Raw genomic sequence first — 57,671 nt, forward strand, 5'->3', positions numbered from 1 at the left:
GTCGTTATACCAGTCTATCTTCTCGAAATAAGACTTCACCGCTCCGGTCTGAAGCACCGAGGGAATGAAATTCATCAGGTGAGTGGTATCATCCCGGTTCTCCCAGAAGAACCCGCTTTTCTTATACGTAGGCACCGCCTTGACATTACCGGGCCAAGTATAGAGATCCAGCCGCGGCCAGCCCAGCTTAATCGTCTCTTCAATCGAACGCCTTACCAGCGCCTTGCCCACCTTGCGTCCATGGTAATCCGGTCTTACGTTGAGCAGAGCGATATAGAGTGCCCCGGTATCCTCTCTATAGTGGGAGAAGCTGCAGTATCCGATGACCTCTGAGCCGCTTACCGCCAGGAATAACTTGAGCATCGGGCTGTTCTCGTGTTCCCGCAGCACGCTTTCCTCTGTCCGGTACGCTCCGTCTCCGCCCCAGCTCTCTGCACTTCTGTTCCACATCTCGGCAATGGAAGCAGCGTGCCTCTCCGGCACATATTCTTCAATAACTATCTGTTGTAATTCGGACATTACAGTCATACCTCCTCAGAAACGCTATAATTCCTAGCTTCATAGCAACAAATACTACTTGCAGTATATAACAGAACGTTCAACCGCTGTAAGTTCCTGTTTGATTATAAAAGATTATTACTTAACTCAAGCAAAGGTTAGCCTCGAACCGATCAGATAGCCAATCGAGACAAACAGTAGTGACCAGATGAAGGCACCAGCCAGGGTGACCATTAAATATTTTCGGAAGGACATGGCGCTGATGCCCGAGATGTAGCTGGTCACATGCCGGATGCCCGGAACAAAATAAGCGATGAATATCGTCCAGTTGCCGAACCGGAAAAACCAGCGTTTGACATAGGCGAATCTTTTGGGCGTCAGGCCTACCCATTTCCCGTACCGGTCCACGACAGGCTGCCCCACTCTTAGACCGATGGTGTAGCTGATCAGCATGCCTGTAATCGAACCTATGAAGCAGACCAGAACCGAAAGCGAGAAATCCAGCACCATGGTAGAGGATAGATAGCCAACGAACAGCGTCAGCAGCTCATCGGGAACGGGAAGTCCGACAAGCCCCAGCGCCAGCAGCGCGAATATAGCTATATAACCGTATTGTGAGATCATCTCGATGACCCATGGCATGAACAATCACTTCCTGTTAACGAATTTTTTGAACGAAGGGAACGGGACCCTGCTTATCATCAGTATGGACAAGAGTCCCATAATTAAAATGAGCATTTCCGGCTTCAGCCGTTCACCTATAAGCGTGGTCATCGACAGAAGCAATCCCGCTGCCGTAATCGGCATGCCCACGAAGCCCTTGGAAGGAGCTGAGATATTGAATCTGGCCAGCCGCAGCGCCCCGCAGATCAGGAATGCGACCGCAGCCACAGGTCCGACCCACTGCACGTTCTCCAGCCGGTATAACAGAATAAGAAAGACGGGAGCGATACCAAAAGAAATAATATCCGCCAAAGAGTCCAGTTGTTTTCCAAAATCACTGGTGCAATGCAGCATCCGGGCGAGCAATCCGTCCATAACATCGCATATCGCAGCCAGCAGTATCATTAATAAAGCAAGATCATAACGTTCCTCAATCGTGAATAGCAGGGAAATTGATCCGAAGCCCAGGTTTCCCAGTGTGCACATTGAAGGCAGCCAGCTCCATTTCATGCTGTTCACTCCTTTCCTGACAAGTTAGTAACGGGGCCGCTCAGCCTCCAAAGGTTACACTAAAACAGACGCCGTCCGTGGTGTTCATCACTGCATACCGGCAGCCATGCATATCTAAAATCTGCTTCGCAATGGACAATCCGAGTCCGGTCCCGCCCGTCAGACGGCTGCGTGAAGCCTCGATCCGGTAGAACCGCTCCCAGATATGCGCCAGCTGATCCTCGGGGATTCGCTCCCCTTTGTTGTGGATGGTGAATAAAAGCTTCTTGGGCTGACTCTCCAGTCTAACGGTTATGGTACTGCCCTCTTCGGCATGACGGATTGCGTTGGTCAGCAGATTGCTGAGCACCTGTTCAATCCATGTAGCATCCGCATATACGGGCAATTCATTCGCCGGAATGATGACCACATCCAGCTGCTTATTTTGAAGGGAATACACCAGTTTATCGGTCACCTTCTCCGTCATTTCGCTTAGCATGAAGGAGCTTTTGCGCAGCTTGATCGTGCCGGACTCCAGCCGGGCCAGGTCCAGCATATCTTTTACCAGGAACTCCATCTTGTCGGCCTCTTCGATAATGACCTTGATATAATGATCCTGCTTACCGGCGCTCACCCCGTCCTCCAGCCCTTCGGCGAAGCCCTTGATAATGCTAAGCGGCGTCTTCAGCTCATGGGAGGCACTGGCAAAAAAGTCCTGCTGCATCTGCTCCAGCTTCTTCTTCTGCTCCATCTCCTCCACCAGCTGCTGATTCGTCTCCCGAAGCTCGCCCAGTGCTGTGTCCAGACTTTGCGACAAGGTGAACATGCTTCTGGACAGGTTACCCAGCTCATCCTTCTGGCGAATGGAGTTATGACCGGTGAAATCGAGCGCTACCATCCGTTTGGCCGTATTATTGAGCTTGATTAAGGGCCGGGTCACCATCTTGGAATAGAACAGCGACAGGACCAGAATCAGCACGAACCCGCCAAGCCCCAGGTATAAAAAGAACCAGCGCAGCGCTTCATTGGAATCCTTAACATCCTGCAGCGAGGTCACTGAGAACAACAGCTCAATCTCTCCGCTGGCCTGCTTCACGGGCAGAATCATTACGGAATTGCGGATACCGCTCCAGGGAGCCGTCCACTCTTCCTTGACCATGTTCAGATTATTCAGGCTCTCCAGCTGACCCGGATTTAACGGAAACCAGTCCTCTATGGCCTCGAACAGGATGCCCTGACGCGGACTCCATATTTTCAAATCCGGCAGGACCAGCTCCGTAATGGTTCCGGTAATGCTGGTATTGTCCGAATCCGCCTCCTCGCCTACCGGCGTTCCGCCTTGTTTGGTAATATTAACCGGATAGAACAGATGCCCGAGCTCGCTTGCGCTGACGACATGCTCTCCCTGTATAGTCACCCGGTCATTCTCCTTCAGATGGGCCGATCTCAGCATGTCGCCGAACTGATTCATGAACAGGGACATGGGAATCACCTGAGTCTGTCCCTTCTCATCGATCAGCTTCATGCGGAACGGATCTTCCGACTTCATCCGGCCATCCGGCTTCATAATGACCATCTGTGTCTTGTTGCGCAGCATGAACCGGACCAGCTCGCGGGAAGTGCGGGTTCTGCCCCAGGCTTCTTTGGTGTAGCTTGTCCCGAAGCTCTTAAGATGCTTCTCTACACGGGACTCCTTCTGTATCTGGTAGAAGCGGTCGAACAGCAGGAACTGGCTGAGGATTACCATCCCGTAGAAGCAGACGAAGAAGATCACAGTCATCACGAACAGCTTGAAGGTAATTCCCCATCTTTTCATTCTTCGTCCTCGAATCTGTAGCCGGTTCCAATGACCGTGCGGATGTGGCGGGATTCATACCCCAGCTTGCTGCGCAGTTTCTTGATGTGGCTGTCCACGACCCGGGAGTCGCCCTCGAATTCAATTCCCCAGACCCGGCTGAGGATGGTGTCCCGCGAGACCACATGGCCCTTGTTGCGGATCAGCAGCCATAGAAGATCATATTCCTTCGGAGTCAGCTCGACATCGGCGCCTTCCACTTCTAGACGGTGCGCCATAGTATTAAAAATGGCCGAGCCGAATCTCACTACACCGGATTCTGGCTGGTGTGCGCCTTCGACCCGTTTCATCAGCGCCGCAGCCCTGGCCACCAGCACCTTGGGACTGAACGGCTTGGTCACATAATCATCGGCTCCCAGCTCGAAGCCGTGTATTTTGTCGTCATCGGCAGATTTGGCGGTCAGCAGAATGATTGGGGTCGCCGATTTCTTGCGGATCTCCCGGCATACCTGAAATCCGTCCATTTTGGGCATCATAATATCCAGAATCAGCAGATCCGGCACCAGCGAATCGAACCATAAGATCGCGTCCTGCCCATTATCGGCTTCGCGCACCTCCCAGCCGTCTTGTATAAAGTAATCCGACACCAGTTCACGGATACGCAGCTCGTCTTCGACAAGCAGTAACTTTTTCTTCAATGTACTCCCTGCTTTCAACCCGTTTATACCTATCAGCATAGTCGAGTGTTATGTCCTTTATGTGTCCTGTTGTGAAATTGGCTGATAATAAGCCGAAATATATGGTGCAGTTACTTGGGAGACCCTTGGTTTTGAGTATGATATACATCTTAGCTCGGGTGAACGCTGCGCAAACGGAACGTTGTTACAATCGCTGTTGTGTCCAGATTTTTATTATTTTTACCTAATCGGTGAAAATCCGGACACAAAGGCGAACGCTTCGCTTTTCCACAATCGTTCCGCCCGCTCCGCTGTTTGAGTGTAAAGTGCGAATGCACCTAAAACATACTGAAAGAGATTAGTGTTCTCATGAAACACAAATCTGAAAAAGAAATAGCCGCACTGAACGCCTCAATGAACGTCCCACTGAACGCCTACTGAACACTTCACTGAATATAAATGTTGTACTTATTGCAGGAACTCCGTTCGTTTGAGCTCAGATCATGCACATTGTTGTACTTATTGCAGGAATTCGGGTAGGTTCACGGCTGAGGAGCGCAGATTGTTGTAATTAGGAGACAATTTCATAATTCAAAACCCTTGCTATACCTGGCTTTTTTGAGCACAGAAAAAGGAGTACCTCCCCACATTCTCGAAGTGATAGGCGACGAAACCAACACCCGAGAAGAAAAGAGGTAATCCCTATCTATTCTATTCGACAAGAAGAACTGTTTTCCTTTGAGGAATTGCTCCAGATGGGTCCAGAAGATAAATACAGCCAAATCTTTGAACACTTACATTTAGCTCCAGTTCTGTCCGCACTGGGGAAAAAGAACCATCGCGGACGGCCTGAGCAATTAAACGTACCTGCCATGATCTACTCGCTGCTGATTGCCAAAATGGAGAACATTGAGTTTATTTCTGCCTTGGTCCGGCGACTGAATCATAGCCACGAATTTCGAGTCCAGTGCCGGTTTACGGGCTCGGACAACATTCCAAGCCAGGCTTCCTATTCCCGTTTGATTCATGCGCTGGAGCAAACGGGAATGCTGGAACAACTTCAGGATCGCCTAGTCACATCTGCCCTAGAAGAAGGTTTTGTGAGCGGCACCCATCTTGCTGTGGATTCCTCCATGGTCGAGGCGTGGGATTGCCAATTTAGCGAATCGGCTTCCAAGCGTCGTGCGGCTCGTCGGGAGCAAAAGAAAGGCGAAGCTCCGGTGGCCGAGCAACTTCAGCTCGAACCTCCCGAGCCTGAGCCGAAGGCGGTGAACGAGCCGCTGAAGAAACCCAAGTACAGCAAGCCAGGTCGTCCATCCCAGGCCGAAAAGGAACGTCGGCGCGAGGAAATGGAAGCCTATGAACAAAGTCTCGGACCGTTCCAGAAAACCATTGAAGCGATGTTGCCTTACACGTACAATGAACTGCTGACCGCGTTGCCCCGGCATGCTGCGCGTTGTGACAAGAAAAATACGAAGGGGCGAATGACCAGCTATTACGGGTTCAAGGCGAATCTGCTGGTCGACACGGACAGCCAGTATATCCTCAGTGGCCTCTTTAGTTCGGCCAATCCGAATGACCAGCGGATGGCGGTCGTCCTTCTCAAAGGCCTGCTCCTGAAGTTTCCGGGGCTAAAGGTCAAGCATATCTTGGGCGACAAAGGCTACGACTGCGCGGCGATCTACCAGTTGATTCATTCGCTCGGCGCCTATCCTGCGATTTCCCTGATTCACCACAAAGACCCGCCTGCAGGAATGAATCTGGAGTACACGCCGGTGTGCGCTCAAGGACATGCGTACCGTTACGACAGTTTTGATGCCAAGTATGAGACCCTGAAGTACACCCGGCCTAGCGAATGCAAAGGCTGTGCGCTCTCCGGTACCGATTGCCAAAAAGTGTTTAAAATTCGCATACAAACGGATTTGCGTTTACACACCTATCCCGCAAGAGGTAGCGAAAGTTTTACCACGCTGTACAACAAGCGTACGGCGGTGGAGCGTGTGTTTGCCTATCTCAAAGAGTATTTCGGCATGAAACGAACGCGTCACCGCGGTGTCCGGGCAAGTGTTGATTTCCAGCTCAGTACATTAGCGTACAATTTGAGTAAATTTGCGTTAGACAAGTTGAACCAGCAGGTGAAAAACTCCCAGCAAGTCGCCTGATTTTTTAAAAACATGACCTTAGACTTTGGCCCAGTCTTGCTTTTCAGTAAACTGAATTATGAAATTGTCTCATTAGTGCAGGAATTCCATCTGTGCGGAGCTGGATAAGGTGCATTGTTGCACTTTGTAACCAATAATATGAACATTCGAAAGAAAGCGATACCTTGAACGGTCACAACTTCAATAGCGGCTGAAGCAAAAAACGAAAAACAGCAATTCTCTTATAAAAGGAGGATCGCTGTTTTCCTGTAATAATAACATTAGGATACAATACTCGGCATTCGCCGCCTTGATTACCCGGCTTCAAAAGCCTGCTTGAACTGGCTGTTATACAGCTCGGAATATATCCCTTGCAGCGCAAGGAGCTGGCTGTGGCTTCCCTGCTCGGCGATCTGGCCGCCCTGGATGACCAGAATCCGGTCAGCATCCTGAATGGTGCTGAGCCTATGGGCGATCACGAAGCTGGTGCGGCCCTTCATCAGTGTCCGCATGGCCTGCTGGATATGCATCTCTGTCCGGGTATCCACGCTGCTCGTTGCCTCATCCAGAATGAGGATGGCCGGATCGGCCAGGATGGCGCGGGCAATGGTCAACAGCTGGCGCTGGCCGTGGCTCAAGGTGGTCCCCTCCGTGCCCAGCAGCGTGTCATAGCCCTGCGGCATCCGCGCAATGAAGCCGCTGACGTTGGCGAGATTCGCCGCTTCTTCCACTTCACGGTCCGTGGCCTCCAGACGGCCGAACCGGATATTCTCGCGAATGGTCCCCGAGAAAACATGGGCGTCCTGCAGCACCATTCCGAGCTGGCGGCGCAGCCCGTTTTTATTGAACTCCCGGATATCCCTGTCGTCGATCAGCACCTCACCGCCGCTCACTTCATAGAAGCGCGTCAGCAAGTTGACAATGGTCGTCTTCCCCGCTCCGGTCGGCCCGACCAGGGCGATCGTCTCACCTGGCTGCGCAGTGAAGCTTACACCGTTCAGAATAGGCTCGCCCGGCTTATAGCCGAACACTACATCCCGGAAAATAACTTCCCCGCGTATCCGCTCCAGCTCCTGAGGCTGCTCCCCGCTGTACTCGGAGGACATATCCATCACTTCAAATACACGCTCCGCACCGGCGATTGCCGATTGGATCAGGTTATACTGGTTCGCAAGGTCGGAGATGGGGCGGCCGAACTGCTTGGCATAATTCAGCATACTGACGATGACCCCCACGGTAAGCAGCTCACGATAAGCCATCCAGCCGCCAATTCCGGCAATCAGTGCAAAGTTCAGATTGTTAATCAGGTTCATTACCGGTCCTACCAGACCGGATACGATCTGTGCCTTAATGCTCGCTTTGTTAAGCTCACCGCTTATTCCGCGGAATCTGGTGACCTCCGCTTGTTCTCGGCGGTATTGCTTGATCACCTTTTGGCCGCTGACTGTTTCTTCAATGAAGCCGTTCAGCTCACCCAGATGCTGCTGCTGATCCTTGAAGTAGATCCGGCTTAAGCCGGTAATCCGGCGGCTCGCCAGCACGACCAGCGGAATGGTTACCATAGCAACTCCCGTCAGCGGAACATTCAGCATCAGCATAATAACCAGAGAGCCGCTAAGTGTAATCAGACTGTTCAGCAGCTGGGTTACACTCTGATTCAGCGAGTTTGCGACATTGTCGATGTCATTGGTTGCACGGCTCATCAGCTCACCATTAGCATGGGTATCGAAGAAGCTGACCGGCAGCTCCTGGTATTTGGCGAACAGGTCCCGCCGCAACTCGTACACCGTACGTTGGGAGACGGAGGTCATCACGTAAGCCTGAACCCAAGAGACGGCGCTGCCCAGCAGATAAATGCCGCCCAGAAGAAGACAGAACCGGACGAGCAGACTGTAATCCTGCGGGAGGATCGCGGTATCAATGGCTTTTCCTAGCAGGTAGGGTCCGATCAGGGCAAGAACAGCATTCAGAATTGTGAACACATAGACCATAATCAGCCCTGTCCGCTGACGGTTCAGATAAGACCAGATGCGGAGGATCGTTGCCTTGCTATTCTTCGGACGTACCTTGGGTATTGCGCCAACACGGCCGGGAGGCCCGCCGCCTAACACTCCAGGTCCGCCGGGAGCCTGCTCCCTTTTACGTGGATTGGACATAAGGCTCCTCCTCTTCCTTCAACTGGGAGTGACGGATGTCCCGGTAGATCTCGCTGTCTGCCATCAGCTCGGTATGCGTACCCTGCGCGGCGATCCGCCCGTTCTCCAGAATCAAGATCCGGTCAGCATCTATAATAGAAGACACCCGCTGGGCAATCATAACGACAGTGCAATTCTGAAGCTCCGTCTTCAGCAACAGGCGGATGCTTGCTTCGGTAACCGCATCCAGAGCGCTGGTGCTGTCATCCATGATAAGAATGGCCGGCTTAATTAACAACGCGCGTGCAATGGACAGACGCTGCTTTTGTCCGCCTGACAGGTTCACCCCGCGTTGTCCGAGCTGCGTGTCGTAGCCTTGCGGCATAGCTGTAATGAATCCATGTGCTTCTGCGGCCACAGCCGCCTGCTCCACTTCTTCATCTGTTGCTTCCGGCCGTCCGTAACGGATATTATCCCTGATACTGCCGCTGAACAGCAGGGACTGCTGCATTACGAAGCCGATCCGGCTCCGCAGATGCTCTAGGCTAATCTCCCGGATGTCTGTTCCGTCGATCAGAACGGCACCGGACAAGACCTCATAGAATCTTGGAATCAGACTAACCAGGGTAGACTTCCCCGCACCGGTAGCCCCCAGAATAGCGATCGTCTCTCCGGGGCTGGCTGCAAAGCTGATATCCTCCAGCACAAGATTCTCATCCCCGCGGTTATAGGCGAAGGATACCTTGCTGAATTGAATCCGCCCGAGTGTAATGGCTGCTTGATCCGCCGCAGGCGCTTCGGTAATTTCACTTGTGGCGGCGAACACTTCATTCACACGGTCCCCCGACACCTTGGCCCGTGATACGAAGGCAAGCATCGTGCTCAGCATCATCATCGACATGAGCAGTTGGGTAACATAGTTAATGAAGGCAATCAGTTCACCCAGGGGGAGCGCCCCGTTCCAGTTCTGTAGGCCCCCGAACCAGAGCACGGCAATAATGCTGGCATTCAGAATCAGCATCATAAGCGGCATATTCAGCGCCATCAGGCGGATCGCCCGGATTCCGGTATCGGTATAGCCGGTATTGGCGGTATCGAAGCGCTTCTGCTCATGGTCTCCACGGACGAAGGCTTTGATTACACGAATGCCGGTGAGATTCTCCTGCAGCACATTGCTAACCCCATCCAGCTTCTCCTGCATCCGGGCAAATAACGGAAAAGAAAGCCGGATCAGCACAAACAGCAGGATGAACAGCAGCGGCACCGCAGCCAGCAGGATCATCGCCAGGGACGGGCTGATCCGGACCGCCATGACGAGACTGCCGATCAGCAGCAGCGGTGAGCGCACGAAGCTCCGCAGAATCATCTGCACGAAGGTCTGGAGCTGCAGCACATCGTTCGTCAGCCGGGTGATCAGCGAGCCGGTCTTCAGCCGGTCCAGATTGCGGTTCGAGAAGGTCTGGATATGCTCAAACAACTTGAGCCGCAGATCATTGCCGAAATTCTGTGAGGCAATGCTTGCACATACTGCACAGCCCACACCGCCGGTCATCCCGATGACAGCGATTGCAATCATTATTCCGCCTGTTGAAAGGATATGCGATAAATCATTCTTCATCAGGCCTTTATCCACAATGCTGGCCATAAGTGCAGGCTGCAGCAGGTCCATCACTACTTCAACTACCATTAACAGCGGGGCAAGCACGCTCCAGAAGGCGTACGGCTTCATGAAGCCCCTGAGCTTCCACATTCACTTCACCTTCATCTCATCAGTCGTTGCATCCGTTCGTCCGTTTAGGGCAAATATGTGATTTTGTCAGTCATTGGTGTTCTCTGCTTGGCAGCAGGCACTTCCGAGGGATACCCTACGGCAAGCACTGCAATAACATCCTGCTCTTCAGGAACGCCAAGCACCTCACGGCCCTTGGCCGTACCGCCGAGTGAAGACCAGAACACACCTGCACCTGCCTCATGGGCGGCCAGCATGAAATTCTGGATATAGCAGGACACAGCCATGATGTTCTCTTCACGCTCTATTGTCGTAGCAGCAGACTTGGATAAGACTCCAATCAATAACGGAGCACCGCCGAAATCAGTCTTATGGTTCAGCGCTGCCCGGGTCTGCGGCCCAATGAACAGCAGCCCCCACGGCTCATTCATCCGGTGGTTCGGAGCATAGCTGGCAGCCTCCAGCCAAGTATTCAGCTCCTCCTCTTTAATCGGGTCTGGCCGGAAGGCTTTGATCGTTCTTCTAGTTTGAATAGTATCGATGATAGTCATAGTTGGTCCACTCCTTCGGTTGTATTTGTATCCACATGGTAATAAGCATATCTCTTTAACACGGTGAATTACAAGACTTTATAAGTAGATTGGAACATTATGTATATGGTGTTAATGATTTTTATGCTGAAAGTGAATTGGCTCCTGGGCAAAAACAGCCCAGCAAACTCCGCCTTAGCGGAGATTCCTGAGCTGTTCTTTTGGAGGAGTTGATCTGTTCACATGTTCATCTGTACTCCGTGCATCCGTTCATCCTAAGCCTGCTCCAGCGCATATTTCCTCATCGTCTGCTGCTTGAAATCATCCCACGCCGGTGTAGACAGACGGGCTAGCTGCATCAGAGGTTCAAAGGCTTGATAGAGCGCGGCAATCTCGCTGAATGAGCCATCGATCAGTTTCATGAAGGGCAGCTTTTGTAACAATCTCAACCCTTGGGCGAGCAGTGCCGGGTGCTTCTTCGCCCCTTTAACCAGGGACGCGGGATTAACGGGTAAGCCCAGCGCGGAGAGCACGCGGAACCCTTCATCCATTAGGGCAACTGCCTGTTTCCAGCGGGCGGAGTCTTTGCTTGCTTTTGCCAGATCAAAATCATAGAGATAAATGACCGACATAACCGGGAGAATTGAAACAATGTGACTCAGGAGCCAGGCGTTAATATCCTGCGAATAATCCAGCTTATACTTCGTCTGCCGGAAGGCCTCCGCAAGCTCCGTCTTGAACGGAATGTCACCCTCCAGACTGCCCAGCACCATTTTGCCGCCACCGCTTACAACGATGACACGCCCGTCTTCCTCACGGGTCCCCCCGTTAATCTGGAAGCCAAACGCAATATTCTGCGGAATCCGGCTATTCTCGTTGAAGAACTGCTGCATCCCGCGGGTATCCCCGTTATTGCCGACAAGCACAATATTCTTACTTCCGTTATCCGCCAGCGCCGGCAGCACCGCAGGGAAGTCATTGTATTTCATCACTACGAAGATCAGATCATAGACATCGTCCCTCCTCAGTTCGGATATAACCTTCACCTGATCCACAGTCGTTTTGCGCTGAAAATAATGCCGGAGGACCAGTCCGTCCTTCTTCAATTGGCCCGCCCGCTTCGTTCTGGCCAGCATGGTGACCTCATTCCCGCCCTGTACCAGCACATGTGCCAAATAACTGCCTATTACCCCTGCACCGATCACTAATATTCGCATCTCGAATCCCCTCTCCGCTTCAAACACTTGTATTAAAATGAACATCTGTTCATTAGATTAGCAGCGGGGACTCTACTAGCGCAATTGCCAATGGTGCCGTGGATGTCAATTACTGAACAAACCCGGGTAAATTGTACATTAGCCGCACAGGGCCGCAGGGCTGCATGCAGACAGGTTCATTCCATCATCTGCGTATGAACGGCCACGATCAGCATATCCATATGCCGGGCATGCCGCAGCAGATATTGAACAAAGCTCACTCTGAACAAGCTGCGCAGGAAGGGTCTGCGGGACTGGCCGATGATTACCTGCGTAGTCTGCATGTCATTCATCCGCTGGAGCAGATGCTTATAGAGATGCTTGCGGCTTCCCGCCTCCGTGATGTCCATTACCCCGCCCAGCCGTTCGGTCAGAGCCTTCAGCGTATCCAGCCGCTTCTGCTCCTCCGCCGTCTTCATGCGGGCACAGTGTACGTAGTGTACATGCCACTCCGCCTTCAGGCGGTGTGCAATGCGGAAGCCGCGGCGGACCAGCCGTTCAGCCTGCGGTCCTGTGTCTACACAGACGAAGATGACCTCCCGTCTGCTCCAAGGTCCGCGCAAGGCTGGCTCCCGTTCCCAAGCCTCCAGCCGCTCATCCACATCATCGGCAATCTCGCGCAGGGCCAGCTCACGCAGGGCGATCAGATTGCCGATTTTGAAAAAAGACTCCAGCGCCTGATTAACCTTCTCCTGCGCGTAGATCTTCCCTTCCCGCATCCGCTGCTGCAGCATCTGCGGAGTGACATCAATCAGCTCCACCTCACTCGCCATCCGCAGGATGGCATCCGGCACTGTCTCACGCACACGCACACCGGTTAACTGCTCCACCGCATCGTTCAGGCTCTCCAGATGCTGCACATTAACCGTGGTAATAACAGAGATCCCGTTCTCCAGCAGTTGGATGACATCCTCGTAACGCTTCCGGGTCTGGCTTCCCGGAACATTGGTGTGTGCCAGCTCATCCACCAGCACCACCTCGGGACGGCGGGCGATAATGGCCGCTGTGTCCATCTCCGTAAGCTCGGTGGACTGGTAGGCAATCCGCGCTCTCGGAATCATCGTTAATCCGCCCACCTGCTTGCCGGTTTCCTCTCTCCCATGGGTCTCCAGCAGCCCGATGACCACATCGATGCCTCTGCCCAGCAGCAGATTGCCTTCCTGGAGCATCTTGTAGGTTTTGCCCACGCCGGGGGCTGCGCCGATATATACCTTGAAGGTGCCCCGGCGGATGTCCTCAATCCGCCGCTCCAGCTCCCGGCCGGTCAGCCGGTGGAACGGTTCTGCCGCCATCTTCACGGCGGGACGGACCGGCAGCACCCGTTCTCCTTCCTGCTCGGCACGGTCAGCCATCAGGAACACATCAATATTACGCGTCCGCCGCAGGACACGGCTGGCAATGGAGCCCTGCCACTTCTCCTGCCAGCGGCTTTTCTGCGAATGCCCCATCACAATTCGGGTGACATTGTTCTGAATGGCATAGCGCACAAGCATGGTAGGCAGCATCCGCAGACGCAGCAGCTCCAGCTCCTCGAACCGGGCCTGAATCCGTTCAGTCAGCTTGCGGATGGAGCGCTTGAATACCTGCTGATCCTTGGTCAGCGGATGGCCGCGCAGGAGGAAGGTAACGATTAGCAGGTCTCCGTTCAGCCGTTTGGCAATCTGCTGTCCTCTTCTAATATAGAGGGAACCATTCCAGTGATACTGCGCGGATACCAGAATACGCTCTGTCGCGCCTGATGGGCCGATCAGTCCCTCCGCCTCGCGGTGCTTTTCCAGGGAATCATTGACCCCTTCCGCCATCAGCCGCAGCGACACCTCACGGAGTACGCCAAGGTTGCCCCTGAGGGATAGTGCCGGATGCGCGCCCTCTCCAAGCACTCCCTCTTCCAGCCGCTTGAGAATGGTCTCCGGGGACACATCGATCAGCCGTACCTCATCGGCGAGTTCCAGTGTATTCAGCGGCACGGTGCACTCCGCACGGATGCCGGTCATTTCATAGATTTGCTCCCCCACACCGGCCAGCTCATAGACATTAATAGTAGTGATTACGCTGATGCCCTGATCCATCAGATAACGGATGTCCGCAAGCCTGGTCGGGAAGCGGGCCTCCGCACGGTTACGGTGGGCCAGACCATCGACCAGCAGCACCTCAGGGTTGCGCTCCACCAGAGCCTCCAGCGGCAGATCCTTCTCCTCTTTGCCGTCCTTCAGCCAGTGAATACTGGGCACACGCTCCAGATCGCCAAGCTGCTGAACCGTCTCCGCCCGGCCCATAGTGGAGACCGCACTGATCACGACATCGATCCCCTGATGCTTCAGCAGCTTGCCTTCCTCCAGCATATGATAGGTTTTGCCGGAGCCGCTGACCGAGCCGATGATGATCTTCAGCCGCCCCCGCTGGAGCTGATAGATAGAATATAGAATCTCCTCGGGAGACTTTCGTTTATAGGGCGCCACGGATTCACCTTCTTTCAATAATCTCCGCACATCCTCCATATATGCTATAATTTTCTTCTGTACGCCTAACCCACCATAGGAGGAAAATCATGAGCAATTTGAAAAAGTGGCTTTTCAGTATTTTTGTACTTTGTTTACTGGCGTCGCTGGCCCCTGCTGCATTCGCAGAGGGAACGAGCCCCTCTCCAGAAGCAGCCGCCAAGGAACTGGAGTTTCCGCTAGCCTTTGACAGGGCAACGGGCGATAAAGTTTCCACCATCGCAGCGGATGGACAAGGTACTATCATCGCCGTATCCAACTCGCCCTACCTGAATATCACACACAACAACGGGAACAAGTGGATCTCCCGAAAACTGCCTTCCAGTGACATAAACAACGTCTTTTATGTCAAAGGACGGTACTTCTTATCCGTCTATCATGTGAATTCTTACCATTCCACGATTGTCAACTACACGTCTGCGGATGGCGACAAATGGACTCCCTTCACCCTAGAATCAAGCAACGGGAAAGCGACAACCATCCGCAATGTTCAGTTTTTAAATGGGCAATATGTGCTGACCGGCAGCCAAGCGGATGATATCAGTCCCATATATACGTCCTCTAATGGTGTGAATTGGAAGGAAGCCGGCCTGTTGCCCGTCGAAGTGCACTACTTGACCTGGAACGGCAACATTTACTCTGCCTACTGCGGGGAGTATGAGTTCTTATCAAGACAACCCATGACGTTGTCCCGCAACCAGTTCCTGACGGATGCCAGTGACAATCGCTATGCGGAGCTTGTACTGTATACGTCGACCCATTTGACAAGCTGGACCCAGCAATCGGGAACAGTCAAAAAGGATCTCAGCTACAAGTTTAGTGTGAATGACGTTCCCCAAACGAGCTACAATTTCAAGTTGGAAGGGTATACGCCGGATGGCGTCATCACCTTGTATGATGAGAGAAATACATATACCTCCAAGAACGGGATTACGTTTGCCATTCAGAAGGCTCCTTCCGCTGTCGTGAATCCGTTTGGCCGAAGCCCGATTTATAAGAAGGGCAACACATACTATGCCTTTGTTCGGTACTGGTACAGCCCTGGTGTGGTTTACAGCAAAGTGGGAATTTCGGCAGACCGGGTGAAATGGACGATGACGGACCTCGGCAAAACCGTACCTAATGACATGTATGTCATTCAGGCGGGCCGATGGTTTATCGGCTATGGCTATGATAGCAGAATTATGGTTTCGGAAAACGGCTTGACCTGGAAAAAAATCCGCTAGCGCATATCCTCAAAAAGACTGTGGGAAGCCCGGCAGTGTCCTCGTGATGCTCCGGGCTTGCTTGCATCTAAATATTCCTTTCTCCCAAAATAAAACTTACTGCTAAAAGCTAAGGAACTGCAACATAGCTTACATATGGGGGACGGTCCGCTCCAGCTTATTTCGCCATCTCTGTCAGCGCCAGATTCAGCTTCAGCACATTCACCCGTTTCTCTCCGAAAAGCCCCAGATCGCGCCCTTCGGTATGTTCCTTCACCAGCGCTTCAAGGGTATCTGCCGGAATGCCGGTCAGCTTGCTGATCCGGGGAACCTGCACGAGTGCCGCAGCCGGTGAAATATGCGGATCAAGACCCGAGCCGGAATTCGTAATCAGATCCACAGGGAGCTGACTTACAGGGACGCCGGGATTATCCAGCTTCCACTGGGCAATGGAATCCTTGGTCCGCTGCAGCATATCGGGATTCGATGGGCCATAGTTATTCGAGCCCGAAGCTTCGGCCTTGTACCCGATACTCGACACACGGCTTTGGAACAGAGCCTGGTTCGTGAAGCTCTGCCCGATCAGCGCAGAACCGACGACCTTCCCGGCTGTATCCTTCAGCAGGCTGCCGTTCGCTTGGGCAGGCATCAGCACCTGGGCAAGCGCGGTGGAAGCCAGCGGATAGATCATTCCGCAGAGAATAATGAATACGATGCTTAACCTCACTGTAGTGAAGACAAAAGCTGCTGGTGAAGCGGAGTTCTGCTCTCCGTCTGTGTCATGATTAGATTGTGCCATGATGATTACGCCCTCCTTGTATAATCAATTGTCTGCCGGACTTCTTCTAGATCCATATACTGACGAGCATATCAATCAGCTTGATCCCGGCGAATGGAACTGCCACTCCGCCCAGACCATAGATGACAATGTTGCGCGTCAGCAGTCTGGAGGAGCTCATCGGCTTATAGGAGACCCCGCGCATCGCGAGCGGAATCAGCAGCGGGATGATGATGGCGTTGAAGATCAGCGCCGAGATAATCGCCGAGCTTGGGGAACCCAGCCCCATGATGTTCAGGGCTTCCATCTCAGGAATAGCGAGTGTGAACATCGCCGGAATGATCGCAAAATATTTGGCAATATCGTTAGCAATGCTGAACGTGGTCAGCGCCCCGCGTGTCATTAGGAGCTGCTTCCCGATGGCTACAACCTCGATGATCTTGGACGGATCAGAATCCAGATCGACCATATTGGCCGCTTCCTTGGCAGCAGTTGTCCCGCTGTTCATCGCCAGCCCCACATCGGCCTGAGCCAGCGCGGGAGCGTCGTTCGTTCCATCCCCGGTCATAGCGACCAGCTTGCCCTCGTTCTGCTCCCGGCGGATCACCGCAATTTTATCCTCCGGAGTACTCTCAGCTATAAAATCATCGACCCCGGCTTCACGGGCAATGGTGGCGGCGGTTAGCGGGTTATCCCCCGTACACATGATCGTCTTGATTCCCATGCTGCGCAGCTCGTCGAAACGCTCCTTCATCCCGGGCTTAACTGTATCCTTCAGATAGATCAGTCCGTAGATCCGGTTGTCAACGGCAACCGCAAGCGGAGTGCCGCCCAGCCGTGCAATGGCATCCGAGTTGGTGTCCAGATCGGACGGCACGGCACCGCCCCGGGACAGCACCCACTTCTTCACGGAATCGACCGCTCCCTTGCGCACTGAGCGCCCGTCCCGCAGATCCATCCCGCTCATCCGGCTCTCCGCCTTGAACTCAATGAACTCCCCGCCGTCCGCGAGGCTGGTATCAACCTGAAGCTCCAGCTTCTTCGCCAGCTCCAGGACAGAGCGCCCTTCGGGCGTCTCATCCTTCAGCGAGCTGACCGCCGCCCAGGCCGCAAGCTCGGCTACTGACGCTTCGCCTACTGCAACGAACTCACTGGCCATCCGGTTGCCGAAGGTAATCGTCCCCGTCTTATCCAGTATCATCGTGTTGATATCCCCGGCGGCTTCCACCGCCTTCCCGGACATCGCCAGGACGTTGAACTGCGTCACCCGGTCCATTCCCGCAATCCCAATGGCCGACAGCAGCCCGCCGATGGTGGTCGGAATCAGGCAGACGAGCAGTGCGATCATGACCGGAATCTCCAGCTTCACGCCAATATAATCCGCGATGGGACGCAAGGTGACTACGACAATCAGGAAAATAATCGTAAGGCTGATCAGCAGCGTGTTCAGAGCAATCTCATTCGGTGTCTTCTGGCGCTTCGCCCCTTCGACCAGCGAGATCATCCGGTCCAGGAACGATTCTCCCGGATCACTGGTGATCCGCACCTTGATCTGGTCGCTGACTACCCGGGTACCGCCGGTCACGGAGCCGAAGTCGCCGCCGGCTTCCTTAATGACCGGAGCCGACTCCCCGGTAATAGCCGATTCGTCCACGGAAGCCAGTCCCTCGGTCACTTCCCCGTCGCCGGGAATCAGTTCGCCCTGGCTGACGACTACGATATCGCCTTTGCGCAGCTCAGAGGCCGGCACCTGCTTGACCCCTGATCCCGCCAGTTTATTGGCGGTGATGTCCTGTTTGGTTTTTTTGAGCGAATCGGCTTGTGCCTTGCCCCGGCCCTCCGCCAGCGCTTCTGCGAAGTTAGCGAACAGCACGGTAAACAGCAGGATGAAGAACACGGTTATATTGAAGCCTACCGCATGCTCCGCATGGAAATACCCGGGCGCCAGCACCATAAGCAAGACGATAACCGTCCCAACCTCCACGACGAACATGACCGGATTCTTCATTAACGTCACCGGGTTCAGCTTCACCAGACTATCCTTGGCAGCACTTAGCAGGATGGGACCCGTCAGCAGCTTCTTTCTGTGTACAGTACTCATTCTCTTCTCTCCCTCTCCCTACCGTAAAGTCAAATATTCTGCAACCGGACCAAGGACAATCACCGGCAGGAAGGTCAGCGCGCCGATAATCAGCACCGTACCGATCAGGATGCCAGTGAATAAGCCGTTGTCTGTGCGGAAGGTTCCAATCGTCTCCGGCACCGGCTTCTTGCGCAGCAGGGAACCGGCAACCGCCAGCATAGCGATCATCGAGACATACCGGCCCAGCAGCATGACCACCCCGGTGGTGATATTCCAGAAGGAGGTATTATCCGCCAGCCCTTCGAAGCCCGAGCCGTTATTGGCCGCAGACGATACGTATTCATACAGCACCTGGGTCATTCCGTGGAAGCCGGGGTTACTGATACTGCCTTTACCGAGCTCTGTCAAAAAAGCAGCCGCCGTCGGCACCAGTATAATCAGCGGGTGAATCAGAATCGCGATGGCGATCAGCTTCATCTCCCGCGCTTCAATCTTGCGGCCCAGGAACTCCGGCGTCCGGCCCACCATCAGCCCGCACAGGAACACACCGAGGATCGCATACATGAGCATATTGATCAGCCCTACCCCTTTGCCGCCGAACACGTTATTCAGCATCATGAGGGTCAGCGGGGTAATACTGCCGAGCGGCGTCAGCGTATCATGCATATTGTTTACACTGCCGGTAGTGGCGGCCGTTGTAACGGTGGTGAACAGCGCCGACTGTGCGATGCCGAACCGTACCTCTTTTCCCTCCATACTGCCCTGTGAAGCATCTATCCCCATAGCGTTAATCGCCGGGTTGCCCGCACTTTCCGCAGCGTAATTCACTCCGAGCAATACCACGAACAGCGTCATCATCGCGCCAAAAATCATCCAGCCCTGCCGCTTATTCCCGGCGAACTTCCCGTACATATACGGCAGAGATGCGGGCAGCAGCCACATGGAGAGGATCTCGAGCACATTGCTCAGCGGACCCGGATTCTCAAAAGGATGCGCAGAGTTGGCTCCGAAAAAGCCCCCGCCGTTCGTGCCGATGTGCTTAATGGACTCCAGGGAGGCCACCGGACCGATAGCAATCTGCTGGGTCTGCCCTTCGAGCGTAGTGACTTCCAGCGCAGGTTTCAGTGTCTGTGGCACATGAAGCGCTACAAGCGCCATTGTTACAAGCAGTGCCAGCGGAATGAATATCCGGATATGCGCTTTGACGAAGTCCTCGAAGAAGTTCCCCACCGAGCGGCGGCCTGTAATCCCTCTGACAAAAGCAACCGCGACCGAGAAGCCGCTGGCCGCCGAGGTGAACATCAGCATCGTCATGACCGCCATCTGTGAGAAGTAGGACACGCCGCTCTCCCCGCTGTAATGCTGCAGATTCGTATTGGTGATGAAGCTGATCACCGTGTTGAAGGTAAGGGTCTGCTCCATATTGCCAATCCCGCCCGGGTTGAGCGGAAGCCCCTTTTGCAGCCGCAGAAAGAGATAACTGAATACCACCAGTACAATGTTCGTTACGATGAAGCTGAGCGCATATTTCTTCCAGGACATCCCGCCCCGCTGCTTCAGCCCGATTAGACGAAAAATTCCTTTCTCCGCTGCGCCGAACACCCGGTCTGTCTTGTTCGGTTCATTCGAGAATACATGATATAGATAAGTGCCCACCGGCTTCACCAGCAGTACGAGTATTAAGATGACGACTACAATCTGCACAATCCCCACGGATGGCCCTCCTTAGTAGTTAAAATTTCTCGGGATGAATCAAAGCATAGCCCAAATAAAGAAACAGCAGCGCAGTAGCTGCGAGAACAACCGCCATTACTCCGTCCCCCCTTGCTCATCGGTCACACGGCTGCACCATTGTACAAACGCATAGAACACGGTGAATATTGCTGCCAGCATTGCCGTCATATACACATCCATCATCGTCTTTGCCACTCCTCACCTTATGGTAATCTCTCTCTTGTAACTTCCGGTCTAGCGTATCATTTCTCCCATTAGTTCAGGGTAAGGGTTTCTTCAGGCGCATTAAGATTGCATTAAGACATCAGGAAGGATGATAAATCTCTTCACCGAGCACCCTGTTGACTGCCCCGATAAAAGCACCATAACCCCCATCCGCCTCCATCCGGTGCGGGAGCGCCCAGGCAAGGATCACTTCCGTCTCCTGACGGTCGAACTCGAAGCTGGTCACAAGCAGCTCACTGACCTCACGGGCCGAAGCCCCGCAGGCAAACTGATATGCAGCAGCGTACACCCCGCTATTCTCATAGGTACAGTCTTGCAGCAGATAGATCCGGTCATAATGCCGCTTGATCAGCACCAGCAGCGCAGTCAGCACCGTCACCCATCCAATATTTCTCACCCACACATCCATCTCCAAGCCTTCTCTCCAGTAGGTTAACTTCAGAATTCAGCGTACCACTCCCGCCATTAGTTCAGGATTAGGGTTTGGTTCAGCAGATTAAGATTACGTTAAAATACCGCCGGAACGCTGCTCCAGCCGCTCTCGCATCATCAGCTAGTACGGCAAAAAACCATGCCTGATCAGGCATGGTTAGGAACACAATGAAACGCGCTATGCGGTTTCCGTAAGCCGGTTTAAATCACTCGGCTGTCGTCTCCCGCCTGCAGCATCCGGTAGCCCACACCTATATGGGTCTGGATCACCTTGGGCTGGGAAGGGCTGCGCTCAATCTTCTTGCGGAGCGTAGCCATGAATACTCGGAGCGCCGGAATGTCGTACGTAGGACTGCCCCAGATTTCATGCAGGATATAATTATGGGTCAGGACCTTGCCGACATTCTTCGCCAGCAGACACAGCAGCTTATACTCAATCGGTGTCAGGTGGATCTCATCACCCTCCAGCCAGACACAGCCCGCAGCATAGTCAATCCGCAGATTTCCGTTCGCAAAAAGGGCCGAATCCTTCATCAGCTTCTCGCTGTCCCCCCGGATTCGCCGCAGACTGACCCGCAGCCGGGCGAGCAGCTCCTCCACGCTAAAGGGCTTGGTCAGATAATCATCGGCTCCGGCATCCAGCGCTTCGATCTTGTCGCGGTCCTCGCTGCGGGCACTGACCACGATGATCGGAAGGTTCGACCACGCCCGGATCTTCCGGATAATATCCACACCGTCCATATCAGGCAGACCGAGGTCCAGGATCATCAGATCCGGCTGACTGGATACCGCCTCAAGGATGGATGCCTCCCCCGTCTCTGCGGTATGATATTTATAGCCCTGAGTCTCCAGAGTTGTGGTAATCAGCTTGCGGATCGGCTTGTCATCTTCGACAACCAGAATCATGGGTTTATTCATGGACATTCACCTCCTCTGCCAGCAGGGTGAAGCGGAAGACCGTTCCCTGCGGTGCATGATCTTGTACTTCAATATGCCCGCCATGGGCATGAATAATTGATTTGCAGAGCGCAAGGCCCAGACCCAGACCGCGCCTGCCATCTCCCCGCACATTGTCCGCCGTATAGAACATCTCGAACACTTTGGCCTTCGCTTCCGGGGATATTCCCGGTCCGTCGTCAGCGACCTCGACCACAACAAGCCCCTTCTCCTGTCTGGCGGAAAGGGTAATATGTGAACCAGACCCGCTATACTTAATTGCATTATCCACCAGGTTGATGATCACCTGAATGATCAGCCGTGAATCCATCCGGGCCATCAGCAGCTCCTCTTCGAGCACCACCCGGATCACATGATCCTCCTTGTTGCGGTTCACATGCAGCAGCGCTTCCGCGATCACTTCCTCCAGCAGCTCCGCCTGAAAATTCAAATGAAGCGCCCCATTATCAATCCGGGTAATCGACAGCAGATTCTCCACCAGATTGATCAGCCAGATCGAATCGTCATAGATATCGCTGTAAAGCTCCTGCTTCTGCTCCTCGCTCAGCACCGCCGAGTTGCCGATCAGGATGCCCGCGTTACCGGAAATACTCGTAAGCGGCGTACGCAGATCATGCGAGATGCCGCGCAGCAGATTGGCGCGCAGCTGCTCCTGCCGGATTTGCAGAGAGCTTTCCTTTTGCAGCTCGTTCAGCTTGTCTTTCTCCAGCGCGAGGGCGCATTCACCTAGCATAGCAATCATCAGACTTGACTCGAATACCTCCAGCGGCTCTTCCTGCTGCATCACAATTCCTGCCACCGCAAACACCGTATCGCCGCTTCGCACCGCATGATACAGACAATGGGCTGCCGAGAAGGTATCGGTAGACGCTCCGGCCCGTTTATTGTTCCGCAGCGCCCATTCCGCTACCTCGCGTTCCGCTTCCAGCGTATCCTTTTGAGCGTCCATCGTACTTCCATCCTTGTTATACAGCAGCGGCTCCGAGAGCCCATCGCCCACAACCTCATAGATGATGATGCTCCGGTCCAACAGCTTGAGCATTTGCAGCGCGGTCTCGCTCAGGATGGCGGGCGTGTCTTTGGCCTGCTGGAGCTTCCGGCTGGTCTCGAGGAGCACCTCGGTGCGGTAGGCTTTTTGCGCCGATTCTCTGGCCTGCTCCTTCACCCGCAGCGTTAACGTACTGGTGATAAACGAGGCGGCCAGCATGACGAGGAAGGTCACCGGATACCCCGAATCATAAGCCTGAAGCGAGAAATAAGGCTCGGTGAAAAAATAGTTAAAGACCAGCACGCTCAAAATCGACGTCACCGCGCTGTACAGCCGTCCTTTTGTAACCATCGCATCAAGCAGAACACCCAGAATATAGACAGTGATAATGTTCGCTTCACTGAAGCCGAGAACCTTGAACCATAACCCGATGATCGTGCAGACCAGCAGAATCCCCAGGGTTTTGCCCGTATCAGCCAGGGTGAGAAGCGGAGGTCTGGCATATTGCGGAATTTTGGATTGCAAGGCAGACTCTTGATCCGGGATGATGTAGATGTCGATATTCGGAGCCGCAGCCGTCAGTTTGTCTACGAAATTCGAACCAACTGACCAGCGGCTGCGATTCTGCGACCGGCCCAGGATGATTTTGGAGACCCGGCTGGTTTTGGCATATTCGACGATCTGTCCCGGCACATCCTCCCCGTACACAGTGGCAACCTGCGCATCAAGCTGTTCGGCCAGCCTCAGATTTTCCCGCAGCTCAGACTTGTTCCTCGCCGTTAACTCTTTCGTTCGAGAGGTCTCCACGTAGAGTGCAGTGAATTCCCCCTGCAGAGCTTCGGCCATTCTCGCCGCTGTGCGGATGACCTTCTTGTTGGATAATGCCGACGACAGACAGACCAGGATATGCTCCCTGCTATACAAGCTGGTTTCCACTGCCCGTTCCCCTAACCTGCCCTCAAAACGTTTGAATTGATCCGCCCTGTACCTTAGAGCCATTTCACGCAAATCGTCCAGCTTCTGGGGAGTGTACAGTTCACCTGCCTCTTGCCGGAGCTGCTCCGTGGAAAAGATTCTCCCCTCATACAGACGCTCCAGCCAAATGTCCGGACTGATATCGATGAACTCGACCTGGTCCGCACGTTCGAAGACACTGTCGGGTATACGCGCGGGCTCAGGCATTCCAGTCATGGATGCTACAACATCGGTCATACTTTCCAGCTGTTCTATACTAACCGTAGTATAGACATCTATTCCTGCGCGGAGCAGCTCCTCCACATCCTGAACCCGCCGCTTGTGGCGTACACCCGGAGCATTGATGTGTGCCAGTTCATCCAGCAGAATCAGGTCCGGCCTCTTGCGGATCGCCTGGTCCAGATCGAATTCCCGCCGGGTGGTCCCGTTTACAGGAATGTCCAGCGGCGGCAACAGCTCCAGTCCGTTAATAAGCTCCGCTATATCTGCTCTGTCATGAGCTTCAATGTAGCCCGCCAGCACCTGTTGACCGTTCTTCTGCTCCGCATGGGCAGCCTCCAGCATCGCCCGGGTCTTCCCTGCTCCCGGTACATAACCGAAGAATATCCTCAGCCTTCCGCGCCGCTTCTTTGCTGCATTTTCCCCTGTCATCTGAAGGTTTCCTTTCCTCTAAGCCCATCTATAGACCAGAAATTGTACACTGTAGCGTTAGTATAGCATGTGCATAATCAGCATAGTATTATGGATTCGGCTGTGGCATTAAGATTGTATTAAGATTAGTGTAAGTCAATAGAGGGGAAAACCGCATGCTTCCCGAATATAAACTCAGAGCATAATTTTTACATACGATTCTAAGGAGACCCTGAGATGACAAACGAACAACACAGCACCCAAGGTACAATGGAAGTAATTCTGGCGAATGCAATCAAGATTCCAGGAGTGCGGGTAGACCGTCGTGAATTCCTCGCCCAGCAGTTTGCCAAATATGATACTTATGGGAATATGCACACTATACTGGACGAAGGGCCGCTTGAAGCCGGAATTAGCCTGGCTGTGATTGATAAAATGGCGAAAACGTTAATTGAGAAACGGACCCTTCTGAGTACAGCAGCCTCGACAGCCGTTGGACTTCCAGGCGGATTAGCCATGGCAGCGACTATTCCGGCAGATACCCTGCAGTTTTTTGGCGTAGTGCTGCGATTGTCTCAAGAGCTGGCTTATCTGTATGGCCGCACGGACCTGTGGGAGGAAGATTCTGCAGATTCAGAGCAAGTTACCCGGGAGCTGACTTTGTATCTGGGCGTTATGTTTGGAGTGGCTGGTTCAGCTTCCATGCTGAAGATGTTGACCGCGAAGATCTCTCAGCAGCTATTGAAGAAGCTTCCGCAGAAAGCTTTGACCCAGACCTTGTACTACCCGATTCTCAAGAAAATCTCCGCTTACGTCGGAATCAAAATCACGAAAAAAACCTTCGCCCAAGGCGCATCAAAATTCGTACCCGTTCTGGGCGGACTCCTCTCTGGCGGAATGACTTATTTCTCGATGAAACCGATGGGCAATCGTCTGCGTGAAGCCTTGTCGGCTGCCAGCAACGACTACTCTGAGGCACAGTTCGAGCTGGATTACGAAAAAGTGAAGCGTTCGGCAGAAGATGAAGAGATTAACGTAATTGAAGGAGAATTCTTTGATTTGGGCTTTGACTCGAAGCAAGAGCCGGTAACCTCATCTGCTGCGGGCAAAGAGAACTTCAGTGTGGCTGATGAACTCCTGAAATTCAAACAGCTGCTGGATATGGGCGTGATCACTCAAGAGGAATTTGACCGTAAAAAGTCGGAATTGTTGAACGGCTAATTTCCTGCAATTGTTCATGAATAGCTATGATCCCTGTTTTAGGCAGCGTTCATAGCTATTTTTAACATCACATTGCCCATATGCATTACTCCCCGCCGCAACCACTGTGCCATCCTTCTGAAGACCGAGCGTGTGAGTGCAGCCTGCCGCAATAGTAACAATATCCGTCCAGCCGCTCACCTCGCATTGCCCGTAATCATTCCAGCCTGTAGCCGTCACCGTACCATCCGATTGTAGGCCTATCGTATGATGACTGCCTGCCGCGATGGCCTTAATCTTGCGCCAGCTGCCTACTTCACCTTGTCCGCGCTTGTTCAGCCCTGCAGCTACTACTGTACCGTCTGCTCTGAGTCCGGTCGTATGAAGATAACCCGCTGATATCATCGTCAGCTCCTGCCAGCCATTCACATTCCGCTGCCCATAGCGGTTGTTCCCCGCCGTAATAGCCGTACCATCGGCCTTGAGTCCAACTGTGTGCCAGTCTCCTGCTGTAACCGCAACGATATCCGCCCAGCCATTGACCTCACATTGACCTTCGTTGTTTCTTCCCGCCGCAACCACCGTTCCGTCTGCCTTCAGCCCGACCGTACGCCGCCAGCCTGCCGCAACCGCAACGATATCGTGCCAATCGCCCACGTTGCATTGATCATGCTTATTCCAGCCGGCCGCGATCACCGTTCCGTCCGGCCTTAGCCCTACTGTATGCGAATTCCCTGTATGAGCATTGCCCGCTGCAACTGCAACAATATGACGCCAGCTGCTTACCTCGCATTGCCCGTATGTATTTTCGCCGCAAGCCCGCATTGATCCGTCCGGCAGCAGCAGAACGGAATGGCGGTATCCCGCCGCGATGGCGGATAATGAGTTGGTATGCATATGGATTGCTCCTTTGAGTTCTTTTTCGTATAAGGATCTCGTAATGGTATAGCTAGTATTGCAAAATAATTGTTACTTTTCAACGCCCTTGTGAAGCGCATTCTCAATAGCCTTGAGGTAGGCTTTGCTTGTAAGCGTGGCACCGCTGATGCTGTCTACCTGAAGCGATTGAGCTTGGATCACTTTGCCGAACAATTCATCTGCGGACGCCGCAGGCTGATTCTCCGCATGGTCCAGGAGCTGGATCGCTGTCACTTTGTGCGCCGTGACAGTAACCAGAACCTTATTTGCCCTCCATTTATACATTCCGCCAGCATATTCACCTGTATACTCACCCGCATGCAGCGTGTTGAAGTTCACTTGATCAATCTCTACATTCCGCGCTTCCCTGCGCTCTTTCTCTGTATAGAGCAAGGCCGCGCCTGAACCGATTAGTCCCACGAGAATCGCGGTTAGGCACAGCAGCAGCAGGTTGCGTTTCCACTTCTTTTTCATGTTGACCCTCCTCTTAACCCTCCCCGGCGTGAATGAATATATTTGTGTTCATTCATTATTAAGCGCGTTTAGCCATTCTTTTACCGATCCTGTCGAACAGATGTCCGGCCAAGCTCTTGACAGGACCCAGCGAGACCGGATAATAATACGCCGCTTCAAACCAGCCGTTAGCCTGGTAATGCCGGTAATCCTTCGACCGCTCATCCAGCATATGCTGAATACTGGTCCGGGACAGCCGGAACATCAGCAAGCGGAACAATGTGGGTGTCGGCGGCGCCGGACACATGAGTCCTTTGTAGAAGCGGGCCGCAGACTTGCGGATTCTCACTGCATTTTTCTGCGCGGCTACTGTGGTCACTGGCTCCATCGTACTAAGCACACACCCTGTGGTAACCTGGAAACCCAGATTCTCTCCCATGCTGCTAAGATATTTGACAATCGCATTCCCGCCGTGAATCCCCTGATTGACGATCGACGTATAGGTCTTGCCGAAGAACTGCGGCCGATGGAACACATACGCCAGCCGGTCCAATAGATTCTTCATCGCTGCCGAGACATGGAACGCATAATTGGGAGTCGCCATAATCACACCGTCCGCACTCTCCAGCTTCTCGATCAGCACATCCCGGTCATCTTTGAGCGGACAATATTCTTCACCTTTATTGAAGCACACTTTGCATCCACGGCAGAATTCAAGCCTGTAATCCTTCAGAAAAATATACTCAACCTCTACCTCCCCATAGGTTCGGAGTTGAGCCTCAAATTCGCAGACCGCTCTGTACGTGTTGTTCTTTTGCTGATTGCCGATGATTGCGATAACCTTCTTCATGATTGTCCCTCCAGATTAGGATACAAAATAGTAGTTTTTATTCGTCTCTTCGATTATGAATGAATTAAAATTTATTCATTCATAATGTATAGTAACATAGATATGCGCTGTTGTCTGTATGGTCACAGGTTGATTTTGAACGATTAGTGAAGAGCTTCAGGTATTGGCTCTGAATTGCATGTTAGCCTCCACACAGACAAAAGAAGCCACAAGCAGCAATCTGCTCATGGCCTCCTGATCCTTGTATTCTAAACGCTTTTCACCGCCACGAGCCTCTTGTGAAAGCTATGGACCCGTCATAGTCAACATATACATTTTTGATATTAGGATGACTCAAATAATCAGTCACAGTGTAAAACAGCGGAATAACTGCCATTTGATCCATGAGCAGCTGTTCAGCCGTAGCATAGATCTGCATACGCGTGCCGGGGTCGGCCGCCTGCCGGGCTTGCTGCATATAACGGTCATACACTGTATTGCTCCACCCTGTATCATTGGAGACATTCTGTGAACTGAACAGCTCCAGCATCGAGGCCGGATCATTGAAATCAGCGCTCCATCCCGCTCTTGCTATAGCATAGTTCTGATGTATACGATTATCCAGCAGTTCCTCGAAGCTTTGGATTTCTACACTTGCTTCAATGCCTAAGTTCTTTTGCCAGTCCTTGATCACTTTATTTGCGATAACGTCATGATTGATATATTCATTCACGATAATAGTGAAGCTGGGGAACTTGGTGAGTCCCGCTTCTCTCATGCCTTCCTTCAGTAATTGCTTGGCCGCCGCCACATCCTCATGAAAGTACATCTTGTCCGGCATCTCTGTGCGGAAATTCAACTGGGTCCCATGAATACTTGGCGGCACAAATCCAAACGCCGGATTGCCGTAACGCAAGGCTTCACGGTCAATCGCCATCGCCAATGCCTGGCGGATCTTCAGATTGTCAAACGGCGGCTTAGTCAGATTGAATTGATAAAAATAGGTGGAAGCATACGGTCCTTCATGCAGGTCGCGGTAAGATGCGCTATCTAAAGATGTATAATCCACTGATTCCTCCCCTCCGCCTCCAACCCAGTCAACCTCATTGTTCATATAAGCGACTGTCGGATTCTCAGGCAGCAGCAGACGTACCTCCGGCAGCTTAATTTCTTGGGCCGCATAATAAGCAGGATTTTTAACTATAGAAATCTCATTACTCTTCCATGTCTTGAGCTTGAAGGGACCATTGGTTACCATAGACTTCAGATCTGTTGCCCATTGGTTGTTGGCCTTCGCAGTCTTAGCGTACACCGGATAATAGATGCTCTCTGCGAGCAGTTGGATGAAATAGGAGGTTTTCTCCTTTAATGTGACCTGGAGTGTGGTGTTATTCAACGCCTTTACACCGATTTTGGAGGTATCCTTCAGAAGTCCCTCGTTGTAGTTCTGCGCATTATTAATCATGTACATATTAAAAGCGTAGACATTCTTGGCTTCCGGAGCCAGCGCCCGCTTCCAGGCATACTCGAAGTCCGAGGCCAGCACCTGCTGCCCGTTGCTCCATTTCGCATCCCCGCGAAGCGCAAAGGTATACGTTCTGCCATCCTTCGAGAGGGTCCATGATTTTGCTATTGCCGGAACGGCCTGACCAGCCGCATTCAACCGGACCAGTCCTTCAAATAACCCTTTGAGAACTGTCACTGTGCTGTCATCCGCAGCTGCTGCCGGATCAAGCTGATCAGGAAGACTTCCCAGACCGATACGCAATACCTTATTAGCTTGTGCAGCAGATGAAGTACCTGCCCCTCCCGTGAGCGTTACACTCATCATTAAACCTACTGCCAAAATGATATAAAGCAACCTTTTCATCAACGTTTCCCCTTTGTAAAGTCATTATGTACTTAATGAATAGAATAACATGCAGAGATGCTGTAATGCTGTCGCAAAAGATCGAAAGCAAATATGAAATTACTATGAAAAGATTACACAAAAGAGGAGCCATTTAGGCCCCTCCCCTGTCTATCTCTAGGCTACTGAATCAACAGCCCAAACCCGCTCTGAATATAATACAAGCTTGGATACGCGATATTGCTGGTCGTCAGGTTGTTGAAGGTCGCCGAGCCGTTGCCGGTATACGTGTAGATTGCCGCCCCCTTATGAGCGCCGGAGAATCGTGAAGTGGTTACTCCATCGAGACCGGTGCCGTTAATGTTAATGTTGTTAAATACGATACCTGAGAAGCCGCCGCCGTATCCGAACTGGATCGCATCGCGCTGGGTATTGATAATGTCGATGTTGCTGAAGGTAACGTTCTTGATCGGGTCACTCGAAGCTTCGAGATCAATCGCACCGCGTTCCCCGTCATACAAGTCACGGCTGGTGCCGCTGTTAATAATCGTCGTATCCGAGAAAATCATCCCCGTATTGCTGTTGAAATGCGCCCCCGGGAAGGTCGTATTCAGCCGGATGCCGGAGCCGCCCACCGTGTCGATAATGTAGTTGTGATCGGCCTTGTGGCCGCTGCCCCCGAAGATGCCGATAGCGCCGGCACGCCAGTTATTCTCAATCGTATTGTACGAAAAAGTGTTATTCACCCCATCCGGCGCCCCGAACGTATTGCTCGGCCAGACGGCCAGTCCGTCGTCCCCGTTATTGCGCACATTGGTATTGCGGACAGTAGAATTGCTGGTCCCTTGGGAGAAGTTGATGCCGTCCGCCAGATTGTTGCGGATGCGGCTGTTCTCTACAAGCAGATTGTTCGCATAGATTGCCGGCGTCCGCGCATAATCTCCCACCCACATGCCGCACTCAAAATGCTCAATCCATACGTCATGGATAACCGAATTGTTACCGAAATTATCCATCAGGCCTTTATAAATGGCATTCTGGTTGTACCGGGATCTCAGATTCGAGTTCATATAGACATTGCTGAAATCCAGCTTGCCTTGAACACGGAAGGAGATGCCCCCGCCAGCTGCATTGGGATTCGTAAATTGCAGATTGGTGTGCCAATAGCCTGCGCCTGTAATTGTAATGTTGTTGATCATGTTGCTGACCGAGCCAATGACCCACATGCTGCTCAGATTAAAAGTTCCAGACGGAATATAGAGAGATTTCCCGCTGGTCACGGCGGCTGTAACCGCACTGTTGAAGGCGCCCAGGTCGTCCTGTCCGTCTCCTGCCACTGCACCGTAATCGGTGACCGATACCGAGTTGGCCGGACGGGCGATGGCTGCCGGTACAGGTTCAATCTCCAGGAAATCCACACCATACTCCAGACTGTCTCCGTTATTCTTCTGAATTCGGATCACATCCCCGGGCTGAAGCGGTGTGTCCAGCTTCCAGTGGACTTCATCGAACCGGAACAGCGGACGTCCGGCACTAGGAGCATCCCCCGGCTGATCTCCAGAAAAGTATTGCCAGGCATAATAGGAGGTCAGCGGAATGGTCTTGGCTTTGGTTCCATTCACATATACGTCAAGCGCACCGGTAAGGCCCATTCCGTCTGCCGAATCCGGCATTGTGAATCTCATAGTGACTCCGGCACCGCCTTGCCCCGCTCTCACTGTCCACTGGGCATAAGCTCCGTTAGAAGGTAAGGCTACATAACTCTGTCCCGAAGCCTCGGAGGCAATCGCCGTCTGATCGAAATTCGGTGCAGATCTCAGCGCCGCCGAGCCGCCGCGGGTTGCATCCTCTGTATCATACCGGCTGTACAGAACACTTGCTCCGCGCAAAGCATATACAACCAGGTTCACAGTGTTCACATTATTGGCCTGCTTGGTTGTAAGCTCATTGGCATCTGCGGCAATGGTTGTAGTGACCGTATAATTGCCGTTCACTGCACTCCAGGTGCCGGGGAGAGACACCTCAACCGAAGCCCCGGCTGCGATTACGCCGGTGTAAGAGCCGGTGAAGGTCTGCACAGTAGAGCCTGCGGCATTCTTCAAGGCTACAGTTATTCCATGGGCACCGCCTGCGGAAGCAAGGTTGCCCTGATTTTTGAGACGGACGGTGAAGGCCACGTTACTCCCCGCAGCCGGTGTTCCTGGTGACCAGGAGGCCGTACCTACAAGATCGGAGCTGGACACAGGAGCAATGACCAGGGAAGTAGGATTAATGTAGCCATTGTTGCTTTCGTTCTGCTCAATAATCTGGCCTGCTTCATCTACCTGGGCACTTAGCGGATAAGTTCCGGCTGTTAGCGTCCCTGCATTGTAGGAGATGGTTGCCGAAGCACCTGCTGCCAAAGCCGCTACCGGTGCCGAACCCGCCAGTTCGTTGTTCAAGTAGAAATTGACAGTGGTGGCTGCTGCTGCGGCATTGCCAATGTTTTTTACCGTTGCATTCAGAGTTACACTGCCTGTCTCCACCGGAGAAGCAGGAGTCCAGCTCATGCCTGTAATCGTCAGATCCGGGTTCGCTGCCGGTGTACCGTATACCTGGAATTCAGCGATCTGTCCGGCTGGTGCACCGGAGTTGGCAGTGACATTAAGCTGTAGCCGCTTAACGGTTGCTGTCACGGGAATGGTTACCGTGTTGCCCGAAGCCGGATTGAAGGTATAGGTCTGAGCTGAAACGAGGTTGCTGAAGGTCGTCGAAGTCTGATTGTGTCCCAGAACTTGAATGTTCTGCGTCCGGGCCGCCCATTCGGCCGCCGGATTCAGCTTCAGCACAATCGATGAGATTGTATAATTGGCTCCAAGGTCGAGCGTAAGGGTGCTGGGATTCCCGCTGCCTTCCCAGTAAGTAGCCGTGTTGTTATCGTTCGCATTCACGGCTACGAAATTCTGTGTGCTGGAGGAGGCGCTGATCGCCTTGCCAATGGCGATGTTCCCTCCAGGGGACACCGTTGGTGTTGACATCGGTGTTGCTGTTGGTGTTGGTGCGGAAGTTGGTGCCACCGTAGCTGTAGGGGCCGGGGTAGTTACCGGCGTTGGCGCTGGTGTTGGAGTAGGAGCAGTTGTTGGAGCTACTGTAGGTGAAGGTACGGGCGTGGCGATGATTGCAGCTGCTACCGTAATTAGATCTAAATTGACATTGCCCGTATCCCCCGCATCGTATTTGTAAGCAATACTATTACTGCCAGCATTCAACGGGAGGGCTTCCGCCTTCGTGCTCCAGGTATCCCAGTTCGCCAGGTTCGGCAAGATGGTCTGGCGCTGCTTAACTCCGTTCACGTAGATGCTGATCGTCTTATCGCTTCCGCTTGCATTGGCATACTTCAGCGTAACGTTCCGTGTACCCGCCGCAGGCACATTGACCGTGAAGGTGGTGGAAGGACCTTGGGCCAGATAGTTGTCAACAAAGCCTGTGCCGGAGTATCCGGCATGGTCCGTGTTCACTTGCGCTCCGCCGGATAACGCAGCTGCCTCTGCTTCATAGGTACCCGCTGGAACCGGTGATGCAGTAGGTCCGGCTGTAGGCGCAGGGGTTGGGGGGCTGGCACCGTAGATTTCAAGCTCGGACAATTGGCCCGCAGGCCAAGCAGTATTCGCGCTGAACAACAGACGGACATAACGCGTATTGGCAGACGTGAAGTTAATCGTGACACTATTACCCGCCACCGAAGGATTAAATTCGTACGCAGATGGACCAGCAATATCTGTAAAGCTAGTTCCGTTCGTACTGCCCTGTACCGCCAGTGTCTGGGTCCGCGTCTCCCAGCTAGCCGGTAACTTCAATACAAGCTGGTCTATACTGGTGAGCGTACCCAGATCCACCTGAATCCACCCAGGAAAAGCATCATTTGTACTCTCCCAATACGTACTCGGATTGCTGTCCTTAACATTATCCGGCGTATAATTCTGAGATTGTCCGCTAGCGGTAATGGTTTTGTTAAGTGCCAGATTCGTTCCGCCAGCTGCCGACGAACGGGTCAGCGGACCGGCCGCCATGAATAGCGTTGAGATGAGCAGCGTAACTACAAGCGACCATGTAACATACTTGTTGCGCATTCTATTCCTCCTTAGTCTGATGTGGAACGATACACAGTGATATTCACAGCCCTCTAATGATAGCGATTACAACTATTGCAAAATCAATACCTAAATCAGCCCACCCTCCCCTCTCTGCAATACACACTCATTATAGGTTTAATGCAGAGCACTCTTTAAGAGCTATTTCTACGGAAAAGATAGGTGATTCAATGAAAGTGATCATTGAGAGCAGCCAAGACTAAAAAAAGATCAACTATGGCAGAATCTGACCTCCATAATTGACCTTTAAATGGAATTTAAATGCGTTCATAGAATATTAAGTTCATGTAAGTCTCGGATATACCATGCATCGCAGGCATAATGCTCGGAACCGGCCAGCGGGCCATCCAGCGGGCTGAACCCGTGCTTGACATAGAAGCGGCCAGCGGCCTGCATCGTCAGCAGCGTCTCCAGGTAACACTTGCGGTAATGCTGCTTAGCGAAGGCAAGCGCCGTATCCAGCAGCTCTGCTGCAACGCCTTGGCCGCGGATGGCTGCGGACAGGTACATTTTCTGCAATTCACAGATCTGCTGCGTTTCGTCAAATGCCGCAATCCCGCAGCCGCCAAGCACCTGCCCGTCCACTTCAATAATCCAATAAGCACGATTCGCCGCGCTATTATAATAGGTATATAAATCACGCAGGCTATCATCTGCCCAGGCCAGGCCTTCGCGGTTGCCGCCGAATTCAATCAGGCACTCCCGGATAATCCTCTCAATGGCCGCATTATCCCTGCGCTCAATGGGACGGATGGTGTTCATATAGTGGTCCTCCTTTTACTCTATATCTGCTTCGTTTACTGCTTCACTGTATAGTTAATCTATTTTATCATTACCTTCAGATCGCTGTCACACATTAGCAATGGCTAGGCCACCCTCTCCGGTTGGCTCCTTCCCGCTGAACGATTCGCCTGCTATACTGGGATTTGCAAGTAGGATAAGGAGTGAGACAGATGAACAAGCTGGTATTCTTCCTCGGACCCGGAGGGGCAGGCAAAACCACATTAGCCAAGGCTGTTGCAGCCCGGCGTCAGGCGGCGGTATTCGATATGGACATTCTGCTGCGTCCGGCAGCAACCGTGATCATGACTATGCATGGGCTTGACCCTGACGACAGAGATTCCGATGAGTATAAAAGACTATGCCGCGACCTCGGCTACCACATTACGATGGATGCAGCGCTCGATAATATCGGCCTGTCCAGTGATATATTTGTGGTGGGTCCCTTTACCAAAGAAGCGGCCGATCCGGAATGGATCGGCCGCGAGCTGGCGCGCATCGGGCGCACACTGGAGGAGGTTGAGGTCAAGGTCGTTATGGTAGGACTTGCGGATGCAGCCATGTTCCGTGAACGGCTTGAAGGCAGACATTCCGCACTTGACGCCTGGAAGTTCGCCCATTGGGAGAACTTCGGCGCTTCGCTAGGCCCCCGCACCGTAGCCTGGCCGCTCCCGCCTGCACAGGTGGTGCAGATCGACAATTCCCATCCCGACCGGAATATCGCGGTAGCGGCGGTGGAAGCTTTTATTTATGGAGAGGAAGCTACTTCTTAACCGCATGAATATAATGAATCGTCTCAAAAGCGCTTAGAGCATCACTCCGGCCGCTGAAAAATCTGTCATTGATCTCTGCCGGAGACAGGTGCTCGTAGACTAGCAGCCCGGCCTCAGCCAGCAGCTCCTCCATCTCCGAATAACTGAACCAGGACTGCATGGGCTCGCCGCTGGCAGCAGCCATTTGCACCATTTTGCCCACCCGGCCGGACACGCCCTGCTCTTCCATTAGATATTCATCTGCATAATCCAGAACGATAGAACTACCTGAGGGAACCTTTGCGAGCAACTCCGTAATCAGGCGGGTATTCTCCTCCTTAGTAAGATAGTAGGATACCCCCAGCAGGCTGAACAAGGTCTTGGCCTCAGGATCGAATCCCTGCGTAAGCAGACTGGAATACGAGAATTCGCCCGTGAAGTCCATAGGGACGAGATGAAGATTGCCGGGAACCGCAAGCTGTGCTTCCTTAAGCCTCTGCTGCTTGGATGCCTGGGTAACAGGAGCATCGACTTCAAAAATCGTGAGCCGCTCCATAAGCGTATGATAACGGCAGGCAAAGCTGTCCAGCCCCGCCCCAAGAATCACATACTGCTTCAGCCCGAGACTCAGCTCATGCAGCACTATAGCCTCACAGTAGGCAGCACGAGCCAGCGGTGTGGGGGATAACTGAACCTGGACAATCCATCTCAAGATGGCTTCAGGATCATCCGGGTACCTCTCCGCGATTTCGGGACTGAAGAACGCAATCCCCTGCACCATATTCCTGCTTATATCCGCGAACTCCTGCGGTGATATCAGCTTTTGCGCCACATCATCATTGAAAATCTTGGGATTGTCATATTGACTGTGATACGCACGGCCAAAAGCGGCCACTAAGGCAGTCATACTGGACTTGTTCTGCTTCATTGGTGGTTCCTCCACAAAAAATAAGATTCCCCCTGGCCAGGAGAACCTTATTATATACACAAACTATAGATATGTAAATTATAGCATATATAATATTTTTTGTCAATGACAGATGTTACAATATTCTCTGTTTATCCCTGTTCTAACGAGCCCATTAGCTGGAAAAAGGATTCGGTCTCATGTGTCTTGTTAAGACTGTACCATGCATCCAGGGTTGCTGGAGCAAATACCTCTAAGATCCTTAGCACTTCCCTCGCAAACTCCAGCGGAGCGATGCCTGATGCTGTGACCAGCTTCCCGCTGACAGCTACAGGCCCATCCTCATGATAAGCTTCCCCTTTATAGCCGGGGCTGACCATTTTCAGGTAATCCAGGTTGTTGCTTGTATGCGGCACAGTATCCAGATACCCCTTATCCGCCAGCGCCGTGGTCGCACCGCAGATAGCAGCAACGGCCACACCGAGCTGGAGCGCTTCGTGAGCCCTATCCAGGACCGGCTGATTCTCCGCCTCTCCCCACGTATTCCCTCCAGGTAAAATCAAAAGGTCGCCGCCAGCCAGCCTGCACTCCTCAAGGGTGAGATCCGGCTGAACAGTCAGTCCACCCATGGTAATAACCGTTTCTTTGGTGGCGGATACTGTAATGACTTTTAAAGGGGCTGTCCCCTTTTTGAAGTATCTTCCTGTGTTCAGTTCGGCGGCCAAATACCCGTATTCCCAGTCTGACATCGTATTGAATACATATAGGTAAGCTTGTCTGTTTTGCATATTTAACTCTCCCATCACTATTTGATATAGCTTATTATAGTAAAACTCCCCTGACAGATGGTGTCAGGGAAGTTTGGCAGATGCAGAAATGAATGCAGCGATGCCGCATTTACGTCAACTTAGTGATGCGGCTATCTAAGATAAGCCCCTGCTTCTCTGAAGCTTGCGATTTCCCCGCTGCCGACAGCGGCACAGAGCGCTGCCCCTACGGCCGCTTCTTCAGCATGTTCACCAAGCTCAAGCGGTAGCCCGAAGGCTGCTTCGGCCTTGGCGCACAGCACCGGATTACTCCGCAGCGCATTGCCTGAGCCTATAAGGCGGGTGAATGTGCCTACGCCCTGCTGTTCCAAATCCGCTAGGAAGCCATGCAGTTCATCTACCATTCCTTGCAGAAAAGCATGGGCCAGCCCGCCGGGAGTAAAATTCTCCAGCGTGATTCCTTCCACACTGCCGCGCTTCTCCGGGTTTGTCCTTGTCCCCAGGAGCTGTGTGTTCACCGTAAGCCCTGTGCTGCCGCTGCCCGTAACCTCCTCACTAAGCAGTCTAGACATCAGGGAATAGACATCTGTCGGCGCTGCTCCGGTGTATGCGGTAATCAACTGCCGGAAGAATCCCTCCAGGAGGGCATAAGACTTGCCGCCGCTCAAGGCTGCGCCAACCATCAGCATCCCGCCACCAGGGAACGGGCGTACTTCCATCGCGGAAGGAGCGTTATCACAGTCAGGTACCCAGGCCGAAAGCTGGCTCCCTGTGCCGATGTTCAGCAGCAGGGAGCATCCGGGCTGCGGCACACTGCCCAGGAAGCTGGCCTGATTATCCCCGAGCGAGGTATACACGGGAATGCCTTGTGATGTGCTACCGATTGCCGTCCCAGAGGGTACGACCTGCGGCAAAAACGCAGGGGCGATCCCGGCTAAATTAATCGCGGTTCTATCGAAATCTCCTGTCCGCAGACTGAAGCCCCCAATCCCCGCTGCCTGCGTTGCATCGATCAGGGGAATATCACCGTTCGCCAGCCTCATCGCGATATAGTCCGCAATCGTGCAGAAGCCGACTGCGCGCCCAGTGACAAGCTGTCGGCACACATTATAGTAATGGGTGGCGAGTCCATAGCCGGGAGCTACAGTGTAACCGGTAAGGTCACTGAACTGCTGCGCATAGGTAGGACTGCCCGTCCCTCCGGTGAGCTGTCCCGCCCGTCCATCCTGCCAGGTATACAGGGGACCTGTAGCTCTCCCGCTTTTATCCAAATAGACAATCCCATGCATCTGCCCGGTTAAGCCAATTCCCGTTACTTCCGGCTGGTGCGCCAGCAGACGTTCAAGTATATGCTCCACCTGCTTCATAATCAATTCCGGGTCCTGCAGCCGCTCCCATTCCTGATTCAGGCTGAAAGGCAGGCTCGCTTGCGATTCCGTAAGGCTATGCAGAATCGTACGCTTCTCCAGATCGTAGAGCAGCCCGGAGATGGATGTGGTTCCGATATCTAGTCCGGCCGTAATCATAGGCTCCATCCTCTTCCCTCTTGTATAGCCCATATGTTAAGCCTTCACGAAGGACAGCGTCAACCAGGCGCATAAAACACTATGAAGCAAAAGATACTAGAAAAGAGAAAATATCACTATACACGGAGGTACATACAATGAGGCTTCACAACAAAGTAGCAGTAGTTACCGGGGCGGCGTCCGGGATGGGGAAGGCGATTGCTGTGCTTTATGCCACGGAAGGGGCCAAGGTCGTAGTGGCGGATATTCATCTGGAGGCTGCAGAGACGGTGGCGGGTGACATTAAAGCTGGCGGCGGGGAAGCCATAGCGGTACAAGCAAATGTTGCAGATGAGTCTGACATCCAGAATCTGATCGATAGTACAGTCAACACCTATGGCACTGTAGATATTCTGGTGAATAATGCGGGGATCATGGATAACTTTGAACCGGCGGGTGATATTGAGGATGAGAGCTGGGAGCGGGTGCTCGCCGTTAATACAACTTCAGTAATGCGTGCTACGCGTAAGGTGCTGCCTATTTTTCTGAAAAAACAACAGGGTGTTATTATTAACGTTGCCTCTGTAGGCGGTCTGTTCGGTGCCCGGGCAGGTGCGGCTTATACAGCCTCGAAGCATGCGGTTATCGGCTTTACCAAGAATACCGGATTCATGTATGCTGCCAAGGGAATCCGCTGCAATGCGATTGCGCCGGGCGGTGTGGAGACCAATATTGGTTCCACTATGACCCATATCAATCCTTTTGGCATGGAACGCACACAGCCGGGCATGGCGCTTAATCCACGGATGGGCCAGCCCACCGAAATCGCACAGCTCGCCTTATTCCTGGCTTCAGAGGAAGCAGGCTTTGTGAATGGAGCAGTCATTACCGCAGACGGCGGATGGACGGCTTATTAAGCTGAGGACCTCAAGCGAAATGAGGGGCACTATTGCGAAATAGCACCCTCATTTGCAACCTTTGGGCCGCATCAGGACCGGATGCTACGGCGTACCCATTTCAATTGTAATCGGTTTTTCGATTACATTTGGCCTACGCAGCGCGCCCATTTCAATTGTAATCGGTTTTTCAACTACATTTGGCCTACACGGTGTGCCTAGTCAAATTGTAATCGGTTTTTCGATTACATTCGGCCTACACGGCGTTCCCAGTCCAATTGTAATCGGTTTTTCGATTACAATCAGCTCACGAATCTCCGCCATGCCCGATATGCTCGGTTTTCCCTTAAATAAAGGCCATCCCCCGTCACTCTGCGGGCAGATGGCCTCCTTGCTTATGCTACCTTCATCTCCTTCAGCCCCGCGCATCCTGCACCCTGATATTGCTCCCGAACAAGGTGGAATCACTCGTCAGCTTGTAGGCCGGATACCCGGCCTCTGCTTCGAGCCGCATCACGTCATCGAACAGCAATTCCTGCTGGCGGTCACATAGGAAGGTGAACGGCTCGGTCTGAAACACAATATCCGTTGGCGAAGGCTCGCTGACTACCCGGATCACTAGCATGCCATTACAGCCGCAGTCCTCCGTATCGTAGAACATTTTGAATTGCCCCGGCTTCCCGGCCAGACTCTGCTCCAGCCGTTCGCGGGTCATTGCATTAAGCTCAATCTGCATCTGTAATTTCTCCTTTCAGGGCCATCTGCCCGGCATGCTGTAACTGTAGGCGACAAGTATAGTCCCTAATCTGCGCAGACCCGTGTGACAGCAGTCACTAAGAATGTGAAAATATGACCATCAGCGCAGCATGCCGCAGCAGCGTTGAACTCTCCTCCATGAATATAACACAGAAACAAGCGCTCCGCCGGGCGTGTGAATTCTATTGAGGAAGGCGTCTATACATGCAAGCCTCTGCTGGATAACGGGCGGGCCTGGACTGCGTATTCAAATTGGAAAAATGCAATACTCTGCAGCACAGCGGCTTCTCTGGGGCAGGCGCAGGCTTGACGGACACTAACTCTAGCAATGATAGCAGACTGATCATCGGTCTGCTTTTTATTGTGCTGTTCAGACACTATTGAAAATAGATCTAATACTAGCACTCCTGTATCAAACAAAGGCTTAAAATCTCCTAACCTTATCTACTATGTCTATTTTATGGTATCTTCGAACCTTTCACCTTTCCATGAATATATTAAACAACCGGGATTCAAATGCTGTACACCATTATCAGATAATGAGGAGGAATGACAATGGCTGTTCTATCCACTGGTCCCATTTAAAATAATCCAGTAAATGGGACAAGACCCACCCTAACATTAACCGTTAAGCTCGAAAATAGAGATCCTTCCAATTTTGCCTCAGTAACGATTCAAGGATATATGCTGAATGGAAGCCGGACATTGTATGTCAGTGAATCTGTTTCGCTTGCTCCAAATGCGGTAGCCACCAATAACTATTATGCGAATTTCAGCTTTGATTTTGTGATCACCTTCACAGGTGTGAGTCCCGCGAACTTCGCAGCTTCATCATGGGGTAAAAGCAGTACCGGGGCGCTTGTTACAGCTCATCGTTTAGTAGCTTCAGAAATGATAGGAAGTGGAACTGGCATAACTGGAGCGACTGGGGCTACAGGGACGACCGGAGCGACAGGGCTTACGGGAGTGACTGGAGCGACAGGGGCTACAGGAGTGACAGGGTTGACTGGGGCTACAGGAGTGACTGAGCTACAGGGGTTACCGGGACGACCGGAGCGACAGGGCTTACGGGAGTGACTGGAGCGACTGGAGCGACTGGAGCTACAGGAGTGACAGGGTTGACTGGGGCTACAGGAGAAACTGGTCCCTCTGGCAGTGCGACTGGAGCGACGGGTGCCACTGGACCGACGGGTGCGACAGGAGCTACGGGGACTGGAGTTACTGGGGCTACGGGTGTTACAGGGGCTACGGGTGTGACTGGATCTACGGGTGCTACTGGTGTTACGGGGGCTACTGGGACTACGGGTGCTACTGGTGTTACGGGGGCTACGGGTGTGACTGGAACCACAGGGGCTACGGGAACAGTACTGCCAGATCCTTTTCAGGTATACGTCCAGGCAGGAGCCGTTGGGGGAAACGGGACACAAGCGAGCCCCTTTGGTACCATTCAACAGGGAGTAACTGCCGTATCCCCCAATGGAACGGTATATATTATGGGCGGGACGTATCCAATAACGGCTAATATCGGAATTAGTAAAGCAGGTGTAACCATAAAAGGATTTCCAAATAGCCTGATTATTCTTCAGGCAGCGGTCATCGTCTTCACCGTTACCGGCAGCGGCGTGACGATTGATGGACTGACCATAACGAGTGATAACCCATACGCTGTTGAGTTCATTCAAGTAGCGGGAACCAATCATACCATCATCAATAATGTGATCTATGGTCCGCCGCAGGCCGGACCTTCCTCCGGCTGGGTAGTAAACCGGGGGTTAGTGTCTGCTGCCAACAACATGACCAACTTGATCGTGCGGAACAATGTTTTTTATTCATTGCGCCAGCCTGCCTATTTCAATCAGAACGCAACGGGTGAGGTCATTAATAACATTGTTTACAATACACGCGGCTTCGTAAATGACCGGGCCGTTATGGTATATTCAGGCAACGCCTGGGGCAGTCCGGTGAATGCTGTGGATATCGCACTGCTCGTTGGAACGATTACAGGTCCTCCGTTTGATCCGTTGACAGATCTTAGCGCGAATAACAGCACCGCTACAATTCAGGACTCCCGTTAACCAAAGCTGCCGTTATCTGTATACAATAGAAGCGCATGTCCGTGTTAGTCACGAACTGCGCTTCTTGTTTGTTTCTGGAATCATTCATTATTGATCTCCAGCATGCCTACTTCAATTCCACTGCATGCTTCTTATGCTCTGTTCCAGAGTGGCCGTCTTGAGCTTGGGGCTCACGCGCTCCACCCAGCTTGAACACCAATATCCCGCCTACGATAATAAGCACGCCGATCAGCTGGTTGAACGAGAACGGAACCTTCGCCAACCCCAGCCAGCCCAGTGAATCCCAGAGCAAGGCGAAGCCAAGCTGGGCAGTAAGTACAATCGAGATGGCATAGGTGGCGCCAAGGATTCTGGTGGCCTGGACCAGGCAGATTACGACCCCCACGCCGATCATTCCGCTTAACCAGTACCAGGGCTGCATGTGCTGCAGCGTGAACATGTTTTTCCCTTCCATAATCAGCCCCATGACGAGGGAGGCGGCGAAGCCCATGCCCAGCACTAGTGTAGTGGTCGACCAAGAGCCTGTATGCTCATTGACTTTGGCGTTGAAAATATTCTGTAAACTGACCAGCGCGCCCGCGATCAGTGCAAGTACTAACCCTGTTAACATATCTCTTGTCCCCTTCGTTTAGAACTTCAGTACAACTACCCCGAGAATCATCATCCCGATGCCGATAAACTGCGGCAGCTTCATCTTTTGCCGGACGACTCCGAACCAGCCCCTGATATCAATGATAAAGGTCAGACAGAGCTGGGCAATCAGCAGCGCCGAGATCGTAAGCGTAACCCCGATGTTCTGAATCGCCGTTACCTCACTGAAAATCACGAAGGCGGCCAGACCGCCGCCGCTGATGTATAGCGGATGTACCTTGCGGAAGCCGTGCTTTTTGCCGTCCCGTACCACCAGCGCTATCGCCAACGCCATAATGAATCCGGTAAGCTGGGTAATGGTTGCCGCCTGCCACGTGCCGATATCCTGACTGATTCTGGCATTGGCTACCCCCTGAAGTGTAATGCAGGCTCCGGCCAAAAATGCGAATAGTATTCCTTTCATCTGTCTCTCTCCTCTTTTTGCTTCTCTGTACTTATTAAAAGCCAGTTCGCCGGATTCGGGAAGGACATATGTCCTATTCGGTAAAAGTGTGCTTGCCGCGCCGCCTGCATCGCCCTGCTAAAAGAAACAACAAGCCCGTTTCAGGCCGGGTTCCGGCTCAAAACGGGCTTGCATAGACTTTCCGGACAGATGAGTGCACGCCTGACTCTTAAGAGATGAGGCTCATCTCCCGCAGCTTGTCCATGATGATGACGCTGACCGCCGATACGCGGTCTATGTCTTTATAGGTTAACCAGGCCAGCTCTTCAATCTCCGAAGCCGGGGCAAGCTCGCCTGTGAAATCTGCGGTCAGACAGGTCATCCGCACGAGCACGCCTTCCGCTTTGCCATGGGCCGGAGCCTCGAAGCTTCCGAACTCCGCAATCGTCTCCGGCAGGATCTGAACGGACAGCTCTTCCTCAATCTCACGGATCAGGGTCTGTGCATCCGTCTCACCGGGCTCCCGCTTGCCACCGGGGAAATAATAAGTGTCCTTGCCCTTGGAACGCGCGCCCAGCACCTTGCCGTCTACGACGTAAATCCAGGCTACCTTATCTATTGCATTAGTCATTGTCAATCTGCACCTTTCCTTCTAGGTCACGCTGAAACGGTACTGCTCTCTTAAGAACCGTGTACCCGTTCCTGCTTGCTGCTTGAATATGCATATGCGCTCCGGCCTCTTCCCAGGGTACAGCATATCCCTCCCCCTTGGCACAAAAAATAGACGCCGAGGAGTAGGCCGGATCTGCATTTTTATTATAATCCCGCTGCTCCACCACCGTCTTGCTCTGATGGCAGGGCTCATATCCTGCTACTCTTAGCGATATCGATCCCTTGCCCTGCGTCATCGCTGCCAGTCTCACTCCGTAATTCATGAAGCTTGCCGCCGGAACTGTGCCGGTAATTACGGCCTTGGACGGTGTAATATCCGGGGGATTGAAGCGGCCTCCAGCCTGCTGGATATCACTCATAACCTTTCCCACATCGTCCGGATCTATCCGGATCTTGAGGTCGTATACCGGCTCCAGCAGCAGATTCTCTGCCTGCTCCAGCCCCTGGCGCAAGGCACGGTAAGCCGCTTCCCGGAAATCGCCGCCGCTAGTGTGCTTATTATGCGCCCTCCCCGTAAGCAGGGTGATCTTCAGATCCGTCAGCGGGGAACCGGTCAGCAGGCCATGATGGCCGCTCTCCAGCAGATGCTGCTCAATCTGATGCTGGTAGCCCGCCGCGAGATCATCCGGGTGGCAGCGGTTAATGAACGTGATCCCGCTCCCGCGTTCCCCGGCCTCAAGCATCAGATGAACCTCGGCGTAGTGGCCCAGCGGCTCGAAATGCCCGCAGCCATAGACCGTACCGGCAATAGTCTCCTTGTATAGAATCTCCGGCGGTCCAAACGAGATCTTAAGCTGAAACCGCTCCGCCACGATCTGCTCCAGAATCTCAAGCTGTATCCCGCCCATCACATGAATATGCAGCTCCTGGAGATCTTCATCCCAGCTTACATTCAGTGACGGATCTTCCGCGCCGAGCTGTCCGAAGGCATGCATAAGCTCCTTCAGGTGCACGGGTGGCTTGAAGAGCACCTTGGATTTCAAGGTGGGAATAAGTCCGCTGCTCTGCGCGTCCTGAAGTGCGCCCACTCCCGCACCCGGCAGCACGGAGCTTAGGCCGACAACGGCGAACAGCTCCCCGGCGGCGGCCCAGTCAGCAGCGCTATAAGCAGTACCGTTGTACTTGCGGATTCCGGTAATCCGTTCGGAAGTTTGTTCCGCTTCGGGTCCATACGTCAAGCTCTCACGGTTCTTCAGCACGCCTTGAAGGGCTTTGATGTAGGTGATGCGGGTGCCTTTGGCATCGTGGCGGATCTTATAGACCCTCCCGGCAAAAGGCAGCCTATGATCGTACTCCGTGAACGTGAGCGCATCCAGAATCTCCAGAAACTCAGCCACGCCCTGGTCCAGCAATGCAGAGCCCTGCATACACGGAAAAATCTCTCCGCGTTTCACCATAGACCTCAGCGCATTGCGGCAATCGCTGTCCGTCAGCATGCCTTCAAGATAAGGTTCCAGCAGCGTCTCCTCGCGTTCGGCAAGGAACGATTTCATCTCCTCGGTCCACGCAGCTTCCGGCTGCTCCGGCAACAGCAAGGCATCACTGCTAAGCAGCTGCCGGATCTCTTCCAGGACACGTTCAGGGTCGCTGCCTGCACGGTCGGTTTTGTTAATGAAGAACAGGGTCGGAATCCGGTGCTGGCGCAGCAGCTGCCAGAGCGTTTCAGTGTGGCTCTCTACACCCTCCACCGCGCTGAGAATCACCACTGCATAGTCCAGCACTTGCAGACAGCGCTCCATCTCCGGGGAGAAATCGACATGCCCCGGCGTATCCAGCAGGAAATAGCGGGCATCCTTATAGGTGAACTCCGCCTGATCGGCGAAGACGGTGATCCCGCGTGCTTTTTCAATCTCATGGGTATCCAGGAACGTATCCTGATGGTCCACACGCCCCCTGCTGCGGATGGCTTCGGTATGGTAGAGCAGCTGCTCGGCGAAGGTCGTCTTCCCGGCATCTACATGGGCGAGCAGTCCGACAGTTATATTCATAGAGTGCAGCTACACCTCTCCACGGATATGCGGAACCACCTCTGACCGGTAAAAGGCAGCCAGGCGCTCCATATCCCCTGGGCTGAAGGAGGGTACATCCAGGGTGGCCAGATTATCGTTCACCTGAGCCTCATTCTTGAAGCCCGGAATCACACAGCTGACTGCCGGATGGTCCAGAATCCAGCGCATGGAGGCCCGTGTCATATTACCGCGTCCTTCAGCGATCCAATCCAGCTTCTGCGCCAGCTCCACACCCTTACCAAAAGGCAGCCCCGCAAAGGTCTCGCCCACATTGAACTGCTCCCCGTTCGCATTGAACTTCCGGTGATCATTCTCCTGGAAGGTACTGGACGCCGTGAATTTGCCGGTCAGCAGACCGCTGGCCAGCGGCAGGCGCACCAGGATTCCTGCACCCTTGGCCGCAGCCTGCGGCAATAACTCCTGTGCCGGCTGCTGCCGGAACAGATTGAAGATCACCTGCAGCGCCGCAACGCCAGGATACTCCAGGCAGAGCAAGCCCTCCTCGATAGTCTCAACGCTGACGCCGTAGTGATGGATTTTACCCTCGGCCTTCAATTGGTCCAGCGCTGCGAACACACTGCCATCACGCAGAATCTCCATCGGCGGACAGTGGATCTGATACAAATCGATCGCTTCACGCTCCAGACGCCGCAGACTCTGCTCACAGTATTCACTGATCCGGCGAGCGGAGTAGTTCTCCGGGTCATGGATATCTCCAGCGCGGCAGAACTTCGTGGCAATATGTATCTCATCCTGCTTCCCCCGGGTCGCCTTGGCAAGCAGCTCCTCCGCATGGCCGCCGCCATAGACATCTGCCGTATCGAAGAAATTCACGCCCTGCTCCATCGCTGCCTGCAAGCCTCTCAGCCCGTCCTCATCCTTGCTGCTTCCCCAGTCCCCGCCAATCGCCCAAGTGCCAAAGCTGACCTCACTGACAGACAGACCCGTATTTCCCAGCTCGCGGTATTTCATTCTATGAACCTCCGTTTATGAGTTTGTGTGGAACCGTTCACAACTCTTCTTATTATGAAGGGTTTGGGCGGTCAGGTCCAGTTGGTAGGGCGGATTTTAGTCGAAGCTTGGTCGTCACTCCGGTGAACATTCGGGCAATCCGGCCGCTACACGCTCCTACACTTCCTAATTCTCCGCATGTAGCTTCAGATTCCCCTTCCGTCTCTTTTATTCTTTTTTAAAATACTTTTAGGTGGAATAATGTATCTTAATTTATACATTTCTTGAGATTCATCAGAAGCAGTTGGAAAAACAGCATCTAATCCCGTCCATTTTGCCCTTAGGTCCGAATTTTGATTAATTAAGTGTTGTTTCTCCAACTGTTGCCCCACCAGAAGCCACTAGCTGCTCAGCAAGTGTAGTAAATCCAACTATTTCCCTACTGCTGGCGTTACTATGTTAACATTCATTCGGGCTTGCCGCCACCGATTTACTTTGTATCCAATGACTTATAGGTTCTGGGCGATCTGGACGATCTGCTGAATCGTGCCGGGTACTTCATCGCTGTCGTTGATTACAAACAGATGCTCCGACTCATTCTCCGTTGGCGGCTCCGCCAGTCCCTTCTGTACATCAGCGATTTGCCGGGTCAGCAATACGTCGAAGCTGTTTGATTTTCTAAGGATAGCTGTACTCCGTTCACTACTCGCTATACGCGAATACAGCATCTCATCAGGCAAGTTGAAATATACCAGCACACTAACCAATCCCTTCTGGTGAAACCAATCCAGCATTCGCAGTCGGCCTTCCTTATTGGAGTTAGCGTTACACATGATAATGTGCTGCTCCGACTCATGAACGGCATAATCCACTAACGTTCGGGTCAGGGCATCCTTGAGCGTATTCGCCCCCTGCTTGGGCAGCAGACTTTCGTACTGAGTGTTGATGAATTCAGCCAGATCATCCCGGTCAATAACAACCGATTCAGGTAAGCACCGCTCTAATTCTCTGGCAAATGTGGTCTTCCCGCTATGCGTTTTACCGACTGTAAGGATTGCTAACCTCTTCATCAATACCACTCCTTAACGTTAATAGGTACTATCCTTCCATGACAAAAGCAAATACCGGATAGCTCTCCACCGGGTCGAAGCCGAGCCTTAGCGCAAGCTTATGTGAAGCCATATTCTCATGTGTTGTTTCCCATAAGGGAAGCATTCCCTGATCGAGGTAGTGACTAATTAATGATGCAGCGGCAAGCGTAGCATAGCCCTTCCCGCGCTCTGATTCTGCATGAGTATCTACATCAATGAAGTACCTGTTATTCACGCTGAAGCCGTTATTTTTGCAAATGGATACTACCTTATCCCTAACCTTCACTACAGCACCAGTGGCTGTCAGCCCAACGAACCTGTCCTCTCTTGCAGAAACATTACGCTCGGGTTGGGCGAGAACAGGAAATTCCTCGTAGGCCACAGATAGATCTCCCTCCAAGGGGATAGCAGCACGTCTGTTTTTTAGCTGAAAAAATCGTTCGCTATTGAACTCATAGACCGACTCCATATGTCTGTCTACGCTCAGCCCGGCAATCTCAAGCGTAAGTAGTTCCGTCCATGAATCACTATCTTCCGTATAGATCTCGAACCATTTCTCTTGCCTCTGCTGGCAATCAGGTACGACTACCGTCTGCAAAAAGCCCATCAGCTTCAGCCGGTTGAACTCAGTACGGATATCTCCGGCAGCATACATCCATCTCCCCGTAGCGCATACCACAGCCAGTGTCGGCGCTACCGTATGATCAGCAAATACCCGCCCGGGATAATTCTCCAGCAGGACGGATAAGGCAGGAATGTGTTGCTTTTTACCAGCGTAAAAATCATAAACCGCAGCATAATTCTCAGGTTGCAGCTCTATCAGCTCATTAAGCTCATTCATTGCGATCCCCTCCATTCATGCCCCCACTTAATACCGCAGCACCAGCACAAACCGCATCCCCCGTTCCATCGGCTCTGCGTAAATATCGCCGCCCATCTTCTGCAGCAGCTGCTTGCAGATGAAGAGGCCGAGGCCGTTGCCCGGCTTGCCGTCCGCATTGGACCCGCGCCAGAAGCTGGTGAAGATATGGGGCAGCTCACTCAGAAGCAGCGGATCTCCCGAATTCTCGATCACAATCAGCTGGCGGTAATCCTCCTCGCGGAAGGTAATAGAGATCGCCTTGCCGTCTCCATACTTAATGGCATTCTCCATGAGATTATTGAGTACCTCATGCAGCCGTTCTTCGTCCCCAAGCAGCAGCTTGTCCTGATAAGCACCTGCCGTGAGCTCCACCTTCAGCAGCTCCAGCCGTTCCTTATGGTTTCCGATGACCTTGCCGACCAACCCGCTGAGATAGAACTCTTCCGGGACCACCTCAATATTCTGCAAAGAAGAGACGGAAGCAGTGATAATCCCGCCGATCAGCTGCTCCATATGCTCTGCTTGCTGACCGATCAGCCGGGCGGACGATTGCCGCTTGATTTCGCTATCATAGAGGCCGTCCGCCAGGGCGCTGGCATAGAGCCTGATCGTGGCTACTGGGGTTTTAAGCTCATGCGAGAGGGATGCGATCAGCGTCTGGCGGTCCTTTTCCAGGCGGAGATTCGTCTCTTTCTGGGCATCCAGTGTCTGCCGCAGCAGGTCCAGTCCCCACACGAACCGGCCGAAGTACCGGCTACGATGCTCCTTCAAACCTATGCTCAGCTGCCCCCTGGATAACTCATAAGGCAACTCCTCCAGAGTATGGAACGGCCGCAGAATCTGCTTACGGATGTAGAACAGCAGCACCATCACGGCTCCGAGCGCCGCCAGCAGGAACAGATTCAGAACCAGAAGCGCATGAACATCCGGCCCGGGCATCCGGTACGAGAACCTTAAGTATCCTGCGATTTGCTGATCCGCATACAAGGGTCTTACCGTGAATTCATTGGCATCCCCCACCCCGATACCGGCAAAAAAGCGCTGAACCTCTTCCGGCCCCGCTTCCTTCCCGATCCAGCTTAAGTCCTGCACGTAGGTATACAGGTTCTGATCCGGCAACAGTTCCTCCAGAGGAATTCTACGCTGCAACTGCTCATAGATCCGGTTGATCTCTATCCGGTAAGCCTTCCCGGGCGTACCTGTGTCCCTGTAGGAAACATATCCATTTAGAGCCGCTATGAACGTTAGCCCGAGAAGTAATGTCCAGAGCATCAGCCTGTTAAATACCTTCATATTTATATCCCACTCCCCAGACGGTGACGATGCGTCTTGGCTCTTTGGGGTTCTGCTCGATTTTATCCCTCAGCTTGTTCATATGTACGGTCAGTGTGGACGGCTCACTGAAGCTGTCTGCTCCCCACACCTGCTGGAACAGCCACTCTTTGCGCAGCGCCTTGCCCTTGTTGCTCATCAGCAGCACCAGCAGCTCGTACTCTTTGGCCGTCATCCCGAGTGTCTGGCCGCTTCTATACACTACTCTTGCGGTCTGGTTCACCGTAAGTTCGCCATCGGTAAGCAGCAGCTTGTTCTCGTTCATCTCATAGCTCCGCCGCAGATGCGCCTTGACCTTGGCCGTCAGTAGAGGAGCCGAGAAGGGCTTCTCCAGGTAGTCGTCCGCTCCCAGCTCAAGCCCGATAATCTTGCTCTCATCCCCGTGACGTGCGCTCATGATCAGAATCGGCAGATTGAACTTCTCCCTGGCGATTCTGCATACGGCGAAGCCGTCCAGTCCCGGCAGCATAATATCGAGCAGCAGCAGCTTGACGGCATTCGTCTCCAAATAAGCCAAACCCTCTTCCGCAGAGGCCCTACTGCATACAGAATATCCTTCCACCTGCAAAAAATCCTTCATCACCTCCGCCAGCTCATCATTATCCTCAATGATCAGAATGTCCGCCACGGCTCTCTCCTCCTGCTGCTTGCAGCTTCCTACCAGCCCATCTCCATCAGCCAGCCGGTCAGGCTGCGTTCACGTTCCCTCGGGCCTTCCTCCGGCATATATTTGCCCAGCACATGCTCGCCCTGAATATTTCCATCCACCATATACAGCACCTTATCACTCTGCGCGGCAACCTTCACATCGTGTGTAACCACCATCAGCGTTGTTCCTTCCCGGTTGACCCGGCAGAGCTCGAACATGACCTCCTTTGCAGCTTTGGAATTGAGCGCACCTGTCGGCTCATCCGCGAACAGCATAGCCGGCTTGTTGATGAGCGCCCGGCAGATGCAGGCCCGCTGCAGCTGTCCGCCGGACACCTCTGTAATGTCATGGCCTGCTGTCTCCATAATGTTCAGCTTCCGCATCAGCTCATGGGCATATTGGTTCACCTCGCTGCGGCTGCGTCCCGGCCCGCTTCCCTTGCCGCTCAGCGACTGATAGCCTGATAGAATAATATTATCATAAACGGAGAGATTGCTCAGCATATGCATCTGCTGGAAGATGAAGCCCATTTTGTGCAGCCGCAGTTCAGCCATGCCCTTCTCCGAGAGCTGCGAGAGACTCTCCCCGTCAAAAACCACCTCGCCCGCAGTAAGCCTGTCCATCCCGCTGACGGTATAGAGCAGCGTAGACTTGCCCGAACCGGACGGCCCCATGATAGACACGAACTCCCCGGCATGAAGCGTGAAATTGATATTCCGCAGCACGTTATTCTGACTTTTATTGACGATATAGGTCTTACATAGGTTGGTTACTTCCAGTACTGCTGCCATTTCGCCACTCCTTCTTTTCTTTTAATATAAACGCTTGGATCTATTTACAAGAATCACAAAGTTATAAACATTGAGCTTAATCGTCGCTGCGGTGAACATTTGGACTTCCGGCCACTGTTAGGTTTGGATTTCCTGATTTGGACCGCTGCTCGCGGTAGAAATCCAAACCTAAAGGCGGACGCTACCGCTCCTCCAGTTCCAAATTTCCCCTCCGCTCCTTTAGCTTTTTGTTATTTCCCGTGATTCTTATTCTAGAATCCAATCGCCTATTCCTTATTCATATTCCATATCTGTACACGCTTGATCTGGCCGTAGCTGGTGTACACCGCCAACATGACGACCGCAAGGATCAGCAGCGGATACAGCAGATAGACCTGAAGCGGAAGAATATTCAGCCGGAGGCTTGTCAGTCCGAAGATTCGGAAGATGAGACCCAGCAGGCGGCTCCCGAGGGTATTCGCAGCGATTACGCCCAGCACCAGCGAGACGGACATAATGATCAGAATGCGCAGCGCCTGCCACCGCCGGATCGCGGCATTCGTGAAGCCGATGCTTTTCATGACAGCAATGCCGTGAACCTCCTTCGCAATCATCAATCGGACGAACAGGCTGGTGATGAAGAACGTAATGAGGCAGATGATAGCCGTAAGCAGCCCATTGATGCTGTGAAGCTGGCCCATGAAGCCGCCCGTGATCTCTCCCAGCAGTTCAAACGAGGTTTTGAAGCCTTGTTCCGGGAATTGCTGCTGAATTTCCTTCATTATCCCTGCCTTCGCTTGCTCCGGGGCATGGAGTTCGCCGGAGAACATGTAAGCGGGTATTGTCTTCAGCTCATAGTCCCGTGCAACCCAGACCGCGTACCCTTCGTTGGAGATACTTTGAAACAGTCCGCTGATCATGAAGGTCCCCTTAACCCCGCCGATTTCAAAAGTAATATTGTCGCCCACCCGCTTCCCGTATTTCCCGGACATGATGGTTGTAATGGCAATTTCATTCTTCAGCAGCGGGGCCGTTCCCTTCAGAATCTCAACAGACCCGTTCTGATCATTCTTCTGGCCGTTGATCCGCCGGTTGGCCTGCCCGTTATCGGAGATATATTTGGTACTTACCGTATAATTCGCTGTAAGCGTGACCTCGAAGCCCTGATCCTTCAGCCGCTTGGACAGGAGTGCCTTGTCCTCTTGGATCTTCTCAACGGGTTTCTCTGCCACGACGGTTGAGCTATAAAAATCCGCACCAATTGTACCTAAATATTCCAGGAACTTAGGCGTTACAATGGTATTGGTCAGATTGACCGGGATCAGAATGATCGCCGAGCTTAAGATCAGCGTCAGGATGAGTGACGTATAGCTCTTGAGCCGGTTCAGTACATCGCTCAGTGCGAGAAAGAACGGGGGCCGGAGGAAACGGCTTTTGTGTAAATGAATGCGCCGGGACGCCTTGAAGCGTTCACCGGTCTGGCCTTGCCGGATGGCATCGATGGCCGATGCTTTGTTAATCTTGCGCATACAGAGTAAGCAGAACAGCAGAATGAAGGCGATCATCACCACCATGCTAAGCGCCGAGATCATTATACTGATGCTGCCTCCGGGCAGAATCATATACTGCGAGGTTTTGCGGGACATCAGCGCAGTAAGCGGGAGACTGATGCCCAGTCCGAGGACGCCGCCCAGACAGGCCAGCCCCGTATATTTTGTCAGGTAGAGCTGCTTGATCGCCCGGTTCCTGAACCCAATAGCCTTCATAACGCCAATCTCCTTGTATTCATCCTGCAGGGTGGAGACAATAGTGAACCGCAGGGTCAAAAAAGCAATGAAGATCAGGAACACACTAATCGCAAACATCATGGCTGAGATCATCCGGTCCGTCATATAAGTCATCATGACCAGCGCCTTATCCACCTCGAAGCTGATGGGCAGATCACTGTTCGCAAAAGAAGAGGATATCTCAGTAGACGCTACACCCGGTGCCGCCACGAAGCTCCATAGATTCATCCGTTTATCTTCGGGCACCAGCTTCTCTATTTCCTTGAAATCCTCTGCTGACAGCATGAGGCGCTTCAGTCCCAGCAGATCTGCCCCCATGAACGCATCCTTGAAGTAACCGTTCACCGTGAACGTTCTCGTAATCTCACCGAACTTAAGCTTCAGCTGCTCTCCCGGTACGATACCGCTGCTTAGCATCAGGCTGGCCGGAAGACCGATCTCCCCTGGGCGAAGTGAATATCGCTCATTGTCTTCACCGAAGACCAGGTTCACCTGCTCAGGAATGGCGGACAGCACGAAGCTTACATTTCCCGAGAAGCTCTTGCGGCCTTCAGGCATCGTAACCTGATTCAGTAAGAGATTGAGCTGCCGGTCTGTATAAGCTGTCTCCACCTTCTTTTCCTGCTTGACCCAGTCTTCTACTGCCGAGTTATAGCCAGGGTCATTGGCCAGCGTGATATTAAGATCCGCCACCTTGCTGGCTTCGATGAAACTGCCCAGGGCGCTGGAGGTGGAATACATCAGGCTGGAACTGCTTGCAGCTAGTGTAGAGGCCAGGATGATGAGGATCAGCAGAACGGTATTCATCACCTTTTTACGCCGCAAATCCTTTTTCAGAATAGTCAGGAACACGTTAATTTTCTCCCTTCGTCAAGCTCTGTCCTGATTATAAGGCTTCAAATGTTAAATAATCCTTAAGTCGGTCCAATCCTTGCTCACCCTATGAAAACAGCAAAAAAGAGCTACGGAATAAACGCTCCATAGCTCCTTAATTGCCCTACCTCAGAATTGCCCTTTGGCAAAATTGTAAAATGCGAGTGCGTCTTCCCATGACGGGAATCCGGCCTGAGCCAGCTTGTCGCTGCCCCCGCCCTTGCCGTGGTATCCGCCCAGGTGAGCCTTGAAGAAGGCGCCGCACGAGAAATCCGCAGATCCGCTATGCGCGAGTACCGCCTTATTCTCCGCCGCACTCAGCAGCAATACCGGAAGGTCGGTCAGCGCCGTCAGCTTCGCAGCCAGACTCTGCAGATCCTTAAGCGGCCTGTCATCCGAAATATGCGTGAGCACTCCGTTGCCCTCTTCCATAGAAGATAACAGATCACGGGCCAGATAGCTGTCATTCTGCTCCTTCACGGCAGCCAGCTCCGCTGCCAGCAGCTTCTGCTCCTGCTCCCACTTTCCGAGCCGGTCCATAATTTCGTCCTTGCCTGTATTGAATCGGGCGGATAGCTGACTCATGATTTGCATATGATCGTTGAATTCCGCAAGCGCCCGGCTCCCGCATTTGAAGGTAACTCTAACATTACCCTTCTGCTTCTCGGACCGCAGCAGCTTAATCATCCCAATCGCCCCGGTCGAAGCGACATGAGTGCCGCCGCAGGCGTTATGCTCGACATCATTAATCTCGACAATCCGAATATCCTCTGTTACCTTAGGAAGCTTCACCAGGGACAGCTTGGCCATTTCCTCTGCGGTCACGAAGTAGCTGGTAATTGCGCGGTCCAGATAGATCTGACGGTTCACCTCTTGTTCAGCCTCCGCCAGTTGCGCCGCTGATAGTTCCGGCAGATCAAGATCAATTGTGGCATAATCGCTGCCCAGGTGGAAGCTCAGTGTCAGTGCCTGATACAGCTCGCGGAATACTGCCGACAACAGATGCTGGCCGCTGTGCTGCTGCATATGGTCGAATCTCCGGGTCCAGTCGATGGCGCAATCCACATTTGTCTGCCCGGGAAGCTGCGCTACCTTATGCAGCACCTCCTGATCTTCCAACACCACATCCAGCACGGCAAGCCCGCCAATAGTTCCCTTATCACAAGGCTGTCCACCACCGTGCGGGTAGAAGGCCGTCTCTGCAAGCGTCACATAGATCCCGTCTTCACGCTCCATCGCGGAAGTGATCACGGTACTCCATTCTTGAATATAAGCTGAATCATAATATAGCTTCTTGGTCATCCCTTAAGCTCCCCCATTCGCATCCGTTACAGGTCCGAAGAACTTCTCCATGACCACGTAATCCTTGCCGCCTTTGCTGAACACTTCATCGGTTCGCTGCATCCCGAATTTCTTGTAAAAGCCTGCCTTGTAGGTTCTCGCATTGCAGAAAATCCGCCGCACCCCCGCCTGCTCCGCTTCCGCAAGGACCGTCTTCAGCAGCTTGCTGCCATAGCCCTGGCCCTGCTCCAGCTCCAAGGTAGCGAACTTGCGGAACTGCGCTTCGGCCCCGTTGATGAACAGGGATAACACCGAAACCAGCCGATCTCCCACATACAGCCCGTAATGCTTGCCTTGATCGTCATCTGCCAGCTTAATATAATCCGGCTCCCGCTCAGGCCACATCACTTCATGCCTAAGCTTCCAGACTTCTTCCTTATGTATAAGCTTGATCTCCATCTCATCCACTCCATTAATTGTGCTTAATGCATCGTATCCCATATTTGCTTGCCGATCAATATGACAGTGACTGTAATGAATAGAGGTCGAATATACGCTGCCCCTTTGCGGATCGCCATCCGGGAGCCGACTACGGCTCCGATCACCATCGGAATCCCCAGAATCAGGCCATGGGTGTAGCTGACAGAGCCCAGGGCAATGAACGTAAGCAGACTGGTGATATTGCTGGCGAAGTTCAGGATTTTGGCGTTCCCTGCGGCGGTTACAAATTCAAACCCCATCATCAGAAAAGCAAAAATTAAAAACGATCCCGTTCCCGGGCCGAAGAACCCGTCATAGAAGCCGATAATGAGCGCTGCCATGCTTCCGGCCATACGCAATTTACCGTTGCTGGCAGAGAAGGTGGAGACGTCTCCCCAGGCTTTTTTGAATAAGGTGTAGATTGTAATGACCACCAGCATCACGATCACCAGCGGCTTCAAGAACTCAGAAGGAACCTGACGGACAGTCAGCGTTCCGGCCATCGCGCCAAGGACGGATAACGGGATGAGGGTGCGGACCAGCTTGAAATTGATTTTGCCGGAACGCACGAACGAGGCGGTGCTCGTCAGCGAACACATCGAACCGGCCAACTTGCTGCTGCCGAGCAGCAAGGGAAGCGGAATGCCCACCGATAGCAGGGCCGGAATCGCAATCAGTCCGCCGCCGCCCACTACAGAATCAATGAATCCGGCCAGAAATCCGCAACCCGCCAAAATAAGAACCATACTGAGCGTCCAGTCTTCCATTACTGCGCCATTCCCCCTGTTACTCTAATCTAATTCCATCCGTGAGCGGCATACCAGACGCCGTCCCTGAATGTATTCCAGGCCTCCTGTACGAACGGGATGATATTATCCGGCAACGCATCCACCGGGAACCAGCATACCTCATCGCATTTGTCCGGCTCCATGTTGCGGATCTCTCCCGACCACTGCTCCGCCTTGAAAAAGAAATCCACCCGCTCATCCCCGGAAGTACACAGGTGCATCGTTCCGATCAGGGTAAGATCGGCGGGAGCTATAACCGCACCGCATTCTTCCCGGACCTCACGGATGGCGGCAATATGAAGCGGTTCGCCGCCATCCAGCTTCCCGGCAGGCAGTCCATACTCTCCGTCATGATGTCCCGTATTCGCGCGCCTGAGCAGCAGGACTTGCCCGTCCTGAATCAGAAATACATGGACTACACTGACTAATCGAAAGACTTCCATCTCCAGTTCCTCCTCCCCACTCCCGCTCAAGAAAGAATAAGCGGACAAGCCTGGAAATCGGCTTGCCCGCTCATTCAAGTTACCGCTATTCTATTCTCCCAAATCCACGTTGTGATAAACCTGCTGTACGTCGTCCAAATCTTCAAGCGCGTCGATCAGCTTCTCGAATTGGGCCTGTGCATCTTCAGGAATTGCCACATCATTCTGTGGAAGCAGCGTCAGCTCAGCTACCGTGAATTCGGTAATCCCTGCGCTGCGGAAGGCTTCCTGTACTGCGTGGAACTGGTCCGGTTCGGCGTATACAATGACTGCCTCATCCTCTTCCAGCACATCGCGGACATCCAGGTCTGCTTCGATTAGAAGCTCCATCACTTCATCCGCAGATTTACCTACCACCCCGATGACAGCCGTTGGA

51 protein-coding genes and 1 pseudogene (2 of these 52 cut by a window edge) are annotated in these 57,671 nt (G+C 53.0%); 8 read left to right on the forward strand and 44 right to left on the reverse strand.

Annotated features, from left to right (window positions below):
* The 5 genes from MKX42_RS18035 to MKX42_RS18055 form a co-directional block, all read right to left on the reverse strand.
* Positions 1 to 519 carry the beginning of a GNAT family N-acetyltransferase gene (locus MKX42_RS18035; protein WP_340753706.1) on the reverse strand. 2,601 nt of this gene lie to the left of the window's left edge, so the window shows 519 of its 3,120 coding nt (coding positions 1-519); it begins with the start codon at positions 517 to 519; the stop codon falls past the left edge of the window.
* Between the two features lie 126 nt (positions 520 to 645).
* On the reverse strand, positions 646 to 1,140 hold the full coding sequence (locus MKX42_RS18040) for a DedA family protein (RefSeq protein ID WP_036728489.1): 495 nt from the start codon (positions 1,138 to 1,140) through the stop codon (positions 646 to 648).
* Positions 1,141 to 1,146: 6 nt separating this feature from the next.
* Positions 1,147 to 1,671, reverse strand: coding sequence for a CDP-diacylglycerol--serine O-phosphatidyltransferase (gene pssA, locus MKX42_RS18045; RefSeq protein ID WP_209990414.1), 525 nt, complete (start codon positions 1,669 to 1,671; stop codon positions 1,147 to 1,149).
* 40 nt (positions 1,672 to 1,711) lie between these two features.
* Positions 1,712 to 3,466 carry a sensor histidine kinase gene (locus tag MKX42_RS18050; protein ID WP_340753707.1) on the reverse strand — a complete coding sequence of 585 codons (1,755 nt, stop codon included), beginning with the start codon at positions 3,464 to 3,466 and terminating at the stop codon, positions 1,712 to 1,714.
* Entirely contained in the window at positions 3,463 to 4,143 is a 681-nt protein-coding gene (locus MKX42_RS18055; RefSeq protein WP_340753708.1) for a response regulator transcription factor, read from the reverse strand. The genes MKX42_RS18050 and MKX42_RS18055 overlap by 4 nt, the downstream gene beginning before the upstream one ends.
* 734 nt (positions 4,144 to 4,877) lie before the next feature.
* On the opposite strand from MKX42_RS18055, the gene MKX42_RS18060 reads away from it, so the two are divergent.
* The gene (locus tag MKX42_RS18060) at positions 4,878 to 6,284 is read left to right on the forward strand and encodes a transposase (protein ID WP_340751616.1); all 1,407 of its coding nucleotides are present in this window, start codon (positions 4,878 to 4,880) and stop codon (positions 6,282 to 6,284) included.
* A gap of 293 nt (positions 6,285 to 6,577) precedes the next feature.
* Here MKX42_RS18060 and MKX42_RS18065 read toward each other — a convergent pair whose 3' ends face one another.
* The 5 genes from MKX42_RS18065 to MKX42_RS18085 all read right to left on the reverse strand — a co-directional run bounded on the left by MKX42_RS18065 (position 6,578) and on the right by MKX42_RS18085 (position 14,372).
* On the reverse strand, positions 6,578 to 8,419 hold the full coding sequence (locus MKX42_RS18065) for an ABC transporter ATP-binding protein (RefSeq protein ID WP_340753709.1): 1,842 nt from the start codon (positions 8,417 to 8,419) through the stop codon (positions 6,578 to 6,580).
* Positions 8,403 to 10,148, reverse strand: coding sequence for an ABC transporter ATP-binding protein (locus MKX42_RS18070; RefSeq protein ID WP_340753710.1), 1,746 nt, complete (start codon positions 10,146 to 10,148; stop codon positions 8,403 to 8,405). The genes MKX42_RS18065 and MKX42_RS18070 overlap by 17 nt, the downstream gene beginning before the upstream one ends.
* A gap of 44 nt (positions 10,149 to 10,192) precedes the next feature.
* Entirely contained in the window at positions 10,193 to 10,678 is a 486-nt protein-coding gene (locus tag MKX42_RS18075) for a nitroreductase family protein (protein ID WP_340753711.1), read from the reverse strand.
* A 254-nt stretch (positions 10,679 to 10,932) separates the two neighbouring features.
* Positions 10,933 to 11,874: a ketopantoate reductase family protein gene (locus MKX42_RS18080; RefSeq protein ID WP_340753712.1), complete on the reverse strand. Its 942-nt coding sequence runs from the start codon at positions 11,872 to 11,874 to the stop codon at positions 10,933 to 10,935.
* 176 nt (positions 11,875 to 12,050) lie between these two features.
* Entirely contained in the window at positions 12,051 to 14,372 is a 2,322-nt protein-coding gene (locus MKX42_RS18085; RefSeq protein WP_340753713.1) for a universal stress protein, read from the reverse strand.
* 89 nt (positions 14,373 to 14,461) lie between these two features.
* Between MKX42_RS18085 and MKX42_RS18090 the strand changes: the two genes are divergently transcribed.
* Entirely contained in the window at positions 14,462 to 15,637 is a 1,176-nt protein-coding gene (locus MKX42_RS18090) for a hypothetical protein (protein WP_340753714.1), read from the forward strand.
* 157 nt (positions 15,638 to 15,794) lie between these two features.
* On the opposite strand, the gene kdpC is transcribed toward MKX42_RS18090, so the two are convergent.
* The 7 genes from kdpC to MKX42_RS18120 all read right to left on the reverse strand — a co-directional run bounded on the left by kdpC (position 15,795) and on the right by MKX42_RS18120 (position 24,439).
* Complete coding sequence (gene kdpC / locus MKX42_RS18095) at positions 15,795 to 16,415, reverse strand: potassium-transporting ATPase subunit KdpC (protein ID WP_340753715.1); 621 nt, start codon at positions 16,413 to 16,415, stop codon at positions 15,795 to 15,797.
* A gap of 46 nt (positions 16,416 to 16,461) precedes the next feature.
* Positions 16,462 to 18,495 (reverse strand): potassium-transporting ATPase subunit KdpB, encoded by a 2,034-nt coding sequence (gene kdpB / locus MKX42_RS18100; RefSeq protein ID WP_340753716.1) that lies wholly within the window; start codon positions 18,493 to 18,495, stop codon positions 16,462 to 16,464.
* An 18-nt stretch (positions 18,496 to 18,513) separates the two neighbouring features.
* Positions 18,514 to 20,190, reverse strand: coding sequence for a potassium-transporting ATPase subunit KdpA (kdpA, locus tag MKX42_RS18105; RefSeq protein ID WP_340753717.1), 1,677 nt, complete (start codon positions 20,188 to 20,190; stop codon positions 18,514 to 18,516).
* A gap of 19 nt (positions 20,191 to 20,209) precedes the next feature.
* A complete protein-coding gene (locus MKX42_RS33455) occupies positions 20,210 to 20,287 on the reverse strand; it encodes a potassium-transporting ATPase subunit F (protein WP_076154139.1) in 78 nt (25 codons plus the stop codon).
* Positions 20,288 to 20,515: 228 nt separating this feature from the next.
* Positions 20,516 to 20,833, reverse strand: coding sequence for a hypothetical protein (locus tag MKX42_RS18110; protein WP_340753718.1), 318 nt, complete (start codon positions 20,831 to 20,833; stop codon positions 20,516 to 20,518).
* A gap of 236 nt (positions 20,834 to 21,069) precedes the next feature.
* Positions 21,070 to 21,786 (reverse strand): response regulator transcription factor, encoded by a 717-nt coding sequence (locus tag MKX42_RS18115; RefSeq protein WP_340753719.1) that lies wholly within the window; start codon positions 21,784 to 21,786, stop codon positions 21,070 to 21,072.
* The gene (locus MKX42_RS18120; protein ID WP_340753720.1) at positions 21,779 to 24,439 is read right to left on the reverse strand and encodes a sensor histidine kinase KdpD; all 2,661 of its coding nucleotides are present in this window, start codon (positions 24,437 to 24,439) and stop codon (positions 21,779 to 21,781) included. The genes MKX42_RS18115 and MKX42_RS18120 overlap by 8 nt, the downstream gene beginning before the upstream one ends.
* Before the next feature lie 216 nt (positions 24,440 to 24,655).
* Between MKX42_RS18120 and MKX42_RS18125 the strand changes: the two genes are divergently transcribed.
* Entirely contained in the window at positions 24,656 to 25,639 is a 984-nt protein-coding gene (locus tag MKX42_RS18125; protein WP_340753721.1) for an SHOCT domain-containing protein, read from the forward strand.
* Positions 25,640 to 25,663: 24 nt separating this feature from the next.
* On the opposite strand, the gene MKX42_RS18130 is transcribed toward MKX42_RS18125, so the two are convergent.
* The 6 genes from MKX42_RS18130 to MKX42_RS18155 form a co-directional block, all read right to left on the reverse strand.
* On the reverse strand, positions 25,664 to 26,515 hold the full coding sequence (locus tag MKX42_RS18130; protein ID WP_340753722.1) for an RCC1 domain-containing protein: 852 nt from the start codon (positions 26,513 to 26,515) through the stop codon (positions 25,664 to 25,666).
* Positions 26,516 to 26,587: 72 nt separating this feature from the next.
* Positions 26,588 to 27,010, reverse strand: coding sequence for an FMN-binding protein (locus MKX42_RS18135; protein WP_340753723.1), 423 nt, complete (start codon positions 27,008 to 27,010; stop codon positions 26,588 to 26,590).
* A 58-nt stretch (positions 27,011 to 27,068) separates the two neighbouring features.
* A complete protein-coding gene (locus MKX42_RS18140; protein WP_340753724.1) occupies positions 27,069 to 27,839 on the reverse strand; it encodes a flavodoxin family protein in 771 nt (256 codons plus the stop codon).
* A 259-nt stretch (positions 27,840 to 28,098) separates the two neighbouring features.
* Positions 28,099 to 29,688, reverse strand: coding sequence for a peptide ABC transporter substrate-binding protein (locus tag MKX42_RS18145; RefSeq protein ID WP_340753725.1), 1,590 nt, complete (start codon positions 29,686 to 29,688; stop codon positions 28,099 to 28,101).
* Between the two features lie 161 nt (positions 29,689 to 29,849).
* The gene (locus MKX42_RS18150) at positions 29,850 to 33,776 is read right to left on the reverse strand and encodes a discoidin domain-containing protein (protein WP_340753726.1); all 3,927 of its coding nucleotides are present in this window, start codon (positions 33,774 to 33,776) and stop codon (positions 29,850 to 29,852) included.
* Positions 33,777 to 34,064: 288 nt separating this feature from the next.
* Complete coding sequence (locus MKX42_RS18155; RefSeq protein WP_340753727.1) at positions 34,065 to 34,559, reverse strand: GNAT family N-acetyltransferase; 495 nt, start codon at positions 34,557 to 34,559, stop codon at positions 34,065 to 34,067.
* Between the two features lie 191 nt (positions 34,560 to 34,750).
* On the opposite strand from MKX42_RS18155, the gene MKX42_RS18160 reads away from it, so the two are divergent.
* Positions 34,751 to 35,350: a hypothetical protein gene (locus MKX42_RS18160; RefSeq protein ID WP_340753728.1), complete on the forward strand. Its 600-nt coding sequence runs from the start codon at positions 34,751 to 34,753 to the stop codon at positions 35,348 to 35,350.
* On the opposite strand, the gene MKX42_RS18165 is transcribed toward MKX42_RS18160, so the two are convergent.
* The 3 genes from MKX42_RS18165 to MKX42_RS18175 form a co-directional block, all read right to left on the reverse strand.
* Entirely contained in the window at positions 35,340 to 36,257 is a 918-nt protein-coding gene (locus tag MKX42_RS18165) for a class I SAM-dependent methyltransferase (RefSeq protein WP_340753729.1), read from the reverse strand. The genes MKX42_RS18160 and MKX42_RS18165 overlap by 11 nt on opposite strands.
* 131 nt (positions 36,258 to 36,388) lie before the next feature.
* Positions 36,389 to 37,024 carry a type 1 glutamine amidotransferase family protein gene (locus MKX42_RS18170; protein WP_340753730.1) on the reverse strand — a complete coding sequence of 212 codons (636 nt, stop codon included), beginning with the start codon at positions 37,022 to 37,024 and terminating at the stop codon, positions 36,389 to 36,391.
* A gap of 131 nt (positions 37,025 to 37,155) precedes the next feature.
* Positions 37,156 to 38,538 (reverse strand): sedoheptulokinase, encoded by a 1,383-nt coding sequence (locus MKX42_RS18175; protein ID WP_340753731.1) that lies wholly within the window; start codon positions 38,536 to 38,538, stop codon positions 37,156 to 37,158.
* A gap of 128 nt (positions 38,539 to 38,666) precedes the next feature.
* On the opposite strand from MKX42_RS18175, the gene MKX42_RS18180 reads away from it, so the two are divergent.
* Complete coding sequence (locus tag MKX42_RS18180; protein ID WP_340753732.1) at positions 38,667 to 39,425, forward strand: SDR family oxidoreductase; 759 nt, start codon at positions 38,667 to 38,669, stop codon at positions 39,423 to 39,425.
* A gap of 394 nt (positions 39,426 to 39,819) precedes the next feature.
* On the opposite strand, the gene MKX42_RS18185 is transcribed toward MKX42_RS18180, so the two are convergent.
* Positions 39,820 to 40,140 (reverse strand): iron-sulfur cluster biosynthesis family protein, encoded by a 321-nt coding sequence (locus MKX42_RS18185; RefSeq protein WP_340753733.1) that lies wholly within the window; start codon positions 40,138 to 40,140, stop codon positions 39,820 to 39,822.
* Positions 40,141 to 40,326: 186 nt separating this feature from the next.
* Here MKX42_RS18185 and MKX42_RS18190 point away from each other — a divergent pair.
* The 3 genes and pseudogenes from MKX42_RS18190 to MKX42_RS18200 form a co-directional block, all read left to right on the forward strand.
* Positions 40,327 to 40,470 (forward strand): annotated as a pseudogene (locus tag MKX42_RS18190) (anthranilate phosphoribosyltransferase); the annotation flags it as partial.
* A 395-nt stretch (positions 40,471 to 40,865) separates the two neighbouring features.
* Complete coding sequence (locus MKX42_RS18195) at positions 40,866 to 41,237, forward strand: hypothetical protein (protein WP_340753734.1); 372 nt, start codon at positions 40,866 to 40,868, stop codon at positions 41,235 to 41,237.
* 32 nt (positions 41,238 to 41,269) lie between these two features.
* The gene (locus MKX42_RS18200; protein ID WP_340753735.1) at positions 41,270 to 42,235 is read left to right on the forward strand and encodes a hypothetical protein; all 966 of its coding nucleotides are present in this window, start codon (positions 41,270 to 41,272) and stop codon (positions 42,233 to 42,235) included.
* A gap of 106 nt (positions 42,236 to 42,341) precedes the next feature.
* Here the strand turns inward: MKX42_RS18200 and MKX42_RS18205 are convergent, their stop codons facing one another.
* From MKX42_RS18205 to MKX42_RS18285, 17 genes are all read right to left on the reverse strand, one after another.
* Entirely contained in the window at positions 42,342 to 42,845 is a 504-nt protein-coding gene (locus MKX42_RS18205) for a DMT family transporter (RefSeq protein WP_340753736.1), read from the reverse strand.
* Positions 42,846 to 42,863: 18 nt separating this feature from the next.
* Positions 42,864 to 43,289, reverse strand: a complete 426-nt coding sequence (locus MKX42_RS18210; RefSeq protein WP_036728608.1) for a DMT family transporter — start codon at positions 43,287 to 43,289, stop codon at positions 42,864 to 42,866.
* Between the two features lie 208 nt (positions 43,290 to 43,497).
* Positions 43,498 to 43,899, reverse strand: a complete 402-nt coding sequence (locus MKX42_RS18215) for an NUDIX hydrolase (RefSeq protein ID WP_340753737.1) — start codon at positions 43,897 to 43,899, stop codon at positions 43,498 to 43,500.
* Positions 43,892 to 45,928, reverse strand: a complete 2,037-nt coding sequence (locus MKX42_RS18220; RefSeq protein WP_340753738.1) for a translation factor GTPase family protein — start codon at positions 45,926 to 45,928, stop codon at positions 43,892 to 43,894. The genes MKX42_RS18215 and MKX42_RS18220 overlap by 8 nt, the downstream gene beginning before the upstream one ends.
* A 9-nt stretch (positions 45,929 to 45,937) precedes the next feature.
* Positions 45,938 to 46,921 (reverse strand): aldo/keto reductase, encoded by a 984-nt coding sequence (locus MKX42_RS18225; protein ID WP_340753739.1) that lies wholly within the window; start codon positions 46,919 to 46,921, stop codon positions 45,938 to 45,940.
* Positions 46,922 to 47,106: 185 nt separating this feature from the next.
* Entirely contained in the window at positions 47,107 to 47,280 is a 174-nt protein-coding gene (locus MKX42_RS18230; protein ID WP_340753740.1) for a hypothetical protein, read from the reverse strand.
* Between the two features lie 129 nt (positions 47,281 to 47,409).
* On the reverse strand, positions 47,410 to 47,970 hold the full coding sequence (locus tag MKX42_RS18235; RefSeq protein WP_340753741.1) for an AAA family ATPase: 561 nt from the start codon (positions 47,968 to 47,970) through the stop codon (positions 47,410 to 47,412).
* Between the two features lie 28 nt (positions 47,971 to 47,998).
* Positions 47,999 to 48,832: a GNAT family N-acetyltransferase gene (locus MKX42_RS18240; RefSeq protein WP_340753742.1), complete on the reverse strand. Its 834-nt coding sequence runs from the start codon at positions 48,830 to 48,832 to the stop codon at positions 47,999 to 48,001.
* A gap of 27 nt (positions 48,833 to 48,859) precedes the next feature.
* Positions 48,860 to 50,146 (reverse strand): sensor histidine kinase, encoded by a 1,287-nt coding sequence (locus tag MKX42_RS18245; RefSeq protein ID WP_340753743.1) that lies wholly within the window; start codon positions 50,144 to 50,146, stop codon positions 48,860 to 48,862.
* Positions 50,133 to 50,813, reverse strand: coding sequence for a response regulator transcription factor (locus MKX42_RS18250; protein WP_340753744.1), 681 nt, complete (start codon positions 50,811 to 50,813; stop codon positions 50,133 to 50,135). Before MKX42_RS18250 ends, MKX42_RS18245 begins: the two co-directional genes overlap by 14 nt.
* A gap of 29 nt (positions 50,814 to 50,842) precedes the next feature.
* On the reverse strand, positions 50,843 to 51,625 hold the full coding sequence (locus tag MKX42_RS18255) for an ABC transporter ATP-binding protein (RefSeq protein ID WP_340753745.1): 783 nt from the start codon (positions 51,623 to 51,625) through the stop codon (positions 50,843 to 50,845).
* 266 nt (positions 51,626 to 51,891) lie between these two features.
* The gene (locus MKX42_RS18260; protein WP_340753746.1) at positions 51,892 to 54,243 is read right to left on the reverse strand and encodes an ABC transporter permease; all 2,352 of its coding nucleotides are present in this window, start codon (positions 54,241 to 54,243) and stop codon (positions 51,892 to 51,894) included.
* A 150-nt stretch (positions 54,244 to 54,393) separates the two neighbouring features.
* Complete coding sequence (locus MKX42_RS18265; protein WP_340753747.1) at positions 54,394 to 55,566, reverse strand: alanyl-tRNA editing protein; 1,173 nt, start codon at positions 55,564 to 55,566, stop codon at positions 54,394 to 54,396.
* Between the two features lie 3 nt (positions 55,567 to 55,569).
* A complete protein-coding gene (locus MKX42_RS18270; protein WP_340753748.1) occupies positions 55,570 to 56,004 on the reverse strand; it encodes a GNAT family N-acetyltransferase in 435 nt (144 codons plus the stop codon).
* Between the two features lie 23 nt (positions 56,005 to 56,027).
* Positions 56,028 to 56,792 carry a TSUP family transporter gene (locus tag MKX42_RS18275; protein WP_340753749.1) on the reverse strand — a complete coding sequence of 255 codons (765 nt, stop codon included), beginning with the start codon at positions 56,790 to 56,792 and terminating at the stop codon, positions 56,028 to 56,030.
* 29 nt (positions 56,793 to 56,821) lie between these two features.
* The gene (locus MKX42_RS18280) at positions 56,822 to 57,256 is read right to left on the reverse strand and encodes an NUDIX hydrolase (protein ID WP_340753750.1); all 435 of its coding nucleotides are present in this window, start codon (positions 57,254 to 57,256) and stop codon (positions 56,822 to 56,824) included.
* Between the two features lie 90 nt (positions 57,257 to 57,346).
* Positions 57,347 to 57,671, reverse strand: partial view of a YebC/PmpR family DNA-binding transcriptional regulator gene (locus MKX42_RS18285; RefSeq protein WP_340753751.1) — the final stretch only. Its footprint extends 395 nt past the window's final position; the window shows 325 of its 720 coding nt (coding positions 396-720); its start codon lies off the right edge, out of view; its stop codon occupies positions 57,347 to 57,349.

Origin of the sequence: Paenibacillus sp. FSL R7-0204, assembly GCF_038002225.1 — a bacterium.
In the GTDB taxonomy this organism is placed as follows: domain Bacteria; phylum Bacillota; class Bacilli; order Paenibacillales; family Paenibacillaceae; genus Paenibacillus_AQ.

What these genes read in the sequence shown, in the direction of transcription:
- MKX42_RS18040 (WP_036728489.1), bottom strand. Translation starts at nt 1,140, where the DNA reads ATGCCATGGGTCATCGAGATGATCTCACAATACGGTTATATAGCTATA.
- pssA (WP_209990414.1), bottom strand. Translation starts at nt 1,671, where the DNA reads ATGAAATGGAGCTGGCTGCCTTCAATGTGCACACTGGGAAACCTGGGC.
- MKX42_RS18050 (WP_340753707.1), bottom strand. Translation starts at nt 3,466, where the DNA reads ATGAAAAGATGGGGAATTACCTTCAAGCTGTTCGTGATGACTGTGATC.
- MKX42_RS18060 (WP_340751616.1), top strand. Translation starts at nt 4,878, where the DNA reads ATGGGTCCAGAAGATAAATACAGCCAAATCTTTGAACACTTACATTTA.
- MKX42_RS18065 (WP_340753709.1), bottom strand. Translation starts at nt 8,419, where the DNA reads ATGTCCAATCCACGTAAAAGGGAGCAGGCTCCCGGCGGACCTGGAGTG.
- MKX42_RS18070 (WP_340753710.1), bottom strand. Translation starts at nt 10,148, where the DNA reads ATGTGGAAGCTCAGGGGCTTCATGAAGCCGTACGCCTTCTGGAGCGTG.
- MKX42_RS18075 (WP_340753711.1), bottom strand. Translation starts at nt 10,678, where the DNA reads ATGACTATCATCGATACTATTCAAACTAGAAGAACGATCAAAGCCTTC.
- MKX42_RS18080 (WP_340753712.1), bottom strand. Translation starts at nt 11,874, where the DNA reads ATGCGAATATTAGTGATCGGTGCAGGGGTAATAGGCAGTTATTTGGCA.
- MKX42_RS18090 (WP_340753714.1), top strand. Translation starts at nt 14,462, where the DNA reads ATGAGCAATTTGAAAAAGTGGCTTTTCAGTATTTTTGTACTTTGTTTA.
- kdpC (WP_340753715.1), bottom strand. Translation starts at nt 16,415, where the DNA reads ATGGCACAATCTAATCATGACACAGACGGAGAGCAGAACTCCGCTTCA.
- kdpB (WP_340753716.1), bottom strand. Translation starts at nt 18,495, where the DNA reads ATGAGTACTGTACACAGAAAGAAGCTGCTGACGGGTCCCATCCTGCTA.
- MKX42_RS33455 (WP_076154139.1), bottom strand. Translation starts at nt 20,287, where the DNA reads ATGGCGGTTGTTCTCGCAGCTACTGCGCTGCTGTTTCTTTATTTGGGC.
- MKX42_RS18115 (WP_340753719.1), bottom strand. Translation starts at nt 21,786, where the DNA reads ATGAATAAACCCATGATTCTGGTTGTCGAAGATGACAAGCCGATCCGC.
- MKX42_RS18120 (WP_340753720.1), bottom strand. Translation starts at nt 24,439, where the DNA reads ATGACAGGGGAAAATGCAGCAAAGAAGCGGCGCGGAAGGCTGAGGATA.
- MKX42_RS18125 (WP_340753721.1), top strand. Translation starts at nt 24,656, where the DNA reads ATGACAAACGAACAACACAGCACCCAAGGTACAATGGAAGTAATTCTG.
- MKX42_RS18130 (WP_340753722.1), bottom strand. Translation starts at nt 26,515, where the DNA reads ATGCATACCAACTCATTATCCGCCATCGCGGCGGGATACCGCCATTCC.
- MKX42_RS18135 (WP_340753723.1), bottom strand. Translation starts at nt 27,010, where the DNA reads ATGAAAAAGAAGTGGAAACGCAACCTGCTGCTGCTGTGCCTAACCGCG.
- MKX42_RS18140 (WP_340753724.1), bottom strand. Translation starts at nt 27,839, where the DNA reads ATGAAGAAGGTTATCGCAATCATCGGCAATCAGCAAAAGAACAACACG.
- MKX42_RS18145 (WP_340753725.1), bottom strand. Translation starts at nt 29,688, where the DNA reads ATGAAAAGGTTGCTTTATATCATTTTGGCAGTAGGTTTAATGATGAGT.
- MKX42_RS18150 (WP_340753726.1), bottom strand. Translation starts at nt 33,776, where the DNA reads ATGCGCAACAAGTATGTTACATGGTCGCTTGTAGTTACGCTGCTCATC.
- MKX42_RS18155 (WP_340753727.1), bottom strand. Translation starts at nt 34,559, where the DNA reads ATGAACACCATCCGTCCCATTGAGCGCAGGGATAATGCGGCCATTGAG.
- MKX42_RS18160 (WP_340753728.1), top strand. Translation starts at nt 34,751, where the DNA reads ATGAACAAGCTGGTATTCTTCCTCGGACCCGGAGGGGCAGGCAAAACC.
- MKX42_RS18165 (WP_340753729.1), bottom strand. Translation starts at nt 36,257, where the DNA reads ATGAAGCAGAACAAGTCCAGTATGACTGCCTTAGTGGCCGCTTTTGGC.
- MKX42_RS18170 (WP_340753730.1), bottom strand. Translation starts at nt 37,024, where the DNA reads ATGCAAAACAGACAAGCTTACCTATATGTATTCAATACGATGTCAGAC.
- MKX42_RS18175 (WP_340753731.1), bottom strand. Translation starts at nt 38,538, where the DNA reads ATGGAGCCTATGATTACGGCCGGACTAGATATCGGAACCACATCCATC.
- MKX42_RS18180 (WP_340753732.1), top strand. Translation starts at nt 38,667, where the DNA reads ATGAGGCTTCACAACAAAGTAGCAGTAGTTACCGGGGCGGCGTCCGGG.
- MKX42_RS18185 (WP_340753733.1), bottom strand. Translation starts at nt 40,140, where the DNA reads ATGCAGATTGAGCTTAATGCAATGACCCGCGAACGGCTGGAGCAGAGT.
- MKX42_RS18205 (WP_340753736.1), bottom strand. Translation starts at nt 42,845, where the DNA reads ATGTTAACAGGGTTAGTACTTGCACTGATCGCGGGCGCGCTGGTCAGT.
- MKX42_RS18210 (WP_036728608.1), bottom strand. Translation starts at nt 43,289, where the DNA reads ATGAAAGGAATACTATTCGCATTTTTGGCCGGAGCCTGCATTACACTT.
- MKX42_RS18215 (WP_340753737.1), bottom strand. Translation starts at nt 43,899, where the DNA reads ATGACTAATGCAATAGATAAGGTAGCCTGGATTTACGTCGTAGACGGC.
- MKX42_RS18220 (WP_340753738.1), bottom strand. Translation starts at nt 45,928, where the DNA reads ATGAATATAACTGTCGGACTGCTCGCCCATGTAGATGCCGGGAAGACG.
- MKX42_RS18225 (WP_340753739.1), bottom strand. Translation starts at nt 46,921, where the DNA reads ATGAAATACCGCGAGCTGGGAAATACGGGTCTGTCTGTCAGTGAGGTC.
- MKX42_RS18235 (WP_340753741.1), bottom strand. Translation starts at nt 47,970, where the DNA reads ATGAAGAGGTTAGCAATCCTTACAGTCGGTAAAACGCATAGCGGGAAG.
- MKX42_RS18240 (WP_340753742.1), bottom strand. Translation starts at nt 48,832, where the DNA reads ATGAATGAGCTTAATGAGCTGATAGAGCTGCAACCTGAGAATTATGCT.
- MKX42_RS18245 (WP_340753743.1), bottom strand. Translation starts at nt 50,146, where the DNA reads ATGAAGGTATTTAACAGGCTGATGCTCTGGACATTACTTCTCGGGCTA.
- MKX42_RS18255 (WP_340753745.1), bottom strand. Translation starts at nt 51,625, where the DNA reads ATGGCAGCAGTACTGGAAGTAACCAACCTATGTAAGACCTATATCGTC.
- MKX42_RS18265 (WP_340753747.1), bottom strand. Translation starts at nt 55,566, where the DNA reads ATGACCAAGAAGCTATATTATGATTCAGCTTATATTCAAGAATGGAGT.
- MKX42_RS18270 (WP_340753748.1), bottom strand. Translation starts at nt 56,004, where the DNA reads ATGGAGATCAAGCTTATACATAAGGAAGAAGTCTGGAAGCTTAGGCAT.
- MKX42_RS18275 (WP_340753749.1), bottom strand. Translation starts at nt 56,792, where the DNA reads ATGGAAGACTGGACGCTCAGTATGGTTCTTATTTTGGCGGGTTGCGGA.
- MKX42_RS18280 (WP_340753750.1), bottom strand. Translation starts at nt 57,256, where the DNA reads ATGGAAGTCTTTCGATTAGTCAGTGTAGTCCATGTATTTCTGATTCAG.